Consider the following 57,671-nt stretch of genomic DNA (forward strand, 5'->3'; position numbering starts at 1 on the left):
AATGAAAGCCGAACAAACTATCCACTTCCTCTCCGAACTACTCGAACTGACCGAATACCTTGGGGCACTCGTCAGAGATCAGTGCCGACTCATGGCCGCCGACCAGGATGGTCATCTGATCGAAGATCCCGAGCAGGAACGGGACGTGCCGTTCTGATCTGATAAACGAACTGCCCATCAGTACTCGGCTTGCCCCTTGGCCGGCGCTTCAGCGACGCCGGCCGGGGGGGCAGCAGCAAAATAATCAGACAACGCTGTCAAAATAATCAGGAAAACGATGTTCATTTATTGTGAAAAGCAACAACTCGTCAACGCCGGAAGATTACCGAGTCGTTGAGCGATTGCAAGAAACGGGTGCAGAAGCTCTTTGAGACCGCCAATATCAAGATTGCTTCGGTGGTTTCCGACCTGTTTGGTACCACTGGCCGGCGTCTGATCGAGTAGTTGTGCGATGAGTCAGCGCCCGGTTTTTCCGAGGAGATAATAACCAACCTTGCCTGTGGCCGCCTACGTGCAAAGGCCGGGGAGTTGCATCGCAGCATCCAGGGATGTTTTGAGGATCATCATCGTTTTCAGCTGTGCTCGTTGCTGCGGATAATCAGCATCCTGGAGAGCGAGATCGGTATTATCTCGGATCGCCTGCACCAACTCATAGAGAAGCACGAAGCGCTGCTCGACCGTTTGACAGTGGTTCCCGGAGTTGGTCCACGGAACGCCCAGATGATCATCAGCGAGGTTGGTTACCGGCTGGACAGCTTTGCTGATGCCGCTTTGTTTGCCAACTGGGCGGGGTTATGCCCGGGCAATAATGAGAGCGCGGGTAAGCGAAGAAGCGGGAAGACAGCGGTCCAAAAACATCCGTTCAAAACGATCCTGGTGGAAGTAGCCTGGGCAACCGTCAAAACCAAGGGGAGTTACTTCAAGGACAAGTATTATCGCCTGAAATCGCGGCGCGGTGCCAAGAAGGCGATCGTGGCTATCGCACATCGGTTGGCCAAGGTAATGTTTCATATGATCAAATATGGTTAACGGTACCGGGAGGTTGGAGAAGATTATCTGAAGAGCAGGAAACACACGGGGCTCAGCATCCTCAAATAGCAGGCAAAAGCCTGGGATTCGAGTTGGTACCGGCGACGACTTAGCTACCCTTGGGGCGGCACTGTCGAGAAGAAAATCAAGATTGTCACGAGGTCGCAAAAAAAACTGAAGCGAAAGAGCGCGGGATCTAACATGACCGGCTGGACACCGGCACAACGAATTGTCAGCTCGCAAGAGACTACGGATATGCAACTGAGAGTACCCCCATCGTCCAGCCACGACAATCAAGAGGGTGGAATGTGAAGTTAAGGATTCTACTATGTGCCGCAGCAGAATGTGACTCTGCCATGGGCGTCGTGGTAGAAAGCAGTTTCATATAAATGCCACCAGCTGTTGTACCATTCAAGTCAATGCTATAATCTCCGTCAGAAGCAGACCATGCATATGCATAATCAATATCACCGTAAAAGACTTCCCAACCGGTGATATAACATCTTTGTGTGGGGGTGTTGTTCAGGTTTAGGAAATTCCCTGACCCAATACCCGGATCTTCGAAGCTACCGTTTTGAAAAGGCAGAGCATTGGCTCCAGCTGCCAGTGTCATCGTCAGCGTCAACACAGCGGCAAAAGCGAAATCTTTTTTATTCATCCCCTCCCCCCATGTTCTGAATGAATTGATGAGTTTCCCTAACACATGTTGTAAATTTTAAGCCATCAATAAGATCATTTTTCAACGAGATAGCGGAATTCTATGGGATTAGCCACATTGTAAGTATAATAACTAATCGCTTTTCCGGAAAATTAATTCCTGTTTTCCGGAATTTCTTTCAGGCTCGCTGACGCTTCAGAAATCTTTGATGGAATGTGGCAAGTAACCCACAACCACCACGCGGATCGGGGTGGCTTCCGAAAGGGGGCTGCCTTTTTTTACATATTTTTTACATACCAAGAAAAAAGGGCTTACAACCGAAGCTGTAAGCCCTTGATTTTCCTGGAGCCACCGAGCGGAGTCGAACCGCTGACCTGATGATTACGAATCAACTGCTCTACCAACTGAGCTACGGTGGCGTTTGATTGACGGTGTTTATAGCAGGATCAAAACTAAAATTCAATATCAATCCCTGGACCTCAACGGTTTCAATGGTCGATGGACAGTGAATCTTGCTCCCCGATCTGCTACAATGGAACCCGTTTTGTATCCGGGGCTGTGCCCGCCGGGGCTCTCGATATCACGTCTCGCTGCTTCCTCAAATGACTGAAGCGGTAACCGGCAAAAACACCTGGTCTGAAGATTACAGGAAAAGGGGTTGCTTTTGACGAAAGCATACCATAGCTGGAATGACAAAGACATCATCAGGGTTCGGTTGCGGTTCATCGATCTGAACAAGTCTTTCTTCGCAGAACCGCCGGATGCCGAACGGTTAAGTCGCTGGCGCGGGATTTTTTACGCACTGGCGGACACCAGTATCAGTCCCCGCCTCGACGAGGCGGTGCAGCTCATCAAACACCATCTCTCTATCGATCGTCTGCAGGATCTGCAACACGAGTTTACTCGTTTATTCAGCGACAATTACCGTAACGGAGCGCTCAGCCTGGCAGCGTCCGCCCATCTCGATGGAATCATCTACCTGGATACCCGGTCTGAGGTGAGAGCATTTCTCGCCGACTCGGGAGGCAGAACCTATGCACCGACAGACGATGGGGAGGATTCGCTGGTAGTGCTCCTGGATTTTCTGGCAACCTTGATTCGGGACGAAAAAGACGGTTTCGACACAAGATCCGCTCAGGCGCTTCTGGTCACCGACTTTCTCGTTCCGTTTGTCAAACTACTCGAAGACGCTGCACGGATAAACTACTCCGCCGCTTTCTACCGCGACTGCATCAGCTTTACCGGTGGATACCTGGAACTTGAACAGCACTTTCTGGCATGATGGAAACAGTATACAACAAGAACGGAGCGTCGTTGCGGTGCTGGCCGCCGACATCGCTCCTTTTTGCGCTGGCTGCCTCCATCCTAGTACTTCTGCTATCCGGCTGTTCGGAAGAACCAGAACAGCAGAAGGAGGAGGCCGACACGGTCTCCTCCTTCGCCGGATGTCTCTCCTGCCATAATCTGGACTTGGACAAACATCACCGGCTCGATTGTACATCCTGTCATGGCGGCAATGGCGAGGCGTTAGGGCTCGAAGAGGCACACCTTGGCCTGGTAGCGGCTCCGGCTCATCCCGACCAGGCCGATCAGGTGTGCGGTAGTTGTCACCGGGAGCAGGTCGAGATGGTCGCCGCCAATGGCCACTATACACTGATCGGTCACATCTCGGCAGTCCGGGCGGCGTTTGGCTCCCCGTCCTCTCCTGAGTCTGCCCTGCAGATTACCGCCGCGGCACAGCCGGGCAGCGAGACGGAACTGGTCGATGATCTGCTGCGTCGACGCTGCCTGCGCTGCCACGTCTATACGCGTGGCGATACGTTTCCGGCGATCGACCGAGGACTCGGCTGTGCCGCCTGTCACCTAGCACCGCATCAGGCCGAAGCGGGCCGGCATCTTTTCCGCGGGCACCCCGCCGACGACGCTTGTCTGTCCTGTCATTACGGCAACCATGTCGGTTTTGATTATTACGGCCGTTACGAACACGATTTTAACCGCGAATACCGGACTCCCTACCTGGCGGTCGATGATGTCGTGGCCCCCTACGGCGTTGAGTTCCATCAACTGGAAGCGGACGCCCACCGGCAGGCCGGCATGGTCTGTATCGATTGTCACGGCCAGGACCAGGTCATGGGAGTGGCGGCCGGGCCGACGTGCTCGGCTTGTCACGACAGGAAACGTAAAGAGACGCTACCACCGGCCGGCATTACCGATACCGCCGACGGTCCGGTTTTCATTTCTGCTGCAACCACTCGCAGCTTTCCGGTCCCCCAGTTGCGTCACCCGGCCCACGCAGCCTACCGGGATACGGCCGTGTGCCTGGCCTGCCATGCCCGCTGGACGTTCAACGACGGAACGACACACCTGGTGCGCATCGATCATGACGATTTTTATGATTTTTTCCGTCTCAGCGTCGACGGCAGCTCCGAAGTCAAAACGATCATCGAGAGTCATATCGATTTTGACGGCGCCTGGTTGGACCCCGTTATGACCGACAAGTTCACCGGCGAAGACCTGCCCGGCGTCTGGCTCAAGGGGTATCTGGAGCGACGCTGGGAAGAACCCCTTTTCGCCAGGGACGACGACGGCCGGATCTCTCCGGCCCGGCCGATCCTCGACCTGCGCCTTTCCTGGATCGATGGAAATGAAACAGTCCGCTTCGACAATCTCCGCCCGCGACCGGACAGCCATCTGCTGCGCCCCTACGCTCCCCACACCGTTGGTCCGGCCGGCTTGTTCTACGAAGAACGGTTGCGGCGTTTCCAGATCCGTGAATTATCACTGCCTGCCGAATAAGCACCGAAAACGATTGAATCAGTCCGTGAATTATTTTAAAAACCCAACACAACTCGAAAAGGTGCCGGTCGCGCCGGGAGAACGTCAGGGATGCTGCGTCCACTATCGGCGCTTTGATGGCCGGCGCACTCACCTCTTTTCAACAACAGGATGCTCGTGCTCGTAAATCCAGCGGACGGCAGGCTTTTCTCAGGTATCGCCAGCACCATTTGCCTGCTGGTGATCACCATTCTGTCCTGCTTCCCTGCGGCCTCGATCGGGGGAACCACCTCGCTGCACCCGACGCAGCGCCCTTATCGCATCAACAGTCATACCTACTATCCTATTCCATCGGCCTACGGCTTTAATCAGACCGGGATCGCTTCCTGGTACGGTGACGATTTCCATGGACGCCCGACTTCCAACGGCGAAACGTACGACATGCACGGCATGACGGCCGCCCATAAGACCTTGCCGATGAACACCGTTCTGCTCGTACAGAATCTGGAAAACAATCAGGAGATCATCGTTCGCGTCAACGATCGCGGACCCTTCGTCAAAGGGCGGATTATCGACTTGAGCTATCAGGCCGCCAAACGGCTCAATATCGTCGGTAAGGGGACCGCGCACGTCAGGATCAGCGCACTGTCTGACGGTGAGAAAAGCGAGTCGCAGATGATGGAGATGGCTCAGCAATTTTATACCGGCGATTTCTACGTGCAGATCGGTTCGTTTGCCAATACCGATAATGCGCTGCGTCTGCAGAATCGCTTCCTCCAGGCCGGGCACAAGACGTTGATCCAGAAATACGAGGAAAAGCAAAGCGCCTACTATCGGGTCCACGTCTATGTCGGCAGAACCTTGCAGGGTGCCGAACAGGCCCGATCAATCCTGGAAAAACGCGGCTATCGCAACGCCTTTGTAATCGCCCGTTAAACCGGCGGGTCCGTCGAATTTTCGCTGCTGCGCAGCGCACCGGCGAACTGCTCAAGACGACGAACGGTGGTCACCAATTGGTGCAGTAGGGCGTGGTCTTTGCGGCCCGGGGCTGCTTCAACCCCGGAATTGATGTCGATGGCATAGGGACGCACGGCCTCGATGGCCGCCACTACGTTACCGGCGTGCAGGCCACCGGCTAGGATGATCGGCCTGGATATTCCCAGTGACGGCACAACCGACCAGTCGAAACTTCGTCCGGTACCGCCGGCCGCTCCCCTGACGTAGGTGTCGAGCATGATGCTGTCGACCGCATCATGAAAGGCCTGGAAATCGACGAGCTCGGCGGCGGGACCAATGCGCACCGCCTTGCTGACCGATAGCCCCCGGCGCCAGGAGCGCAGTCGCCGGCAGAATGCCGGCGTCTCGTTGCCGTGCAGTTGAACCTGGGTCAACCCGCAATAATCGACCAGGTATTTGATTTCTTCTTCGTCCGCGTCACGAAAAACGCCGACCCGGGCAATGAACGGCGGCAGCGTCTCGATCAGTTTCGCCGCCTGGTCCGGTGTCACCTGGCGCGGGCTGGCGGCGACGAAGATAAAGCCGAGCCCGTCGACGCCGGCGGCAATCGCCGCCCGGGCATCTTCCTCCCTGGTCGTACCGCACATCTTGATCCGGATTCGCTGCATCCCTCTCACCGATTCCGGTCGCCGCCGCCCCGCAGTTCACTGAGCAGGTTACTCCCGGTTCCGGCCCGCATCAAACTCTCGCCGATCAACGCACCACTCACCCCGGCGCGGGCCAGCGCCGCCAGATCGCCCGCCGTCTTCAGACCGGATTCGGAGACAACCGGAATCTCCGGCGGAATCAGCTGCTGCAGGCGAAAGGTGGTAGCGATATCGACGCTGAAGTCGTTGAGATTGCGGTTATTGATGCCAATCAGATCAGCACCGGCCGCCAGCGCAATCTCGACCTCTCGTTCATCGTGCACCTCGACCAGGCTGTCCATGCCGAGACTCGCCGCATACTGCCTGAATTCGGCGATCTGCTCCACCTCCAGGATGGCTGCGATGAGCAGGACGGCATCGGCGCCATGGGCGCGCGCCTGATCGATCTGCAGGCGGTCGATGAGGAAATCTTTGCGCAATACCGGCAGATCAACCGCCTCACGAACCTGCAGCAGATAGAGCAGGCTTCCCTGAAAGAAGTCGACGTCGGTCAGTACCGACAAGGCCTGCGCCCCCTGTTTCCGGTAATCGACCGCGGTGCGGACCGGATCGAAATCAGCGCAGATCACCCCTTTGGACGGCGATGCCTTTTTCACTTCGGCAATGACCGCCACCCCGTCATAATCGAGCAACGCCGTGCGGAACCCCCGGGGTGCATCCACCTGCCGCTGATGATGCGGCGGCGGCACGACAATACCGGTGCGATACAGGTCGGCGACCTCTTCTGTCTTTCTTGCTACAATACGATCGAGAATCATCGACTCTCCATGTGGTGGTGCCAGACGATGGGTCTTAGGCAAAGCTGTTGCTCAGCTCCACCAGTTCCTGGAGTTTGCGAAGGGCTCTGCCGGAATCTATACATTCCGCGGCGGCGGCAATACCGGCCGACAGATCGTCGACGCCACCGGCAGCCAACAAAGCGGCGCCGCTGTTGAGCAAAATCATATCACGCCGCGGGCCGGCCGTACCGGCGAGAATATCTTTCATCAGCAGTGCCGATTCGTTACTGTCCCGACCGCCCTGCAGGGTTTCAAGCGGCGCCCGGGTCAAGCCGACTTCCTCAGGCGTGATCCGATAGCTGGTGACAATGCCGTCCTTGAGTTCGGAGATCATCGTTGTGCCGGTGATCGTCAACTCGTCGAGGTTGCCCTCGCCATGCACGACCAAGGCCCGTTTGGAACCAAGTTTACCGAGAACTAGCGCCAGTTGCTCGGTCAGCTCCGCAGCAAATACGCCAAGGACCTGAACGTTGGCTCCGGCCGGATTGGTCAGTGGCCCGAGAATATTGAAAATGGTCCTGATACCGATCTCGCGGCGCGGACCGATGGCGTATTTCATCGCCCCATGGAGGGCCGGAGCAAAAAGAAAACCGATCCCCGCCTGCTTGATGCAATCGCTGACCTGCTCTGCCGTCAGGTCCAACTTGACACCGGCCGCCTCGAGCACGTCGGCCGATCCGCACGAACTTGATACCGAACGATTACCGTGCTTGGCAACGGTGAAACCGCAGCCGGCGACAACAAACGCCGAGGTGGTCGACACGTTGAAGGTACCGGAGCAATCGCCGCCGGTACCGCAGGTATCGATAACGACACCGCCAGCCTCGAAATCGACACCGGTGTCGACCCGAGTGGCTTTTTCCCGCATAACCCGGACGGCTCCGGCAATCTCGTCGACGGTCTCGCCTTTCATGCGCAGGCCGGTCAAAAACGCGGCGATCTGCACCGGCGTAGCCACCCCGCTCATGATGTCGGTCATGATCCGGTACATCTGTTCTTCACTCAGATCGCCATGACCGACAACCCGGCTTATCGCTTCCTTGATGTTCATCGCATCTCCTTGCTCTGCGGCGCGGTCGGCCGGCCTTTCAGCGGTGACCGAGCAGCGCCGGGTAGCTGTCGTCAAGAAAATTGTGCAGCAGATATCGACCGTCCGGCGTCATGATCGATTCCGGGTGGAACTGGACGCCTTCAACGGCCTGTGTCCGGTGACGCAGCCCCATCATCTCCTGCTGATCGGTACGGGCACTGACCTCCAGGCATTCCGGCACCCCTTGGTCTCTAACGACGAGCGAATGATAGCGCATGCCGTCGAACGGGTTGGGCAGCCCGGTAAAAACACCGCGACCGTCATGGAAGATCGGGCTTGTTTTCCCATGCATGATCCGTTCGGCCCGCACCACCTCGCCGCCGAAGGCATCGCCGATCGCCTGATGACCAAGGCAGATACCAAGGATCGGGATCGAACCGGCGAAGCGGGTGATGACCGAGATCGAGATGCCCGCTTCTTTTGGCGTGCAGGGCCCGGGCGAGATGATCAACCGACGCGGCGCCAGTCGCTCAAGCTCATCCAAGGTGATCTTGTCGTTGCGGACGACACGGACCTCCTCCGGCTGCTCGTCATCACGGACCAGGTCGGCAATGGTTTGAACGATGTTATAGGTGAACGAATCGTAGTTGTCGATAATGACGATCATCGCTTAGAACCTCTTCTCCGCCAGTTCGACGGCGCGACGCAAGCCCATTGATTTGTTGACGGTTTCTTCGAATTCCCGGTGCGGATCAGAGTCGGCGACGATGCCGGCACCGGCCTGAATATAGAGATCACGGCCGTGCATGACAAAGGTCCTGATGGCGATGCAGAAATCCATTGAGCCGGAAAACCCGAAATAACCGATGGCTCCGGCATAGGGGCCGCGCCGCTGCGGCTCCAGCTCCTCGATGATCTCCATGGCCCGGATTTTCGGGGCGCCACTCACCGTACCGGCCGGGAAGCAAGCGGCAACCACGTCGAATTGATCCCGTCCGTCAGCGATGGCGCCATGTACTCCGGACACGATATGCATTACATGGCTGTACCGTTCCACGGTCAGCAGATCCCGGACCTCGACACTGCCGCCTCGAGCGATCCTGCCGACATCGTTGCGGCCGAGATCGACGAGCATCAGGTGCTCGGCCCGCTCCTTCGGATCAGCCAGCAGCTCTTGTTCCAATGCGGCGTCTTCCGCCGCCGTCCGGCCCCGTTGCCGGGTACCGGCTATCGGTCGCAATTCGATGGTATCGCCTTCCTTGCGGACGAGGATCTCCGGTGATGAGCCGATCTGGATCAACTCGCCGAATTTCAGGAAAAAGAGATAGGGGCTCGGATTAATATGACGCAACGCCCGATAAATAGAAAGGGCGGGCAGATCAGTCTGAGTATGGAAGCGCTGGGACAAAACAACCTGGAAGATATCGCCGGCCAGGATATACTCTTTGGCCAGCTCGACCATGGACCAAAACCGCTCCGGCTCCATATTGGAATGAAAATCGTGTACCGCCGACGCATTGCCCCGTTTGGCAAGCACCGCTTCGGGAACTGCGGCCTGCAGCAAAGCGACGATGCCCTGCAGCCGCTCTGCCGTATCCTGGTAGCACCGGGACAGATCCGCTTGTTCGCGGGTATCCGCCCAGCAGACAATGGTTACCGTCTGGCGAACGTTATCGTGGACCAGGACGACTCCCGGAACCATAAAGGATGAGTCGGGCAGATCGAGTGGTTCATGGGAGTCGGGCAACTCTTCCAGGAAACGGACGGTGTCGTACCCGAGAAAGCCGACGGCTCCGCCGCAGAATCTGGGCAGTTCCGGGTCGACGTAGGCGTCCATGTCGGCGAGCAGAGTGCGCAAGGCGATGAGCGGGTTGTCAATCTCTTCCTCACGGCTGGCCGCGACTGCCGGTCCGTGCATCGTCACCCGATGGTCCCGTGAACTGAAAAGGGCCAGCGGCTCGAAACCGATGAATGAATAACGGCCCCACTTTTCGCCGCCCTCCATACTCTCAAAGAGGAAAACCTCTTCCCGGTCACCGAAGATCTTGCAAAACAGGGTCAACGGTGTATCGAGATCGGCGATAATCGTCGCACTCAGCGGGATCATCCGCTTTTCACCGGCTCGACGGCAAAACTCACCGCTCTCCGGAACAATCGGTATCGATTTCATCTGATCTGTCTCAAGAGGAACCAACGGGGAGTCACTCGCTGCGTGGAAGATACCATATCCGTACGGTTACGCACCAATTGGGGGCAAAAAAAAACCGCCGGGTCCATGAACATGGCCCGGCGGTCATCTCTTTCAACCGCGCCAACAGGATGCGGGCGGTTACCGACGCGAAACGAATCAGGCGCCGGTCTCCATATTGTTGACCCGTTTGGTAAGCCGGGAGATCTTGCGCGAGGCGTTTTTCTTGTGAATCGTCCCCTTCGATGCGGTTTTGGCGATGACCGGTACTGCTGCAGCAAGAGCAGTCTTGGCCTCTTCCACCGACCCGGCCTCGATAGCCTGGCTCAGACCTTTGATGGCCGTCTTCATTTTGGAACGATTGGTCCGGTTGCGCATACGACGAACCTGGGACTGACGAGTCCTCTTTTCCGCTGATTTATGATTTGCCACGAATTACTTCCTCCTGTTAAATCCTGTCTGCTATTCGACCGCCGTCCCGAAAACAATCGGTTGACGGGGCATTGACGTTGTTTCGGGCATAACCCGGTATGATGAAAAGACTGGTATATTTAATGCACTACCAGTCGCAAGTCAATAACTATAATAAAACTGGCCCGAATTTTCAAGCATGGCGCCGACACGTCGCCGGCCGGCTTTCTATTTGACAGTTCAGGATCGTGTGAGATACGCTCACGGTATCAGTGCCCCTGACACCGGGTGCCAATTCTTGCGTTTATGTTGCCAAACTGCGACACTCATGGAGAGCTTTAAAAATCCGGAATTTCGTTCAAGATCGAGGCGTGCAAGAAAATTTTACCGCAGGTATATACAGATATTGCCAGGATAAAATTTGATTGCACAACGATGAGATTGGACGAAATGCCAATTTTTCAAGGTTCCCGTATGTCCAACCGACGGTTATTATCATGGGGTTTCCAAGAATTCTTTTTCGCCTTATCGAGAACAGACGCTGCCCACTCTATCAGTATGGGGACGAGTTCAGCGTTACCGGTGTCGCTATTTCGATGAACAGCGGCGAAGAAAATTCCTTTATCACCACCTCGGTCATCCACTCACCGGCCAAAAAGAAGATCTGCAAGATTCTAACCGGCGACCTCACTAGAATCGTTATTCAATACGAACGCGGTGACAAGATCCCGGTCTGCCTGGTCTCCTGCAGCGGTTGCACCGGTTCCATCAAACTTGAACACAGCAGCGAACACCGCCTGGTCGCCTCGGAGCAGCCGCCCAACGCCAACGAGATCGGCTCAATGATGCACCTGTTCAGTGATTTCGCTTTCTTTAAGAATATCGACAACCAGAGTCTCGACAAAGTGGTCCGGTTCTTCCGGCTCACCTCCTACAAAAAAGACGCCATCGTTTTACGCAAAGGCGACATCGGCGGTAACTTTTACATTATCGTCACCGGCAGTGTCAACGTCATCAACGAGGCGGGCATCACCATCTCCAAACTGGGCAAAGGTGATGTCTTTGGAGAGATGAGCCTGATCTGCAACGACAAGGTCAGCGCCACCATCCAGGTCCGGGAAGACACGTCGATTCTCTATATCGACCAGACAAATTTCAAAAAAATCCTCGATCATTTCCCCTCTGTCCAACTCTATTTCTCCCGTCTGATGGCCAGTCGGCTGAACAAAGCCAATATGATCCGTAGTGAAGATCTGTCTTCGGGAATGATCGGCAATCTGACCGAAATCCCGGCCGAGGCGCTTTTTCAGACGCTGAACATGAACAACAAGACCGGCATCCTGACCATCAGCGAATTGCCTCGCGGCACGGCTCGTTTCTCCTTTCGCCAGGGAAGTCTGATCAAGGCAAAATACGACACGTTTTCCGGAGAAGCCGCCTTCTACGAGATCCTCAAAGAACACCAGGGACGTTTCTGTTTCACGCCGGGTATCCCTCCGGGAGATTTCGAGATTCCGGAAATCGGTTATTTCATGAAATTACTGATGGAAGGGATGCGTCGCATCGACGAGATCAGAAGCAAAGTCGCCAATTGACGGGATTCGTCCCTACGCGAGGGTACCCCGATAATTGAACGTTGGCAGGGCGGGGACCTTATCCGTTCCGAGAATGCGCCGTCCGAGTTCCTGCAGGTCTTTTTTGCCCGCCCGAACTCCCGACAGATCTACCACCAGATAATCGATGCCGATCTGCTCGAGCTCACCGCGAAACGGCAGCAGTGAAAATGGTCGTTGCGGTCTGGTCACCGTGACGCCTTCCTGCTTTTCAATGGTGAACAGCTCCTGCTTCGGGCTGGCAAGCGGCCGGCCGTAGACAAAATGATCGGCCGCCAGCCGGGCGGTAAACAGCGGCGGGGCACCGTAAACCGTCAGGCCGAGCAGACCGGGCGAACGCTTGGCGGCCTGATCGGCCGAAGGCCGTTGCCGCCAGCCGGCAACTGCACGGGCAAGGCAGGAACGATCCGCCTCGATGGCAAGCTGAACGCCCTGCAGTCCGAAGCGAAAGACCAATTCCAGGGCCTGGCTGTTGAGCAGATTAAGGGTATAGTCCCCGAACAGGTTAACCTTTTCACCGGCGAACAGCTCGATCTGCCCGAGCTGGGCTATCTGGAAACTGCGAAACCCGGATCGGATCAGGATTCTGATATCACGCTGCAAAGCGGTCATCGCGGCAGGCGAGATGACCGGCGGCAAGGCCCAGATGATGTCACGAACCGCACCTTTATGCATTCCCTTGAGTCGGCCAGAAAAACTCAGCGACTGGCGCCGCAGGTTCACCACCCAACGATCCGCGTGGAACGGTAATCGGCCCAGCAGCAGCTGAGGAGAGTCGGTTCGCAGCCACACCTCCGCTTTCGGTTTGCGTCCGCTTCGTCCGCGTCCTCGGCCCGTTCCATCCGGCTGACGCTCCACCCGCTCCTCGCCGATGACTATTTGCGGACGGAGCCGGGCGATCCGCATCGCCAGCTGTTTTTTCCGCGAGGCACTCATCTTTACCGACCGCGCTGGTGCTGCCGCGCCGCGCAACAGCTGCCCGGTCTCCTCCTTGGCGTCGACTCGATAAACATCCAGCCGTCCGGGATCCTTGGCGGTGCTCAGCGCAGCCGGCAACAGCAGTTCCACCTGTTGACCGGCGACCGCCTGCTTTACAGGGGTGGCCCCGACCATGAGTTCTGTCAACGTGAAGCTGGTCCGTTCGCCGGATCGATCGGCATGCAGGCGCAGCCGGTCGCCGACGACACATTGTTCTTTCAGGGTGAGTTGTCCCCAGGTGCGTCCGGCCACGGCGTGCCTGGCCTCGATTCGTCCGAGATAGCTACCGATATTTCCGGAGCGATGCGGGACAATCGCATCACGGGGGCGCGGGCTGAGGAAGAAGCCGGTCGAAGTCGCCCGCCCCATTGCCTCGGGAATGAGGCGGGTGGCCTCGGCAATCGCCGCCTCGGCATCCTCGTCGGCCGCATCGATAACGAGGCGATAGGCCGTAACGACCCGGTTGACATAGGTCGCCGAACGAAGGCGCCCTTCGATTTTCAGGGAAGCGATACCGATTCGTTTCAACTCAGGCACCAGCGGAAGCCCTTCCAGATCGTTCATCGAGAAGAAATATCCGCCTCGCCCGGCCCCACCGCCTCGTCCTTTGCCGCCGACAACGCTGTATTTCCGGCGACAGGGCTGGACGCAATTGCCGCGCAGTCCGCTCTGGCCACCGAAATAGGAGGAAAACAGACAAAGTCCGGAATAGGAAAAACACATCGCGCCATGAATGAATACTTCAAGCTCAATGCTACTGCTGCGCGCCAGGATTGCCAATTCCTCGAGCGTCAACTCCCGGGCAAGAACCGCCCGGGTGCACCCCAATCTGGCGAGCAGCGCGATACCTTCCCGGTTATGGGTGCTCATCAGGGTGGAAGCGTGCAGCCGCAAAGACGGAAAAAAACGTCGTACCAGCTGGATCAGCCCGAGATCCTGGACGATCAAGGCATCCGGCCCGATTGCCTCCAGTTCGGCGAGCGTCTCCAAAACCAGGGACAGGTCCGACTCACGCACCAGACTGTTCAGGGCGATGTAGACCTTGCGGTGGCGGTCGTGGGCAAAATCAATCAGTGCGCCGATTTCGTCGAGACTGATGTCGCGGGCCAGGTTGCGGGCATTGAGACGCGGCGCGCCGAGATATACCGCGTCGGCACCGGCCTCTATGGCGACCAGGAAGTTTTCTCTCGTGCCGGCCGGGGCGAGCAATTCCATAATGGCGGCCTAGCGCTCGATGACGACCTGATCTTCGCCGGTCAGCTCGCTGAGTTGCACCTCGATACGTTCATCAGGACGAACGGTGGTGACCAGCCCGACATAATCCGGTTGGATGGGCAGCTGCCGTTCGCCACGATCAACCAGGCAGGCCAATTGAATGGTCCGCGGTCGGCCGTAATCGATCACGGCGTCCATCGCGGCGCGGATCGTCCGGCCGGTATAGATGACATCGTCGACGAGAACCAGCTCGATTCCTTCGATGTCGAAGTCTATCGAGGTCATCTTAACCACCGGATTCTGGGTGATCAGGCTCCAATCGTCGCGGTAAAGGGTTATATCGAGAGTGCCGAAACTGGTTTTCAACGTCGAGTGGGCGGTGATAATGCTTCTGATCCGTTCGGCCAGAAAAACTCCCCGGGTATGGATGCCGACGATGGCGACACTGGCCGCGGCCTGGTTGCGCTCGAGAATCTGCAGGGAGATACGCTGCAACGCCAAATGCAGTTCACCGCTGTTCATGATGATTTGACTGCTCATCTCTGCACCCTCTTCCAGAAAAAGTCGACCCCGTAACGATCCACCAGGTTCAAGGCCTCGGGAAAGGCTTCGCATTCCGCAGCAAACACCTTGGCGGCAATCTCCTTGATACTGTCCTCGTAGTCCAGCGTGACGCATTTTTGCAGGATGATCGGCCCCTCGTCGTAGTGCTCGTCGGCGAAATGGACGGTGCAGCCGCTGACCGTACAGCCGCGGCTCTTGACAGCCCGGTGGACTCGATCGCCATAAAAGCCGGTGCCGCAATACATCGGTATCAAGGACGGATGGATGTTGACAACTCGTTGCGCCAGAGTCGGCGGCGGCTCATAGAGTTTCAGGTAACCGGCCAGACAGACGATATCGAGCGGGTAATCGGCGAGAATCGCATTGGTTTCACGGCTGTTTTGGGCAACAAAGGCAGGATAGCCGTAGTTCTGCGCTTTTTCCAGGCCGAGCGCCGAGGGAACATTGGCAACCACCACCCGGATCCTGCCGGCCAGGGTTTGGGCCTTGATCCGCTCGTGGAAATTATCCAGGGTCCGCCCGCTGCCGGACAGCAAAACCGCCATATCGAGCATGGTCAGACTCCTTTGAAATAGTCGTCGTGCTTGACGTCGACCTGACCAAGCCAGCGGGCAATCGCCGTATCATAGCGAGACGTCAACTCAAACACCTTGCGGGCCAAACGGAACCGTGTGGTCAGTGTGGTGTTTCCGCTGCTCTTGATCTCGGTCAGGATCTGGTCATAATCGGCTGGATCTACAACCACCGTAACATCCTGAAAGTTTTTGGCCGCGGCGCGGAGCAGCGTCGGACCGCCGATATCGATATTCTCGATGGCATCGGCCAGACTGCACGACGGATCGGCCACCGCTTTCTCAAAGGCGTACAGGTTGACGGCCACCAGGTCGATAGGCAGCAGGCCATGCTCCCGGCATTGCCTGAGGTGCTCGTCGTTGGCCCGCTGATGCAAAATACCGCCGTGTACTTTCGGATGCAGTGTCTTCACCCGACCGTCGAGCATTTCCGGAAAACCGGTGAACTCGGAGACATCGATAACATCGATTCCCTGCTCCCGAAGTTTTTTGGCCGTCCCGCCGGTGGAAAGAATCTCGACGTTTTCGGCGACAAGGCCGGCGGCAAACGTATCTATTCCGGATTTATCGGTCAGGCTGATCAGTGCCCGCTTGATGATCTGCATACATTCCCCCTTACGATCCACTGCTTCACGTTTTCTTGATAAAGGCCCGAATCTTTCTTCGATCCCGCTTGTCAGGTCGCTTCGGCGGGGCACCGCCGGGCGCCCTGATCAATTTTCGCATCGCTCGTTGTTGTTCACGTTTTTCCAAGCTCTCCCCGGTTTCCTGATAGAGCAGCTGAGCTTCAGAGGCCGGCCGTCGCACAGCTGAAAGTGCTTGAACAACGACGACGAAGACAATCTCATTTTTGTTGATTTCGACGATATCGTCAACCGCAACGGGCCGAGCCGGTCGCACCCGCTGGCCGTTGACATGCACCTTGCCGCCCTGCACCGCCTGGGTGGCAAGACTTCTGGTCTTGAAGAAGCGCGCGGCCCAGAGCCACTTATCAATGCGAACCTTGTCCGGAGTCTCTGCCATACCGAAATACCTGCGTGTGCAGTACGACCATAAACGAAAAGCGATCGGGCCGTTGAAACAGATGTGCCGTACCCTGAGAACAAGCTTGTAGTTTACACGGTAGCCACTCAGAACGCATGAAAAATCAGAAATACCGGTAAGAGGATACCAATCAGCTCGAACCGGTCGTCGTTGCAGTCGCAAACCACCACCGGGAGCGGCTGTTTTTTGATTGCTCAGGAAACGGAAAGGTTTATATTGGTGCGCATGGCTATCAAGATCGCCGGAGTGAAAAATATCAAGCTGCCGATTACGGTCGTGCAAAAGGACGGAAACCATCAGGACACGGTCGCTACCATCAACCTGTTGGTCCGCTTGCCGGCCGTTCTCCAGCCCGATTGTATCGCGACGTTCACCGCCGTACTTAATCGTCACATCGAACGGATCAGCGTCGAAGACTTTCCGGGCCTGCTGGCCGATGTCTGTGCCTCATTTTCCGCCGAAAGCGCCCGAATCGACATGCGTTTCCCCTATTACCTGGAAAAAACCGCCCCCGTCTCGGGTACCAGGAGCCTGATGGAATACCAGTGCATTTTCAGCGGCGGTGTCGGCGCCGACGACGGCTTCCTGCTCACGGTCAAGGTGCCGGTCACCACTCTCTGCCCATGCTCGCGTGAAATCAGCGAGGTCGGCGCTCACAATCAGCGCGCCGAGGTGACTCTGAGCGCCCGCTTTAAAAAAATGATCTGGGCCGAGGATCTGATCGCCCTGGTTGAACAATGTGCTTCCTGTGAACTATTTGCCCTGCTCAAGCGTCCGGACGAGAAATACGTTACCGAAACGGCTTTCAGAAATCCGATGTTCGTTGAGGATGTGGTTCGCAAGGTCGCCCAATTAACGCTGGAGAACCCGTTGGTCACCTGGTTTTCAGTGGGCGTCGAAAGCTACGAGTCGATTCACAAACACAGTGCCTACGCGTATGTCGACAGCGGCGACATATCGGTCAAAAACGGACACGTGACGGGAATGGGGGGATAATCATCGGGACGGGGTGTCCAGGCTTCTGCTGATCGTAACTTCCCGATCGGTCTTGATCATCTGCACGATTGAGTAGCCTTCTATGATCATGTAAGAGAGAAACAAGAACAGACTGACCGACACGAAACCGATCATCGTCGGCCAAACCACGCGGGACAGGAAATCGTATTTCGCCGTATTCTTTCCGGATAGAATCACAACTTCTTTACTATTCATAATGGCCTCCTGCTGGTAGCACCTAGAACCGCCGAGAAAGAGAGGTTCCCGCCCAAACGCTGTTCGCCATGAGATACCCGACTTCCCGGGAACCGGACTAATCTTGCAGAAAGACTTGCACATTTGATGCCAGCCGACTTTTCCCCCTCCTCATCCCTTCTTTGCAGACCACACAGCGCCATGGTGACGGATTGGCCGGTTCTGCCGGAGGCTGCATCGCGAAGGCCCGGCGGGCCGGAGACTCATTTCCGCAGGACTGCGGATAGGATGTCCCCAGCCTTGATAGTTCCCGATGGGACACCGGTTGTAACCTGAACTACTGCTGTTTCATTTTTGCCCAGCGTCGGTGCGCTGCGACAGTGCATCGTGCTGCCGCTGCGGATTGGACGACGAGCACCAGCCCGTACCCGGTTTGCCCGCAGTCGCCGCCTGGCGACAACGGGTTTGATCGGCATCGACTCAGCGCTCGTTTTTAAACAGGTGGGGAGAGATGTGGTGGCGGTTGAGAATCTTGTAGAAGTCGGTGCGATTGCGCTCGGCGATACGGGCCGCCCGAGCGACATTGCCGCCGGTCATCTGCAGCAGGCGCACCAGGTAGCGCTGGCCGAACTCGAAACGGGCTTCGTCGAAACTGAGAATCTTCACAGTTTCTTCACGCAGTGCCGAAGAAATCAGGTTGACCGGGATCAGATCGGTCGTCGACAGCGCCGCCGCCTGCTCGACGACATTTTGCAATTGGCGGATATTGCCCGGCCACGGGGCCTCGAGCAGCGCGTCCATAGCCTCGGGCGAGAAACCGACGATGGTGCGATCGTTCTGCTCGTTGAACAGGGACAGGAAATGCTCGACCAGCATCGGGATATCTTCCCTGCGATCCTGCAGAGGGGGAACTTCCAGGGTCACTACGTTGAGACGATAATAGAGATCCTCCCGGAATCGGTTTTCGGCGACCCGCTGTTCGAGATTCTGGTGAGTGGCGGAAATGATCCGCACATTGACGTCTATCGGAACCGTGTCGCCAACCGGCCGGACCTGTTTCTCCTGTAGGACCCGGAGGAGCTTTACCTGCAAGGGCAGCGGCATGTCGCCGATCTCGTCGAGAAACAAGGTGCCGTTGTCGGCCGCCCGAAAAAGCCCCTCGTAGGCACGATCGGCACCGGAAAACGATCCCTTGGCATGACCGAACAACTCTGACTCCAGCAAGGCCTCGGGAATGGCGCTACAGTTGACCGGCACAAAGGGTTTTTCGGCGCGATCACTGGCGCGGTGCAGGGCCTTGGCCAGCAATTCCTTGCCGGTGCCGCTCTGGCCACGGATCAACACCGAGGCATTGCTCCGTGCCACCAGCCTGACTTTATCGAGCAACTGCTCCATGATTGCGCTGCGTGAAATTATTCCTTTCCGCCATGTTGCTGCCATTGCCGCCCCGCCGGAAGATGCGGCGCGCAGCGCCCGTTCGATCTCGGCAAGCAGTATTTTGCCGTCAATCGGCTTGGTCAGAAAAGCAAAAACCCCTTTTTGCGTGGCATCGACTGCTTCAGGAATCGAACCGTGGGCGGTGATGATCAGCACCGGAATCGACGTGTTAACCTTGCGAATCGCCTCGTAGAGATTGAGGCCGTTCATCTTTTCCATACGCAGGTCGGTAATGACCAGTTGCGGCGGCGAGGCGCTGAATACCGCCATTGCCTCTTCACCACTGCGGGCAGTGACAACGCGGTAACCGGCGTTCTCCAGGCGCAGGGTCCAGAGACTGAGCAGATCGTCTTCGTCATCGACCAACAAGATGGTAGCTTTATCCATAGTTCACCGTGGTTCAATTGATTGCGGCTGCAGCATAAGTTCGACTTCCTTCAATTTTCGTACCTGTTGCTCGAGTGTTTCGACCTGTTTCTCTTTTTCTGCCGCCAGACGACGGGCTTCGGTCAGCTGCTCTTCATAACTGATCTGCTGTTGCTCCACCTGTGCCTGCTGCGCGGCGAGCCGTGCCTGCCAGTGTCTGTTTTCCTCGGCATGCCAGGCGAGAGCATCGTGGCGTTCCTTGAGAAGCGTGTGGAATCCGAGCAGCGGATCGTAACGTCTGTCGCCACGTGCGGCCAGGGCCACTTCGAGAACGTCGATCGTCTCTTTGATCTGACCCGCTTGCGCCTGACTCGACAGGGCCAGACAAACCAGTCCGCTCCAGTCCTCGACGGCCGGATTGCGTTGAAACGCCGCCAGTGCGGCTGCATGCTCTTGGCGAAACGAGGCCAGGGTGTTGCCATCGGTCTCGGCAACGCAGGCAAGTGCTCGCTGCGGGGGGGGCAACGCGGCCAGGGATACGGCGTCGAGTCCCAACTCGGCTAGCAACCGCTGTCCCGATTCCAGATGACAACCGGCCGTCAGGCCTGCGGCGATAAGCAACAAAATCACGCCGATTTTCATCATGATATTCATTGTTCGTGCCTCTCGGTCGAGGAACCTGCGGCCCGGGGCAGGGTTATGCCGAACCGGGCTCCCGGCTCTCCCGGATTAAGCACCCTGATGGCGCCGCCGTTTCGCTTGACGTATTCCCGGACAATCGCCAGTCCCAGGCCGCTGCCCTTGACGATTGATCTGGTTTTCATCTCCGCCTGATAAAAGGGTTGAAATATTTTTTCTTCCTCGCCCAACGGGATGCCCGGTCCCGAGTCGTAAACGATGACGGCGACGGTTTTCCGATCAGCACTGACGCGGCAACCGACCCGGCCGCCGGGTGGCGTGAATTTCACGGCATTGGAGAACAGGTTTTCAAATATCGTCATCAACTCCTTTCGATCACCGGCAACCATTACGTCAGCTACCGCCACGTCGATGGTTATATCCCGTCCCAAAACCCTGGCTCGCTGACCGTCGACGACGGTATCGATCAGCTGTGGCAGCGAAATGTGCTCGCGGCTGCGCGCGTTCTCGGAGAATCGGGCCAGATTAAAGTTAATGATGTTTTCGATCAACCCCTGTAACACGATGCTGTTGTTGACCAAAATGCGAGCGACTTCCAGCTGTTTCCCGTGCAACTCGCCGACCACCCCGTCACTGAGCAAGGAAGCGCCTTCGCGGATGGAGGCGAGCGGGGTTTTCAGTTCGTGAGAGACATGGGCGAGGAATTTTGCTTTTTCTTGCTCCAGATCATCGAGCCGTTTCCTCAGCCAGTCGAGCCGTTCACCGGCCACTTCCAAATCCAGCGGGCCGGAGACAAGCACCGGCGTTTTGAAATCTCCACGTCCCAATCGCTCGACACTCTTGTTGAGCTGCCGGATCGGCCAGGAAAGCAAAAATGCCATCACGGCAATCAACAGGATCGTTGCCAGAATGAAGGCACCGGTCTGCAGGACCAGGACCCGCTGGGCCGCCCTGGTCGTTTCCTGGAGACTGTCAATATCACGCTGCATCATCTCCTGAAAACCGGTCCGGGCCTTTTGAGCCTGTTGGTGTTGGCTGGCGAACGACTCGATGGCTTTGCTGGTAAGTGCTTCAGGTTTCTCCACCGTACCGTCGCGCAAGGAGATGATCGTGGTCCGCAGTACGTTTCGCTGTTGACGCATGGCCTCGAGTTCCTGCCGGTCAACGAGGTCAAGCGGCAGGCTGAGCAGATCGTAGAGCAGCGCATCGATTCTGGTGTGGTGTCCCTCGGCGGCGCCAAGATGCTGTATCTCACCGGTAATCTCGTAGAGGCGCAGGGAGCGCTCTTCATTACGCAGATATTCCGAGAGTATCTCGCTGTTACGGGTGCCGCTGAGGGCGTGCTCGACGATTTCCAGCCCGGCTCCGCTGACGCGGTCGATAAACGTCAGAGTCGTCCACAACCCGACACCGAGAGGCAGCGACACCATAACAAAACCGATCAAGACCAGGTTGAGAAAAGAGCGGGGCCGAAATACTTTCATGGTGTCTCCGCGATAACCGATCTCCCCTGTCGGGTCACCGAGCCAAACGGTTTGTCGTTCCCATCAGAGCCATTTGCAAAACAATCTTTTCACCCAAACTCTGCGTCATGCTCAAAATTTTATCCTCGGAATATCATGTATATGCCTGCGGAAAAATTTTTCGCATGCCTTGATTTTGAACGAAAATCTAAGTTTTGCAAAAGGCTCATCAGGCGATCATTTCACCGATCGCCTCGGCGATACGGCCGATACCGTCGGTAATAACCAACTCGCCGACACAGGAAAAATTCAGACGAAACGTCGATGTGGCGCCGGCCGCAGTATAAAACGGTTCTCCCGGGACAAACACGACTCGGCGGGCGACCGCTCGTTCGAACAGATCCATGGCCGGCAGGCCATCCGGCAGTCTTCCCCAGAGAAACATCCCGCCGTCCGGCCGGGTGCAGGTTACCGTGTCCGGAAAACTTCGATCAATGGCGGCCAGCATGGCCCGGCACTGCCGACCGTAAGCCTCGATGATTCGCGAAATGTGTTTATCCAGATCGTTGTCCTGCAGATAGCGCAGCAAAATATACTGCGTGAAGTTGCAGGTATGCAGATCCGCTGCCTGTTTGGCAATAAGCAGTTTTTCATATAATTCGGCGGGAGCGGCAATCCAGCCGAGCCGAAAACCGGGTACGACTATCTTGGAGAACGAGCCGAGCAGCACCGTCTGATCCGGCAACAGGTGATAGAACGACGGACTGGCCTCGCCACGGAAACGTAAGGCGCCGTAAGGGTCATCTTCGATGAGGAGCAAGTCCCGGCCGGCGATGATTTCAGCTACCTCGCGCCGGTTTTCGCTGCTGTAGGAAATGCCCGACGGGTTCTGGAAATTGGGGACGGTATACATCAGTCGCGGCCGGTCCCGCTCGACGGCGCTGGCCAACTGGTCGACTGCCATGCCGTCGTCATGGACCGGCACCGGCAGATAACGGGGACGATAGAGCGACAAGGCCTGGATCGCACCGAGATAGCCGGGCTCCTCGACAACCACCGACTCGCCGTCGTTAAGCACCACCTTGGCGAGCAGGTCGAGAGCCTGCTGGCTGCCGTTGGTGATTAGAATCTGCTCGGGATCGAGCCTGATCCCCTGCTGCTCTTGATAACGCTGTGCTATGAAGGCCCTCAACTCTAGCAAACCCTCTGAGTTGCTATATTGCAGACAATCCGCTCCACGTTCGGCAAAGACCTGATCGGTAGCAACGCGCAGTTCATCGATCGGGAAAAAGGCGCGATTCGGTAATCCCCCGGCAAAAGAGATGATTTCGGGATCCATGGTAACCTTCAGGATTTCCCGGATGAACGATCGGGGCACATCCTGCATCCGATCGGAAAAAATACCATTCATAGTCGTTGCCTGTCCTTTGTTACTCAACGGGGATGAAAAAAAGAAGACGGATGGACTCAGGGCCCGCCCTTCACACGGTCTCCGGCGCCATGCTCGACGTCGTAGCACGCCAGTTCAAGTAAATTACCATCCGGGTCGCGGATATACACTGAGGTCAGTTGACCGGCAGCTCCCGTCCTGGCCACCGGACCTTCGATCAGCTCCGTCTGCCGATTGGCAAGCTCCCGGCACACTGCAGCAATCGGTTGTTCTACGATCAGGCAGATGTCGGCGGACCCGGGAGTCGGCAGCTCGGCACAGGGGAGGAATTCCGAGCCGGCCTGATGGAGATTGATTTTCTGGTTACCGAAGTGCAGTGCGATCCGACCCGTCGCACTGACCTGTTTTTCCATACCGAGCACACCCGTGTAGAACGACACACTGCGCTCGATGTCCTTGACGGTCAAAACCAGATGATCAACGCCACTGATTTTCATCATGCGTGACTCCGCGGGCTCTGCCGGATCATCGAGCCGACGCCGCGTCGTTGCCGGCAACGGCCGTTTCATCGAGGCGCTGCCGTTCAGCAGCCGCCTTGACCATCCGGAACAATTCCCGATAGTGTGCCTTGTTCCTGCTCCTGGCATATTGATGAGCCGCCTGACGCAGATCGTGTTCGTCAAGCCCCGGATATCGTTCCAGCAGCCGGTCAATAACCGAACTCTGCCAGGTTACAGGCCACGGCTGCTGATCGCGGCGATGCTCCTCCAACGACTCGATTGCTTCGTTGATGACCAGGTCCCGCCAATGCTCGGCATCGTGAAACAACCGCTCTTCCTCTAGCTTAGAGCCTTTTTTCTGTTTCAGGAAATGCAGTACCGATGCCACATCCTCCTGCCTGAGCAATTTGGCGACAAACTTGATCTGACGCTTCAGGGCACCGCCCTTGGTTGTTCGACACAGGGACAAGGCGTGGCGCACCTCGTCACTGACCCCGATACGGCCGAGCTCGGCATCACTGAGCGCGGCACACTCCCTGGCGGCCATCTCCACCTGTTTGAACTGTCGTTTTTTTTCCGAACGACTGACCTGATCCATGAATCTCTCCCGGTAACGGCGGCAGCCGTCAGGAAACCTGTACGATGAGCGGTGGCTCGTAGTCCGGCGGCGGTTCAAAACCAAGCAACAGGCAGAGCGTGGCAGCCACATTGGCCAATCCCTGCTGCTCCAAGTTGCTCATGGCAAAACGCTTTGTGCCGCCGTAGTCTTTGATCACCAGAGGAACCGGATTACGGGTATGGGAAACCATCGGTGACCTGACCCCATCTTTTTCGGTCCACATGCAATCGGCGTTCCCGTGGTCAGCGGTAATCAATGCGATTCCTCCTGCCTTTTCAACGGCTGCAAGGAGACGGCCGAGGCACAGGTCGACCGTCTCGACCGCGATCCGGACGGCCGCCTCAACGCCGGTATGACCGACCATGTCGCCGTTGGGATAATTAAGGCGGATAAAGCGGTAGCGGCCGGAAGCCACCGCGTCGATGGCCTGCTCAGTAATTTCCGCCGCTTTCATCCACGGGCGCAGGTCAAAGGCGAGCCGGTCCGACTCGATTTCAACGTAGCGCTCCAGATCCCGGTCGATATATCCCGATTTGTTGCCGTTCCAGAAGTAGGTGACATGACCGAATTTCTGCGTTTCGGAAAGCGCAAGCGAGGTCACGCCGCTGCCGCACAGGTACTCTCCCAGCGTCCCGTGGATGACCGGCGGTTCCACCAGGAAGTGACTGGGTATCTTGGCATCGCCATCGTACTCCATCATCCCGGCATAGAAGACATCGGGCACCCGTTGCCGGTCAAATTCCGAAAAATCAGGTTCTTCAAAGGCGCGAGAAAGTTCGATGGCACGATCGCCACGGAAATTGAAACAGACCACCGCATCGCCGTCCTGGATGGTACCGATCGGTCCGCTGTCGCCGGTAACGACGAAGCTGTCCAGATATTGATCGGTCTGGGACGGATCCTCGCGATAGTAGGTTTCAATCGCTTCAACCGCCGAAGGGAAAGGCCGCGCCTCACCGAGCACATGGGCCTGCCAGCCTCGTTCAACGATGCGCCAATCAGCTTCGTAGCGATCCATGGTCGTAACCATTCTGCCGCCGCCGGAGGCGATGCGACAGTCGCACCCGGCCTGCTGCAACTCGGTGCAGCGCTGTTCCAGCGGGACGAAATAATCCAGCGCGCTCTTCTGCCCGACATCGCGGCCGTCGAGCAGTCCGTGGATCCGAATCCTGCCGATCCCGGTTTGCCGACAGTGCTCGAGCAAGGCATAGAGATGGTTGATATGTGAATGGACATTGCCATCGGACACCAGACCGATCAGATGCAGCGTGCCGCCGCTGCTGCAGCGCTCCTCGATCTGCCGCCAGGCGGCGCTGCGGAAGATATCTCCGGACTCGATCGCCCTGCCGACCAATTTCGCCCCTTGGGCAAAAATCCGGCCTGCTCCCAAAGCGTTATGGCCGACCTCGGAATTGCCCATATCGTCATCGGTCGGCAGGCCGACGGCGGCTCCGTGGGCTTTCAGCGTGGTCATCAGCGGTTCGGCGAGCAGTGCGTCGATAACCGGCGTGTAAGAAACGGTGATGCCGTCGCTGGCATCGCCACGGCCGATACCGATGCCATCGAGAATCACGGCAACCACCGGCCCGTCCACCGTGTTGCTCGTTACTGCCGGCTGCAAGCGATAATCTCCCTTCACTGGTCTCTCCCGGGCGTCATTTTCTAAGGCAGCCTTGAAAAATTGTCAGTCCGCCCCATCTCATCGTTGCGCAATCAAATTTTATCATCGGAATATCATGTATATGCCTGCGGTAAAATTTTCTTGGCCGCCTCGATCTTGGACGAAATTCCGAATTTTTCAAGATCCCCTTACGTCTTTTACGGACATTGTCTTTGCCATTGCCACGCGATTCTTATACTATGAGCGCAGCATGCGGCACGCACAATCCTGTTTAGCGGAACTCTATATCATTACCATGCAACGCGCAACGCAAGAAGATTTGAACGATCGCCCGCTTTTGACCTGCACGATCCCTGAAGAAGACCTGCCGCGCCTGGCGACCATGCTTCAGGCCGGCTTCTTCGTCGATGGGGCGACCGGAGAGTCTATTGCCTCTCTGCTCCAGCGATTGCCCGGCTTTTCCGCCGATTATATCGAGAACCAGATCCAGACCGTTTTTTACAATGGCGATGCCATCGACGATCTCTCTCAGCCGCTCACCGGGACAGCTCCGACCATCGCCCTGTCCGCGGCGATGCCGGGACTGGCCGGAGCCATCCTGCGCAAAAACAGTCCCGCCGCACCATTGCGCAAAACGCGGAGCAAAACAGCAGCTGCTGTTTCGGATAACATGGCCGTCACCGTACTGGTCAAATTGTTCAATACCCTGGCTATCGAACGTGGCCCGGCCCTTTTTCGCAGTGGTGTCCGGATCAACGCTGCCGACCTGGCCGGTTTTTTATCGCTGCGCCCCTCGCTGCTGGAAAAAGCCCAGGACATCAGGCTTGCCGGCTCTCCTGTTCCCGCCGACGAGCTGACGCAGCGACTGGGCGGGTTAACAAGCGTCATCATGCACGTCACCTGATCATGGATTCCGCCAATCAGTCGCGCGACATGCTTGGTCGCCGGGGCCTGACCCGGGTGGCCGAAGCCCGGACAATACTTCTCGACAGACTCGACAACCTGCAACACCCGACAGAACGGATATCGCTGGGCGACGCACTGGACCGCGTCACGGCCGAACCGATTGTCGCCGCCGAGGATCTGCCGCCCGCTCCCCGTTCCACCATGGATGGTTTTGCCGTCATCGCTGCCGATACCTTCGGTGCAACCCAGTCTCTGCCTGCCTATTTGCAGATCACCGGCGAGGTCCTGATGGGAACCCCGCCGGAGGGGTGCCTGGAACGCGGCAGTTGTTACCGGATTCCAACCGGGGGGCTGCTTCCCGACAACGCTGACAGCGTTGTCATGCTCGAGCATACCGTTCCGGTCGACGAAACAATGGTTGAAGTGGTCAAGGGGATCGGCAGCGGCACCAATGTCATCAAGACGGGCGACGATATCCGTGCCGGCGTACAGGCGCTGTCGGCCGGACACCGTCTCCGCCCGTCCGATCTCGGCTTGCTTGCCGGTCTCGGCATCGATAAGGTCGTCGTTTATCGGCGCCCCCGCATCGGCATCATCGCCACCGGCGATGAGATCATCGACCACCGGCAACCGTCGGCCGCCGGCAAGATAAGAAACATAAACTCGGTGACCCTAGCCGCCCTGGCCAAACGCTGCGGCGCCACGGTAACCGATTACGGCATCGTTTCCGACCGCGAGGAGATCTTTTTCGCAACCGTTGCCCGGGCCGTCGAAGAAACTGACCTGGTCTTCTTTTCCGGCGGCAGCTCCGTCGGTGTCCGCGATCTCGGCGAGCGGACCATTGAACGACTCGGTTCCCCGGGCATCTTGGTCCATGGCGTCACGTTGAAACCGGGAAAGCCGATCATTATCGGTCTGTGCAACCAGACGCCGGTATTCGGCCTGCCGGGCCACCCGGTTTCGGCCATGGTCTGCTTCGATTTTTTCGTCCGGCCGGCAGTGCGCGCTCTCTCCGGCGAGCGGGCTGGTGATTGTCACCCCGTGCCAAGTATTAGCGCACGGTTAATGCGCAGCATCAACTCTGCTGCCGGCCGACTGGACGTTATCCGCGTGCGGCTCGACCGTGATCAAGGACAGTGGCGCTGCCACCCGATTCTCGGTCGTTCCGGCGCCATCTCAACCATGTCCCGCGCCGACGGGTATTTTCTCATCAACGAGGACAGCCAGGGCCTGGCTGAAGGAGAGCAGGTGGAGGTTTATATCTATCAATGAGTGATCATTCCGTTTACGTTACCAATCAGCCGCTGCGGCAGGCCAGAACGTCATGGCTGACCGCGGTAGAGACAGCAGGTTTTTTTCGGCGTCGGCCACAACAAACCGTTGGTGTCGACCAGGCACTCGGCCGGGTTACCGCCGAGCCGGTCTTCGCCCGTCATTCGTCGCCAACCTACAACGCCGCCGCCATGGACGGTATCGCCGTTCATTTCCTCGATCTTGCCGCGGCCAGTGAGACAGATCCGGTAGTGCTCGGCACCGACCGGTTTGCCAAAGTCAACACCGGCAATGCAGTACCCGAAGGATACAATGCGGTGGTGATGAACGAGGATATTCACTGGCATGGAGACGGCAGCGCCGAGCTGGTCAACCCGGCCCCACCCTGGCAGCATGTCCGAACTGTCGGCGAGGATATCGTCGCCACCGAATTGATTATCCCGGAGGGACACGTGATCCGCCCGATCGATCTCGGTGCGATGCTCGCCGCCGGGGTCACCGCTGTTGCTGTCCGGATTCCCCCGAAGGTGGTAATAATCCCAACCGGATCGGAACTGATTCCAGCGGGACAATCGGTGCAGCCGGGCCAGATCATCGAATTCAATTCCCGCATCCTCGGCTCTACCCTGACCGAGTGGGGAGCCGACGTCGAGATCCATGCCCCGGTTAGCGACGACCCTTTGCTTCTTCGCCAGGCCATCACCGAGGCCGCGACATCCGCCGACATGGTCGTCACCAATGCCGGCGCCTCGGCCGGCAGTCGCGATTACTCCGCGGCAACGCTGGGTGAACTCGGATCGATAATCGTCCACGGCGTCGCGATTAAACCGGGTAAACCGGTGATTCTCGCACTGATCGGCGATACCCCTGTGCTCGGCCTTCCCGGCTATCCGGTATCGGCACTGCTGACCCTGCAGCTCTTCGCCCGTGATCTGGTCTACACCTTTCTCGGCGCCCCACTGCCCGCCCCGCAAACCCTCGAGGCCATCATGTCCCGGCCGATGCATTCGCCGATGGGTGTCGACCAGTTCGTGCGGGTAACCCTTGGCCGCGTCGGCGACAAGCTCATTGCCACGCCATCCGGGAAAGGAGCCGGATCGGTAATGTCCGTGGTCCGGGCCGACGGCATGCTGACCATTCCCGCCGGCAGCGAAGGCATCGGCGCCGGAGAACGGGTCCGCATCGAACTGGTGCGCAGCCGCGGCGAGGTCGATGCCACCCTGGTCATGATCGGCAGTCACGACAATATCCTCGACCTGCTCGCCAACCATCTGCACCGACGGCGACCGCCAGTCAGACTATCTTCTGCTCATGTCGGTTCAATGGGCGGCATCATGGCCATCAGACGCGGCGAGGCCCACCTGGCCGGTTCTCACCTGCTCGACGAGCAGAGTGGTGAATATAACACCAGTTTTATCAAGCGATTCCTGCCCGACCTGCCGCTGCAACTGATCAATCTCTGCTACCGAGAGCAAGGCTTGCTGGTCGCCGCCGGCAACCCGCTGCGCATTACCGGCCTGGCTGATCTCGCCGACCGCGGCCTGCGCTTCATTAATCGTCAGAAAGGTGCCGGAACCCGGCTGCTGACGGACAAAATACTGCGCGACTCCAAGCTTGACCCGCACCAAATCGCGGGCTATGATCGTGAAGAGTACACGCATATGAACGTCGCAGTGGCAATCGCCAGCGGCAGCGCCGATGCCGGTATGGGGATCAGGGCTGCTTCGGTGGCACTCGATCTCGACTTCGTTCCGGTTGCCGAGGAGCGTTACGACTTGATCGTACCGGCGGCTTTCGCCCGGGACCCTCGAGTCTGCGCCGCGTTGGAACTGATCAGCGGCGACCATGAATTCCAGCAGAAGATCGTCGGTCTTGGAGGGTACAATCTTCGGGATACCGGCGTTGTCATGTATGAACAATAAACGGCCGCTGCATGCCCCCGTCACGCTGCCCTGCACGTGAATGCGTCGGCCAGAACTGAAAGGAGATGCGATCATGAGCGATAAAATTTTTCGAGTTAACATGACGGAGTTGACCGTCAGCGTCGAAGAGGTCCCACAGAACTGGGCCGGTCTCGGCGGACGAGGCCTCACCTCGACGATCGTCGCCGCCGAAGTTCCGCCAACCTGTCACCCGCTTGGGCCGAACAACAAGCTGGTGTTTGCCCCCGGCCTGTTGTCCGGCACCGTCGCAGCCAACTCAGGAAGGCTGTCAGCCGGCGCGAAAAGCCCGTTGACCGGAACGATCAAAGAAGCAAACGCCGGCGGCACCTCGGCGCAACTGCTCGCCCGTTGCGGCTGCAAGGCATTGATCATCGAAGGACAGGCAAAAGCAGACAGCTGGTACAGTCTTGCCGTGACCCCTGCCGGTGTTGCGATCAGCGAAGAAAAAGAGCTGATCGGCAAAGGTAATTACGAAGTCGTCCAGACCCTGAGCAAACGCTTCGAGAGCAAACGCGGCGTCATCACCATCGGTCCGGCCGGCGAAATGAAAATGGAGGCGGCCAATATCTCCGTCATGGACCCGGACGGTAACCTCCGTTCCAACGGACGCGGCGGTCTCGGAGCGGTGATGGGCTCCAAGCGGGTCAAATTCATTTCGGTCGACCCGCAGGGTGGCAAAGTCACCATCGCCGACCCGGAGGCCTTCAAACAGGCTAACCGGGCCTTTGCCAAGGCCCTCGTCGACAACCCGGTCAGCCAGACACTCGGTACCTACGGCACCAATGTGCTGGTCAACGTAATCAACGAGGCCGGCGGCTTACCGACCAGGAATTTCACGTCCGGGCAATTCGAGGGACACGACAAGATTTCCGGCGAGACGATGCACGACCTGATCGAGGAACGCGGCGGCGTGGTCAAACACAATTGTCATGCCGGCTGCGTCATCCAATGTTCGCAAATCTACAACGACGCGAACAAGCAATACAAAACCTCCGGTTTCGAATATGAATCGATCTGGGCATTGGGCGCCGACTGCTGTGTCGAGGACCTCGACGACATTGCCGAAGCCGACCGCCTGATGGACGATCTCGGTATCGACTCCATCGAGACCTCGGTGGCCATGGGTGTGGCCATGGAGGCCGGCGTACTTCCCTTCGGCGACGGTCCCGGTGTCTGCCGTATTCTTCGCGAAGAAGTTGCCAAAGGGACCGCGCTCGGCCGAATCATCGGCAACGGAGCCGGTTCGGTAGGCCGTGCCTTCGGCGTGACTCGGGTGCCGGTGGTCAAAAACCAGGCGATCCCCGCCTATGACCCCCGGACCGTCAAGGGCATGGCGATCACCTACGCGACCACCCCAATGGGTGCCGATCATACCGCCGGCTATGCGGTGGCCACCAATATCCTCAACGTCGGCGGTTCGGTCGACCCTTTGTCCAAGGACGGCCAGGTGGAGTTGTCCCGCAACCTGCAGATCGCCACCGCCGCTATCGATTCGACCGGCATGTGCCTGTTTATCGCGTTCGCGGCACTCGACGATCCGAATTGTCTGCCGCGCCTGATCGATCTGATCAACGCCCGGTTCGGCATCAATCTGACCGGCGACGACGTCACCAATCTCGGCAAGACCATCCTGAAGACCGAGCGCGCCTTCAACCAGGCTGCCGGCTTCAACAATGCCGATGACCGATTGCCGGAATTTTTCTACAACGAGCCGCTGCCGCCACACAATCTGGTGGTTGATTTCACCGGCGAGGAGATCGATTCATTCTGGAACTTCTAAATGAAACTGACGGTTAAGCTCTTTGCCTACTTCCGCGACAACCGGTTTGTCGCGGAAGTTAAACAGTACCCGGAGCAAGCGACCGTCGCCGACATTATTGGTGATCTCGGCATCGACGAGAAGGAAGTCGGGGTGACAATGCTCAATTCACGGCATTGTCGCCTCGACGCCCATCCGCAAGAAGGCGACATCCTCGCCATTTTTCCGGTAATCGGCGGCGGCTGATCTTCCGCTCCGGGTGGCGCCCGAGGGGTTACCTGCGTGATCACTGAAAAACGAGCGGCCTATGGAACAGAAAACGATCAGGGCACGGGTATACGGCACCGTCCAAGGCGTCTGCTACCGTGACTACACGCGTCGCAAAGCCGAAAAACTGGCGCTTGTCGGCTGGGTCAGAAACTGTTCCGACGGCAGTGTCGAAGCACTGATTTCCGGCCCGCCGGAGCGTATCGAAGAAATCGTTGCCTGGCTTCACCACGGCCCCCCGCACGCCCATGTCGAACGGGTCGAAATAGTGAGCGAAGCCGCACCATCGCTGCCGCCGTCACCAGCCTTTCAGATCCGTTTTTGAGCGCTGCCATGCTCAGTGTTCATAACCTCAACGCATGGCTGCCCGATTCCGCAGCATCGACCACCCGGCGGACGGATATCCAGCTGCTCCACGGAGTCACACTGCAGGTCGAGACCGGCCAGACCGTTGCACTGGTCGGCGAATCGGGGTCAGGCAAGACCATCACCGCCCTGTCGATCCTGCGGCTGCTGGAAAATACGACCCCGATCCGGATCAACGGCGCCATCACCTTCGCCGGTCAAGAACTCCTCGAGCTGCCGCTTGCAGAGATGCGCTCGATCAGGGGCAATCGCATCGCGATGATTTTCCAGGAACCGATGACCTCTCTCAATCCGGTCTTTACCATCGGCAACCAACTCATCGAACCGTTACTCCTGCATCGCAATATGACGCAGGAAGCCGCCCGAAAAGAGGCAATCGCGCTGCTGGAGAGAACCGGCATCGACGACGCGGAGTCTCGCCTCGGCGTTTATCCTCACCAACTGTCCGGCGGACAGCGGCAGCGGGTGATGATCGCCATGGCGGTGGCCGGACGACCGACATTGCTGATCGCCGACGAGCCGACCACTGCCCTCGATGTCTCCATCCAGGCGCAGATCCTGAAGTTAATCAAAGATCTGCAGCAGGAATTCGGCATGGCGATGCTGCTGATCACCCACGACCTGGCTATGGTTCGGCGGATTGCCGAACAGATCTATATTATGAAGGACGGCGCCATCGTCGAGTCCGGCCCTCCCGAATCGCTGTTTACCCGTCCGAATCATCCATACACCCGGCACCTGATCGAGGCTATCCCGCAACCGGCGGTCGAGCAGAAGGGTGATTCGCCGGTGGTGCTGAAAACCGAGTTGCTGAGCTGCAGTTTCCGATTGCTTGTCGGACGCCAGGGCCTGTTCAAGCGGCGCTACAAGACGATAAAAGCCGTCGATGAGGTCACCTTGTCGATCAGAGAGGGGACGACTTGCGGTATTATCGGCGAATCGGGCTCCGGGAAAACCACCCTGGCCCTGGCCGTGCTCAGACTGCTGCCCAGCACCGGCTCGATTGTCTTCCAGGGGAGAGAACTGCAATCCCTGAGCACGCGGGAACTGCGTCCGATCCGCAGCCAAGTGCAGATCGTCTTCCAGGATCCATTTTCATCCCTGTCACCGCGCCTGAGCATCGGGGAAATCGTCGAAGAGGGACTCCGCGTTCACCATAAAAACCTGTCCCCTGCAGCACGCCTCGAGCGGGTTCGGGAGGCACTGGCCGATGTCGGCCTGAGCGGGGACATCGTCCATCGTTACCCGCACGAGTTTTCCGGAGGTCAGCGTCAGCGGATAGCCGTCGCCCGGGCTGTGGTCCTGCGCCCACGGCTGCTGATCCTCGATGAACCGACCTCCGCCCTGGACATGACCATCCAGCGGCAGATCATCGAATTGCTCAAGGACCTCCAGCGCAAATATACACTGACCTACCTGTTCATCTCCCACGACCTGAAAACGACCAGGGCGCTGGCTGACTACATTATCGTCATGCGCAACGGCGCCGTCGTCGAACAGGGACCAGCCCGGGCGATCTTCGACAACCCGCGCCAGCCGTATACCCGGGATCTGCTCAACGCCGCACTCTTTGTCACGCCCGACGTCGAAACGGCGTCTTCCTCCGCATCCTGATCGGCGCTCTATTACAGCTCCCGTTAAACAGCGGCCGGTGCAATCGCCGGAGCGTTGTCCGCTCCTTGTTCAACCCGGCCGAGGGATAGCCGGCAGCGCGATAAAAACGAAAGAATACAAAGAGAGGATAAAAAGGTGCGCGACACAGAGGATAAACAACCTTGAGTCGAACAGATGGCGCGCTTTGCCAAGCAACACTCCGAGCATCGGCAGCATCGGAAAGAGGTAACGGCCCTGGGCCTGGAAGTCAACGGTCCATGAACGATGCAAGGCGGCGCCGAGCAGGGCCAACGTCAGGCATGCCGCCAGCAGGGTCAGTAACGTATTTTCCGGACCGCCCCGAACAAGCAGGGTCGTCAGGACCACCACCAGGAAAAGAGCAAGCAGCCACTTGAATAACTGATAGTAGAACTCCGGAGCGGCAATGGTGAAATAGCCGTACATGCCCACGCCGGATTGCAGGGTATGCTCGAACCAGCGATGGTTCTTGACCATCTCCGGTAGCGTGGTGCCTCTTTGTTTGAGAAACAGTCCGATATGCTTCTTGTGCAACTCGGTGCTCGGCTTGTACCAGCGATGGGCGGTTTTTTCCTGCATGGCCGCCACTTTTTCCTGCCGATCGAGTCCGTTTACGTAATAGTCCGCGCCGATCCGTACACCGGCAAGCAGTCCGGCAACGATGATTAATGCGCCGATCCTGAGCAATCCTGCACGCCGTTGTTCCCCGTCGCTCGACTGGAAAACACGCCAGCACACCAGAATCGCGAGAAACGCAATAAACGGGTAATAATTGATCTTGAGCAGCAGGAGCAGGGCGAGCAGCACGGTCAGCCAGACACCGGCAAGCGATCGCCGTCCTCCCCCATAGTCGGGATCAAAGAGGAACCGATTAAGGCAGCTCTGCGGCCGGACCGCCTCGCAAGCGGCAAGAAAACAGATAAACAGGCCGAACGCATCGGAGACGCAGTAACTGAAAAGATACCAGATTTGCGGCGACAGCAGGAACACCACGGCGACCATCCTGGCCGGCACTGATGCAGCGGCGTAGAGGGCGATTACCGCAAACAGCACAATATTGAAGAGGCGCAGGGAAAAGAGCTCAGGGACGTTAAATGGTTGCACCAGTTTCGCCAGTTTGCCGACCAGTAGATAATAGATTTCGCCGTTGTTCAGGCGCGACACCCCGTAGACGCTATAGGTCTGCTCGATCGACGGATCATCGACCCGGGGCGGTAGCCAGTTGTCTGCATAATAGCCGGCCGCCTGAAGATGAACATACTCGTCGGGGTGGGCATTCTGCCTGCTGACGGCGGCCATGGTCAACACCAGCACCGACACCAGTGCCAGCAGGATCGGTACATAGGCAAAATCTCGGCGCAGCGGCGCGCAGATGCTGATAAAAAAGAGAATCCCGCAGCTGAGCAACACATAGCGCGCCCCTTCCTCCAGCCAGTTTACCGCCAACGGTTGGCGATTCGGGATGATCAGCAGATACGGGTCGTGACCCGTCGATATAATAATCAGTCCGCGCTCGTCAACTGCAACCGATTCGACATCATGAAGAGGGGTAACCCGTTCAAGATCTACGGTAATCGGTTGCCAGCCCGGCTGTCGCAGCGATATCTCACTGATTACAGCCTCGCCGGCATATTCCATCGGATCGAGTCGGAGTTGGGCAACGGAGCCGAGATCGGTCAGCGAGAAGCGGTACCGCTGACGATCGGGCGTCACCCTGACGGCAGATCGTCTCTTTTCGGAAAAGGATTGGCCGTCTTCTGCCCAGTAGAGTTTAAAATACGTCTTCTGCGGAACCGAAATCTCTATCTCAACCTCGGCCCGGTGAAAGAAAAAAAAGTAGTAATAGCTGCAGGCAAGCAGACACACGAGCAATCCAAACCAGGAAATACGGGAACTGAGGCCGGTTTGTTGCATCTTACCTCCTGCGGCGCAGCAACTGGTACAGCCGATGCATCTGTCTCTCGTAACGGATGAGTAGGAAAAACAACAACCCGCCACAGCGATGGAGAAAAAGTAGCACCAGCGCCGGTTTCAAACCGGTCCCGCCGCGTAAAATGCCGAGCGGGACGAAGCGATCCAGCAGATTGAGCCGAAAGACCCGCTGAAATCTGTTACCCGTCAGATCGTGGTTCGATGTTTTCAGGGGAAGCATCTCAATTTCTTATTATGCTCTTACAATGATTAACAAAGTGTCGCAACCGCAGAAGCGGGCTGAGGCGCAGGGCCAGTTCACTCCGGTTCCAGAGGGTGCTCTCCCGACCTACTTTTTTTGCCAGCGGTTGATGAATACCATGGAAATCGTCGAGGTGATGGCGATTCCGGATTGCCAGTATTTCTTTCGTTGACGGGAACGCTAGTTTTGCCGTCAACAGATAGTTCAGCCACGGGCGGTAATCTTCGAGGGAATAACCGAGCAGCGCCGAGGCCGCGGCAAAACGCGGCACGGCATCAAACAGGCCCTGCTGAAGGGATGAATAGTAAAGGTCCTGCTGCTTCTCGGCCTGCCCGATCACGTCGTCGCAATTCCGGAACTTCAGGCGGTACCCATCTTCCGCCAGTTCATACCCGTCAAGTGTCGGATGCGGCGCCCGGCACGCCTCCTCGAATGTGTCACGGGCGTAGAGCAGACAACTGGCGCCGAGATCGAACCGGTGTCGATCGTAGATGACGCCGTGCAGGCTGTTCTTCAAATCCTGTTCAAACGGGATGCCGCGCGTCGCTCCGAACACGTAGCCCACTATCCGCGGGCAGTCGTCCCGGTGACGGACCGCCTGGTAGAGAAAGCGTTGAATCGTGCCCAGCCACCCGATATCGACCACCGCTACCTCTTTTTCAGCAAAAAAGCCGATCTCTTCGAGATACCGCATTAACGCGTCATTGGCCGGCCGGGTCTGTCGCCTGACCTCCTGCTGAAACCCTTCATCATCGAGCAGTTCCAGAAAATGGACACTGTTCTGTTGATCGTAACCGGCATGGAGTGGGGAGAGGCAGGTATCCGGCTCGAGCCGGTGGCGCCGCAGATGCGGGGTCATGGCCTCAATATCGAATTTGAAAATCCGCGCCAGGTCTCTGAAGTCACGATTCCCGGGCGGCAGAAAGGCGATGCTAGCGGCCCTGCGGGTCAGACCGAGGTGGGCACAACTGGCCCCGGCCAAGGCCATACGGCTGACATAGAGATAGTCGATCCGGGGCAGACACCCATCGGGGAAAAGAAACGGGGCACACTGTTCCCACACTTTTTTGAAGGTATAGCCTTCCCGGGAGAAGAAAAAGACCCGTTTCAGATCGAGTCGTCGACACTCTTCAGCGATATGCTGGACGAAACTTCCGACGAGCGGACCGAGAAAGTTATAGCCTTCTATGTAGAGATCGTCCCGCGGCACGTTTTCCGCTTCGAGCGGCAGCATCAGTTGCTGCAGGGCACGGCCTCGATAAAACGATTTGCCTTTGCCGTAATTGACATAACGCTTGACCAGGGCCTTGCGAAATTTTTCCGTACCGTCGCGCAGGACCATGGCCTGCACACCGAATTCCGCCGGCCGCAGGCCATCTGAAATCGGATTGTCACCGACATGCAGCCAGGAGGAGTAATCGAGATCGTACCGCTGCTGCATCAACGGGTACGCCTTCCCCGAAGCTTTGGCCAGAAAGGAATCGGCCGAGGAGACGACATCTTCGACAAGGTCGAGCAGACCGGCATGTCTGCAGAGCACACGGATATGCTGGGCAGGCAGGTATATATCGGTGACGATAAACAGGCGCTTCCCCTCGTCGTGCAACTCATGCAGCCAGTCCAGCAATTCCTGCCGCACCACGAGCATGGTATTCTCCATGGCCAGTTCGTAGTCGGTCACCCGCTCGAGCAGCCGCTCATCGAACTGCTCGCCAAAAACGGTGACGAGCAGTTCCCGCATGAACCGGGGGTAGCACGCCTCGTGATCCTCGAAAGTCTGCCCCGTTTCATCACGGTGGCGCTGTTCGATGGTGTCACGCAGTTTCTGGACTGCCTGCCAGGAGCGGGAGATCCCGGCGACGGCGGCAAGAGAGGAGATGAAACGGGCCACCGGGAGCTTGACGAGATCGGGATCATGGATGCGACGAATGAGCAGCGTATCGAATAGATCGAAGCTGACGATATCGCAGCGGGCGGACCGTTTTCGGCCCTCTCTGATCAGCTTTTTGAGTGAATAAAATGTAGTGCAAGCCATTGATGCGCCGCTGAACCGGCAAACAGTCAGGTTCGTTTCTTGTTGATCCAGATTTTCAGCGCCTTACCGAGCTGCCGAACAGCAGGTCGCACGCCCCGGGGCGAGGGAGGAGCACTGAGCGCCCTGACCTCGCCGAGTTCACGTTCCAATTCGACCAATCGGTCAAAGCCCGCCTCAACATACCCGCGAGACCGCTCGGGGACAACGGCGAGCAGATATTTCTTGATCAATTGCTGATCCTGCTGCCGTCCGGCAATCGCCGCTTCACTGAGGGTATTTCCGCCATGAATCCGGTAATAGAGCAGCTTCTCGTCGGCGACGTAACGGACACGATCGGGAAAGACAGTCAGCATGCGAAAGATGAAATCGTAATCGTGCAGATACCGAAGAGAACAGAACGGTCCGACCCGACGAGCCGCTTCGGCCGTCATAAACAGGTTGGACGTCGTGACCATGAAATTTCCTTTCAGAAAAGCGGTGTAGAGATCACCGCAAACAAAATAAAAATCACGGTTTTTGCGATGCCAGCGATTCCAGCCGAAGTCCGGATCGTCAAACTCGGCTCCCGTAGCATCGATCGGAATCACGTCGGAAAAGGCACACACTGCATCGTCCGAACGACAGGCGTCATAAAGCTTTTCCAGACGATCGAGGGTATAGAGGTCGTCGGAATTCAGGATGGCAATATATCGTCCGCGCGCCAGGGAGATGCCGCGGTTGATGGTATTGAAGGCATCCTGATTTTCCTGATAAAAATAGCGGAGCCGCTGATCGGTGAACCCCTGCACCACCTCCCCGGTCCGGTCTGTCGAACCGTCGTCGACAACGATCAACTCAAGATCAGCGCAGCTTTGACCCAAAACGCTGTCCACTGCCGCGCCGACAAATAGTTCGTGATTGTAAGCCGGTATGACAACCGAAATGAGCGGCTCCGTCATAATCTGCCACGTATGATGATAGTTCTCCTCTTAGCGTCAAGCCATGCGCGCATGGCGGTCCTGTCCGGTTGGCAGGACATATCGGATGGCTGCTGTACTAATGAAGTTTTGCAGTCTCGTCAAGGCATTCTTCTTCCCGCCCGGTGAGCCAGCGCTGAAAATGCCGGTCATCGATCTGGTGCTCTATCAATCTGCCAGTATTATAAAACGGGTCGGGTCGAGCGAGCAAATCCCGCCACTTCTGTTGAAAAACCTCCTTCTCGCCGGGAACGCCGGCAGGTCGCTCTCCGTACTCCAGCGCCATCTCTGTGCCGAGATCAACAACAACGTCGGGGACATAGAGAATCTTTTTGCCGGTTTGAAAAACGCTGAGCGAAAAGTCGTGCATGGTCAGCACGCTCGGAAATTTTTCCGGATCAAAGCCCCCGATTTGCTGGTACAGCGCCCGGCTGAAGACACAGATGCTCCAATCGCAACAGCGCACCAGTTGCGGATTGTGCAGGCCGTTGAAGTGCCGGCTCATGGCCGCCAAGGCAGCACCAAAATGGTGGTCGCTGTGATCATCCGGATCCGGTATCGCCAGCGAACGGCCGTCTTGACCGCCGTAGGCAACTCGTCCGCAGACAATACCCAGGTCCGGGTCCTGGAGGAGCGGCGCTGCCAGGTGATGGAGCCATGCTTCACTGATATCCTGTGGGGACGACCCGATCAGCACGACATAGTCCGCCCTATCGGCCGCAATCGCCTCGTGGAAGGCGACGGCCTTGGCTGCCGGAGGCCGCGAAATGGGCGCCGCTCCTGGTTGCGGCAGCACGAGTACTTCGAAATTATCATACCCGGCCTGCGCCTTGACGGCCTCACAGTGCCGGGCGGAAATCGGTTTGCTGCCTGGAGACCACACGAGGACCGAGATGCGCGGCTCGGCAGTCCGCCGATAAACCACACGATAATGGAAGTTCAGGTGGTTATCGACCACCTCCGCGGCAATTCCACGCCTGGCCAGTGATTCTGCCAGAGCTCGTTTGCCCGCCTCATGGGCATAGGGTTTTTTCTCGTGGTTGATGCTCGTCGACGTTGCGGCCGTCCGCCAATGATAAAGAACGTGCGGGATATGGACGACCTGCTCGGTCTGCTCGGTCGCCCGCAGGACCAGATCGAAGTCCTGGGCCCCGTCATAGGCGCCGCTCATCGCTCCGATTTTCCGGTAGAGTTCTCTCTTGATAACGACAAAATGGGTGACGTAGTTATGGGAAAACAGCAGTTCACGGTTAAAGTCCGGCTTGTGGAAAACCCCCTGCCTGGATCCGTCGTCGCCGACCAGGTCCTCGTCGGTATACAAAAGGGAAGCACCGGTCTCGTTGATGCTGTGAACAACTCGATATAAACAGTCGAGCGTCAGTTCGTCGTCATGATCGAGAAAACCGAGGTAGTCGCCAACGGCCAGATCAACCCCGGTTGCCGTAGCCCCCGAGATCCCGGTATTGCGCTGATGAAACGCCACGCTGATACGGTCATCCCGGGCGGCCCACTGTCTGAGCAATTCCGGAATTTCTTCGTTGCTGCTGCAATCATCGACCAGACAGAGTTGCCAGTGCGGATAGGCCTGATAGAGCACCGACCTGATGCAGCAGTTGAGGAAATGAGGATTGGTGTCATGCACCGGGACGATAATTGAAATAGTCGGTTTGTAGGGCAGCTCGGCAATGCGGGAGTCGGTATAGTTGCCTGAGAAAACACCGCTCCGCAGGTAATGGGCCAACGGCGAGTCTTGCGTGCTGCCCCGCAGATAGCGCTTTCGGTAATAACAAGGGTCAAACCACTCACTGGGTCGCACCGCACCCTCTGATTCAACCGTTACATAATGAACCAGCGGGTCACGGCGGGCGGCTTCTCCGACTGAGCACTGCTGCAGATAAAACGGGGGATCAAAGACCGGGATAGGGCTTTTCTTTTCCTTCGAGCCATAGAGTTTATAGTGGCGAATGATCCAATTCCTTGCAGGCTGCAACACCTGAGTCTTGTCAATATACCAATCGATGTCAAAGAAATCAGACGGGCTGACAGCCGACTCGGCACCGGTTCGTGTGTAGTGTGTGAGTGGGTTCTCCCGGTGCGGATCCCAATCAGTGCGCTGACGATACAGATCCGGGTCGAAATAGGGGCTCGGCCACCAGCCCCGTTTCCAGCCCTTTCTCAAGTAATGAGCGAACGGATTGCGCCGCAGGCCGTGGGGAAAGTGCTTTTTCAGATAAAAAGCCGTATCAAACAGCGGGTGCGGGTCCGGCAATTGCCGCCAACTTCGGCACACCTGGGTAAAACCGTGCAGACTCCGCCGCCAATGGAGAAAATAGGTGAGCAGCGGGTCACCGGCCAGTAACTCTTTGTCATCAATGAAACTGAAATAGTACTGAACATCGAAGACCTGGAGATTACGAACATAGCGATAATCCCGATAATCCGTGCTGATCAGACTTTTGCAGAGCAGCCTGAGGTGCTTCCATAGTCTCATGTCCGACCGTCTCTTTTGCGAAACGGGATCAATTTCGCCAACATGGCACGACAGCTGGTGCGTACCAATTGTTCATTTTGATACTCGACAATACGGTGCAATGCGGCTTCTCCCAAAGCGAGCAGGTCGACGGTTATCACGATAGTGCGGACCACGTCACCACCGCCGGATATCGGCGCCGGCAGGAAAATCTGGGGATCGGCGGTGTCGAAATAAAACAGGTTCCCCTGCCGATAGAGGGCGTTGGCACCGACGAGCGTTATATCGACACCTGACCGACCCTGGCCGGTATCCGTTTCAACACTGATCAACTCGACAATAACCGGGCAATCGGCAGGGTCGAAACGAAAGGCGCGTTGCTGAGCGACCGTCTCAATCGGAAACGTCAGCACCTGCCGGCCCCGGTTCACTTTTCGGGCAATACTGCCGTCGTTGCTGAGCCCGTCGCCACAATCGACGTAGAGCCGAGCGGTACGATACGATTCCCGAGCCTCCAGCAACGGCGCCAGCCAGACCTCGATATGCTCGCCGATGAAGGTGGCATGACGTTGGTAAATACGTTTGAACATCGCCATTTTCTGCTTTTTTTCCTTGCTGCGCACCATCGAATCGGCAGCCACTCGGTAATAGAAATAACGACCGTCCAGCCGCCGCACCGCCCTGCCCCGTTCGATCAGGGATAGCCAGAATTCATAATCCTCCCAGCCATAAACCATGCCGGTGTCGTAGCCGCGGACCAACTCCCAGTCGGCGCGGCGAAACAGCGCGCTGCAGAAGATGACGTTGTCCCGCAACATCTCGTCGATACTGTATTGGGGCAGCAGCCAATCGGCTTCAACCGCCCCGAAAAGTCGGGCCTGGCAATAGACGATGCCGGTGTCCGGCTCCGTCTCAAGCACGGCCACCGCCTCCTCGAGGTACCGGGGCGCAATACGGTCGTCGGCGTCGAGCGGCAAGATATAAACGCCGGTGGCTGCTGCGATGCCGTTGTTGCGGGCGGCGGCTAGCCCCTGGTTGTCAGTGGTCACCACCCGGGTCTTGTCGCGCCGATAGGTAGCGAGCTTTTGCCTGGTCGATACGTCGGTGGAACCGTCGTTGACGACGATGATCTCCAGATCGGTAAAGGTCTGCGCCAAAACCGAATCAACGGCTTCGTCGAGAAAGGCTCCCTGGTTATAACAGGGGATGATAACACTTACCTTGGGCATAAAATCTGCTGTTCACTCCTGCATACGCCGCTCATTTCACTCTTTCCATTCCGGCTGATCCGGTTTTACCAGGGCTCAACCGGAATGGAAAGCAGCCGTCGCCAACCAATAAAACGGCAGCATACTACCCTGTTTTAGCGTTCGGGTAAACGGTCATCGGCGGCTCGCTGTGCCGCCTCATCAGGGTGGCGTTGTTTTGCCGACGAAAGATCGCCGGCAAACAGAGTCATGCCTCGCTTCATTGCACAAAAGTCACCGCACATGGTACAGGTTTTTTCATCGCCCGGCATCCTGCTTGCCCTGATGGCGGCCGCCGCATCAGGGAACAGCAGCGATTTGAGATGTTCGTCCCAGGCTCCGTCGCGTCGTGCCATGGCAACCCGTTTTTCCGCATCGCGCCTTTGGGGGTATTTGGCGATATCACCAATGCGTGCGGCAAGGCGGGTGGCCCGAACCCCTTCCCGCACGTCATCAATACCGGGCAGGGCCAGGTGTTCCGCAGGTGTGATATAACAGATCAAATCGGCACCGTAACGAGCCGAATTGGCCGCTCCGATCGCCGCCGTCAGGTGATCGTAACCGGCACCGGAATCGGCGGGCAACGGTCCGAGCACATAGTACGGCGACCCGCCGCTCATCGCCTTTTCCAGCATGATATTGCCGGCGATCTCGTCGAGCGGCACATGGCCCGGCCCCTCGACCATGGTCTGGCAACCCATCTCGCGACCCAACTCGGCAAGCTCGCAATTGATGACCATTTCCGCCACCTGCGCCCGATCATGGCTGTCGTGGATCGCACCTGCCCTGATACCGTTTCCCAGCGACAGGACGGCATCGTAGCGTTTGAGCAGCGCGCATACCCGATCGAATTGCTCATAAAGCGGGTTTTCCCGGTTCGTATACTCCATCCAGGAGACCATAAAGGTCCCCCCCTTCGAAACCAGACCGCCGTAGCGAAAGCCCTGTTTTCGTAGCCGTTCTATGGAGAAGCGGTTGATACCGCAATGGATGGCCATGAATGAAACACCGTCTTGGAGTTGTCGTTCGATCACCTCGAACAGGTATTCACTGTCGAGCTTGTTTGGATTTCGGTAACGACGGGCTGCTTCGGCGAAGGCCTGATAGAGCGGGACGGTGCCGACCGGCAGCCGCGTCACCTCAATCACCGATCTCCTGACCAAATCCAGATCTCCGCCGGTGGACAACTCCATCAGCGTGTCGGCACCTTCAGATTCGGCCATTTTCGCTTTGGCAATTTCCAGATCCACGTCGGCGATATCCGATGAGGTACCGATGGATGCGTTCACCTTGGTCCGCAATCCCTGCCCGATGCCGACCAGTCGCTGGCGACGCCGGCTACCGATCGGGATGACCAGTCGGCCGGCCAACACCTTATCGCGCACTGCTTCCGGCCTGCATCCTTCCTGCCCGGCAACGTCTTGCATAGCCGGGGTGATGATGTGTTCACGGGCATACTCGATTTGTGTTTTCATACGATAGCTCCTCTGCAATGCAATCCGCCGGGAGTGGGCAAAAAAAAGAGTCCGTACCGGATAAACCGATACGGACTCTCAGCGGACAATGTGAGTGTACGTGCAGCCAGGCAGGTCTTCTGACTTACGGATCACCCTCCGGAGCACCTTCCCGTTGTCCCGTTATCGATCGGTACAACAGTGGTCTCTTGCTCCTTCGTCCCCGCTTACAGCGCCGGCCCAACGTCATGGATTTTCACCATGTTCCCTTTTCACCGGATCCCATACCCGGCACCTGGCATGCTCTGTCGGCTCTTTTGATACCGAGTCGGCCACCACTTGTAAAGCAAAATTATCAGGAAATAATGGGGAGCTTGAAATATTCGAAATTTCGTTCAAGGTCGAGGCGCGCAAGAAAGTTTCTCTGAAAATCGGCGGGACAGGTTTTAACCTGTCCCCCGCTCACTTTCAAATGATACTACATTGTAATAATTTGATTACGTAACGATGAGGTCGGGCGAAATGGAACTTTTCCACGGTTCCCTAATACCTCAACGGCCGTTTCGCATGCGATCCCGAATATCGAGATAGAGGCGGCGATCCAACTCGACTAGGGGCGCCAGCACTTCCTGGAACTCCGGATGGGTATGGTCGAAGAGCGGTGGAGCGGCGGAGCGGTTGAGCACGCTTTTTCGCGGTGGACGCCGCAGGTGGTAGCAGGCCAAAAATCGATCGACAAAAAGAGGATACGCTTCGGTCAGACCAATGGCGCGAAACAACGAGAGGTTGCGGCGGGCCTGCTGGAGATCGGCGGAATTCGTGCGGCCCGGCTGATGGTCCAGGAAATATCTGGTCTGCCCGTTATCGAGAAAAGCCGCGCCAAGATCGTCCAAATCGGAAACGAATCGTTGCACGGCCGCCGGTTCCGAAAAATCCAGGCCGGCCAGCCGACAGCCAAGGTCGTGGATGACCGGATTGCGTTGTTTGAAATAATTGTCAGCTGAGTGAGTGGCAGTCTCGATCAGCCAGTTCAGATGGGAGTGCAGCTGGGCATAGGGCTCTCTGACAATGGTCAGCAGGTCCGCCCGACCCAGGTCGAAACAGCTTTTCCAGACACCGACCGCCAGATGTCCGGACAGGTAACGGTTCTGTTTCTGCAGCTGGGCATAACGACTGCGCTCGGTCAACTCCAGATGGGCGACAACGCCATCACGAGCAAGCAGCGAGCAGGCCAGCGTATTGAAAGAGGTGCCCGCGGTTTTCGGGATATGCATGAAGAAAATATTCCGGCCCCGATAGCGCAGCGGCCAGAGTGAGCGCAACCGGTCGGCGATCCTGCGCAAGCCTACCGGCTCCTGGGTTCGGGTCGACACGCGAAGCAGGGCCGGCATCGTGCCCGGCACAACGATCTCGAGAACCTGACCGTCATCGGCGCCGGTCTCGTTGGCCAGCGTGAACTCGAAGCCGCAGCGTCCGCTGCGATGGATCCCGAGCGCCACCAGGTCTTCACGGAATCGGTCGGCTGTCGTTTCGGCCACCACCCGGCCACCAAGACGGCAGTGCAGACGGACCGGCCGATCGGGCCGAAACCTATGAAAACACCAACCGGACAGATAATTGGCGTTGACGCGATCGATGGCTATCTTGTAGAAGGGGTTCATGTCGGTGTTGTGTCGATCCCTGTCGGGCCGGAGCAAAGCGGCTGGAGACCGCCCGGCACCCCCTTTTGTAGCCAATGATGATCTGCAAGTAAAGGGGAGCTTGAAAAATTCGGTATTTCGTTCAAGATCGAGGTGCACAAGAAAATTTTGCCGCAGGCGTATACACGATATTCCGAGGATAAAATGTGATTGGGCAACGATGAGATTGGGCGTAATGACAATTTTTCAAGGTTCCCCAAAGGAACAAATCGGTGACTAGTAGCGCTGACCGCCGCCCACCTTCCAGGCTCAACCAGGAATACCTCACCACCGTACCGCACGCTCCCGGGGTCTACCTGATGCTCGACCGCAGCTCTGCGGTGCTCTACGTCGGCAAGGCCAAAGATCTCGCCAAGCGTCTTGCTTCCTACGTCCATTTCTCCGGCCCGGCAACGAGTAAAACGGCGGTCATGCTCAGCCATGTCCGCAGTGTCGATCTTCTCATCACCCATACCGAGAAGGAAGCCTTGATTCTCGAGGCGTCGCTGATCAAACGCCACCATCCGAAATACAATATCATTCTGCGCGACGATAAAAGCTATCCGCTGATAAAAGTCACCGTTCAGGAATCATGGCCGCGGGTCTTCATGACCCGCCGCAAGAAAAAAGACGGTGCTCGCTATTTCGGCCCCTATTCCTCTTCCTCGGCGATGTGGTCGACCCTGCGCCTGCTGATGACCATGTTTCCCCTGCGACGTTGCAAAGGCAGCGAGTTACGGCCACGCCGCCGGCCCTGCCTCAACTATCAGATGAACCGGTGCCTGGCACCCTGTGCCGGTAAAGCGGATCACCAATCCTATCTCGACATGGTCGGCAAGGTCGTGTTGTTTCTCGAAGGCAGGAACCACGACCTGGTCAAGGAATTGCAGCAGGAAATGCACGCCGCTGCCGATGCCTTGGCTTTCGAACAGGCAGCCCTGCTGCGCGACCGGCTCAACGCGGTCAAGGCGACACTTGAAAAACAGCTGGTCGTCTCACAGGCCGACCGGGATCGTGACGTTTTCGGGTTTGCCCGGCACCAGACCTCGGTCGCCGTGGTACTGCTCGTCGTCCGTGGAGGGGTCGTTACCGGCACGCGGCGGTTTACCCTCGACGACCCCTACGGTGACGATCCGGTCATCCTCGCCCAGATTCTCAAACAACTCTACGACGAGCAACTGCCTCCACCCGGCGAATTGTTGCTCCCCTTTGGTATCGATGATCAAGCGCTGATCACCGAACGGCTCGGTGATTGCGCCGGGCGCACGGTCACCGTTTCCGTTCCCCGGCGAGGCACCGGCCGCAACCTGGTCATGATGGCCCAGGCCAACGCCCGCCAGCTTTTCGAAGAGGCGGGCAGCAAGCTGCGGAGTTGGCAGAATCTGGCCCAAACCATGGTCGACAAGCTTCACCTGGAAGCCCCGCCTCAATCGATTGAATGTCTCGACATTTCAACTATCAGCGGCACCAACGCGGTCGGTTCCCTGGTCCGCTTCTCCGACGGCGAACCGGATACCGCCGGATACCGACATTATCGCATCACCGGTGTCGACGGTCCCGACGATTATGCGATGATGAAAGAAGTGTTGCAGCGTCGTTTCAAACGTGCTGTCGAGAAAGACGATCTGCCCGACCTGTTCATGGTCGATGGCGGACGGGGCCAGCTGGGCATCGCCGAAGCGGCGTTGCGCGATGTCGACCGCAACACTGGGGTGACCCTGCTGGGCATCGCCAAGGAACGGGAGCAGGAAGGGGAGAAACTCTATCGTGCCGGCCGAAAGAATCCGATCATGCTGCCGGCGCACAGTCCGGTTCTGCTGTTTTTGATGCGGGTCAGGGATGAAGCGCACCGCTTCGGAGTGACGACGCACCGTTCGCTGCGGCGCAAACAAGCCCTTTCCTCCCGGCTCGATGCAATACCGGGGGTCGGTGCTGCCAGGAAAAAGAAATTGCTCGGCAGGCTCGGCAGCGTCAAACGTATCGCCGCGGCTTCCCTTGAAGAAATCGAGGCCGTCGACGGTATCGGTCCCGAGTTGGCCCGCATTATTTTCGCCTCTTTCAGAGAGGAGGAGGCCCCCCCGCCACCAAAGCAACTTCCCGTTGACACAGCTGATTGAACAGCGCGTGCAAAGCGATAACCGCCGTTTCGACCCTGAGAATACGCGGACCAAGGGATACCGGTGAAAATCCGGATTGTACCAAGCTGCCTACCTCGTAATCGTTCCAGCCGCCCTCCGGTCCAACGGCCACCAACGTCAGCCCCGGTTCCGGCCGATAACAATCGAGCGGACCAGGCGCGTCTCCCGGATGGGCCACCACCAATTGTTTGTAACGACGGATGAGTTGCGGCAATTCGTCTTCGATAAAAGGCCGGAATCCGCGATGCACCGTCACCAGTGGCAGCATGGTATCGACGGCCTGTTCCAGTCCCTGGAGCAACAGCTGACGCCGATTCTGCTCATCGAGTACCGATGCATCCCAAAAACTCTTCTCCACCCGGTGCGCATTGAGCAGGTACAGGCGGCCAATACCGAGCGCGGCAAGCTGGGTAAGGATGCGCTTGAGCATAATCGGCCGTGGCAACGCCAATAGCACGTCAATAAGGGGCGCCGAAGGCGGCTCGCCCTCCAGCACAACCGTTGCCGTTACCGACCGTGGCCGGCTCCGCCGCAGTTCTTTTATCGTGCCATGACCGACTTTTCCGTTTATTATCCCTATTTTGATCAAATCGCCAGGACGTGCCCGGAGAACGTCGATAATATGATCGGCCCGCCGGCCGTCGAGCCTGACCTGGCAATCGTCAATCTCATCTGCTTCGAGTAAAATGATGTTCATCGCGGTTTCTTTCCGGCAGCCCCCCCGGTTCACTCCTGTCTTGGCAGCAGGCAGCTGCGGTCCATTATGAGACTGGCATACAACACCGTGCAGCTATTGTCGGCACCACTGCTCCTGCTCGCGCTGCCTGTGTTGCTCTGCCGACCGAGCAAACGCCGGAAACTGCTGCAAAGATTTGGCAGCGGCCTGCCCGGACCGGGTGCATATTCAGGCCGAGTCATCTGGATTCACGCCCTCTCAGTGGGCGAGGTAACGTCCGCCCTGCCCCTGGTCCGCGCCCTTCGCTCAGAACTGCCGCACGACACGATTATCTTTTCCGCGACGACGACCAGTGGCTGCGACCTGGCCGAGACACGTGTCGCACCCTTCGTTGATAACGTCATCGCTTTTCCCGTCGACATTTTGCCGGTTGTCAGACACTTTATCAAGCGAATTGCTCCCGATCTGTTCATCCTGGTCGAAACCGATTTCTGGCCGAACCTGCTCTACGAGCTTTCTGCCGCCTCTGTTCCGGCGGTTTTGGTCAACGGTCGGATATCGGCACGCTCGATGCGATCATATCAAAGATTCGCACCGCTCTTTCGGCCATTGTTCAACAAATTCGATCTTCTCTGCATGCAAACGGCCGCCTCCGCCGCTGCAATGCGGCAACTCGGGGTCGCGCACGACAAAGTGCGTACACTGGGGAATCTCAAGTGTGTCGTCCCGGAATCTGACCGGGCACCGGGCTCTCAAGCTCCGCCGGCTCTTTCCGGACGATCGCCTGAGCAGCTGCTCATTCTCTGCGGTTCGACGCACCCCGGCGAAGAAGAGATGTTGTTTGCCTGCGGCCAAACGCTGGCACGCCGGCATGACATTCACCTGGCGCTTGCCCCTCGCCGGATTGAGCGCAGCGGGGAGTTGCTCCGGCTGGCCGCTCAATTCGGTCTTTCGGCCACGTTACTGACACAGCGGTCTACCGCCGGCACTGCGGTAACGATCATCGATACCATCGGCGACCTGGCCGCTCTCTATGGCTTTGCCGACATCGCCTTTATCGGCGGCAGCCTGGTGCCGGAGGGCGGGCACAACCCGCTCGAGGCCGCGCGCGAAAGCTGCCCGATCCTGTTTGGACCGCATATGGAGGACTTTGCCGAAATCAGCGACGAATTGCTGGCCTGTCAGGCGGCCTTCCAGGTTCGGGACGAAAAAACACTGCTGACAACCCTCGAGCAACTGATCCAGTCTCCCGATCTGCGCCGCACCACCGGCCTGCGCTCCCTGGAGTGCGCACGGCATCAGGGCAATGTCATCGATTCGCACCTGGCTCTGATCAGGGAACTGCTGTGAAGGCCCTGCTCAAGACCTGCAACGCCAACCTGCTCCTTTGCCTCACCCTGCTGCTGGCCGCCGGCATCGCCTCTCGCAACGCTTTGGCCGCTGTTCCCTTGGCCATGCCGTTAGCGTTGCTGGCAACACTGGCCCTGACGGCCTGGCTGACACGGCGGGAAACGATCGCCATCGTACTGCTCTGCTGTTGCTTTTTTCTGCTCGGCAGCCTGCGGGGCAACCAACACGAGACAAGAAGCGTCATTCCGGCGTCTATCAGAACACTCGCCGAGGCCGAAGCGGACGTCGTTATCGTCGGTCGGCTCGCCGCCTTGGTCGCCGATAACGGTCTGGTCAGCAAAGCCCTGATCGATGCCTATCACTTCAAGGAGACTTCAACAGAACTCCTTCAGCCCACCCGGGTCCGATTGCTGCTACGCCTCAAAGACAGCTGGCCGGAAAGCATTTTACCGGGCGATACGCTGGCCGTTCGTGCCCGGTTGCGCCTGCCGTCTGTCGGCTCAATCCCCGGAGGGTTTGATTATAGCCGCTATTTGGTCCGCCAGGGCGTTGCCGCCATCGGCTCGGTCACCTCACCGCTGCTGATAGCGCCGATCTTGACCGAACCGGCCGCAGACGGTCATCAGTGGCGCTACCGGATCGAGCGGATCAGGGCGAGTATCGGCGCGCACCTCCACGCCCTGCTTGACCAACCCGCCGCCGGGCTTTATCGGGCCCTGCTGATTGGAGATCGGAGTACCATAGCAGCGGACCTTACAGAGTCCTTCAAAGGATCAGGCGTGGCGCATATTCTCGCTATCTCGGGCATGCACCTCGGCCTGCTCGGTTTTTTCATCTTCCAGGCCATCTCCTGGCTGCTGCGCCGATCCGAATATCTGATCCTGCGCCTGGATATCAAAAAAATTTCGATGCTGCTCTGTCTGCCTCCCCTCCTGTTCTATACACTGCTGGCCGGTGCCCAGCCGCCGGTGGTGCGCTCGTTCATCATGGCCCTCTTTATCGTTGTCGCCCTCGCCACCGACCGGCTGAAATCCCCCCTTACCACTCTGGCCGGCGCGGGGCTGGCGGTTTTGTTCTACGATCCGCTCTCCCTGGAAGACGCCTCGTTTCAACTCTCTTTTTCAGCCGTGGCGGCCATCATGCTGCTCGTCCCGCAGTTGCTGCAACGACTTGGAGCACCCGCACGAGAGTCCTCCGTTATCGGGCGTCTGCTCTGGTGGCTGCTTGGCGCCGTCGCCGTCACCATTGCCGCAACCATCGGCACGATGCCGTTCTTGCTTTATCATTTCAACCGGATCTCAACCGTTTCCATAGCCGCCAATCTGATCATCGAGCCACTGGTCTGCCTGTGGGCCATGGTATTCGGCTTTCTGGCTCTACCGCTGCAGGTCGTCAGCCTGCCGGCCGCCGACCTGCTGTTGCACATCGGCAGCTGGGCGTTGGTTGCCGCCGTTGCCGCTGCCCGGTTCTTCTCGTCAATCCCGTTCAGCTCTCTCTGGCTCCCGTCTCCGACTCCGTGGATCATGGCCCTCTATTTCACCTTCCTGGTGATCTGGCTTGCTCCGCCCCCCGGCACGCTTGGCCGACGCCGCCCGCTGCTTGGCTTGCTGTTCTGCTGCTGCCTGCTGGGTCTGTTTTGGCCGCTGACCCCGCTGGCCAACAGCTTCAGGGAACAGGACCGGATTACGATCCTCGATGTCGGCCATGGAAATGGCGTTCTGATCGAGCTTTGCGACGGGAGGAATGTGCTCATCGATGGCGGTTCCCGGAATTCTCCCGATTTCGACTGCGGCGCCGCGCTGATCGCACCATATCTGTGGCATCGGGGTATCGCCCGTCTCGACGACATCATCATTTCGCATGCTGATGCCGATCACTATAACGGGATTCCGGCTCTACTCGACCGATTTGCCGTAGATCGTCTCTGGCTTCCCTATCTCGATGCCGGCAAGCCCGGCTATGCAGAACTCTGTCGAATGGCCGGACAACGCGAAGTCGCCATCATGTTTCCGGATAGCGGCACGTTTATCGAAAACCAAGGATACCGGTTTATCGCCGTCGGCACGGCAACCGGCGCCCCGGCAGTGCGCCGCTGGGTCGATACCGACAATGCAACCGAAGACGACAACGGGCTGGTAGTGCTCCTGCAAACTCCCCGACTGTCAATGCTCTTTCCCGGTGATATCGGCACGGTCAGGGAACAAGAACTGCTGACGGCCCGGGAACCGATCCGCGCCCAGCTGATGCTTGCTTCGCATCATGGCTCGGTGACGTCGAATTCGCCGGTCTTTCTCGCTGCTGTCGCCCCGAGCCACCTGATTGTTTCCTCCGGGGATCGGGCCGGTGCCCTGTTTCCCTCACAATCGCTCCGCTCTTTCGCGCAACAAAACGACACGACGCTCTTGACCACGGTGGATCACGGCACCATTGTCATCGCAGCCACGACGGATGGATATCGGGTTCAAGCCTTTAAAAACGGGCAGTGGACGTTCAGTGGATCGGGCCAGGATGGTGCGATCACACCTCGGTGAAATCTGACGGCGGTTTGCGCAGGAATTTGAGAAATTTTGCTTTTTCGATCGAATTGGAATACGCATCGTCGGCGCTGATCATCTTCTTTTCGAGAAAATTCATTATGGCATCGTCCATGGTCTGCATACCGTATTTTTTCCCGGTCTGCATGGATGACAGGATCTGATAGGTTTTCCCTTCACGAATCAGGTTGCGTACCGCCGGTGTCGCAATCAATATCTCCAGAGCGGCGACACGCCCTTTGACATCAGTTCGTTTAAAAAGGGTCTGCGAGACGACCGCCTTCAGTGCGTCAGCCAGGGTCGAACGGACCTGCCCCTGCTGGGTTGCCGGAAAAATCTCGATGACGCGATCAACCGTTTTCATGGCGTTCAACGTATGCAAAGTGGCAAAAACCAGATGTCCGGTCATCGCCGCTTCCATGGCCAGTGAAATCGTCTCCAGATCGCGCATCTCACCGACCATGATTATGTCGGGATCCTCACGCAGGGCACCACGCAGTGCCTGGGCAAACCCTTTGGTGTGGGTGCCGATCTCCCGATGGTTGATCAGGCATTTCTGACTCTTATGGACGAATTCGATCGGGTCTTCAATGGTCAGTATATGGTGCTTGCGGACCTTGTTGGCCTCGTCGACGATAGCGGCCAGCGTCGTCGATTTACCGGAACCGGTCGGACCGGTAACCAACACGAGTCCTTTCGGTAGATGGGCGAGACGGGAAATAACCTTGGGCAGACCCAACTGCTCGCAGGTTAAAATCTCACTGGGAATTTCTCGAAAAACCGCACCGATCCCATACTTTTGTTGGAAGAAGTTACAGCGATAGCGGGCCAGGCCGGGGATTTCATAACCAAAATCGATATCTCCCGTTTCCTCGAAGACCTTGATCTTATCTTCAGGGCAGATCTCGTAAAGCATGGTCTTGAGTTCATCGTTGCTCATCTTCTTGAACTTGACCCGTTCAATATCACCGCGAATTCTCAGGACCGGCTGCTGGTCGGAGACCATATGCAAGTCCGAGGCACCTTCATCGTTCATCAGTTTGAAAAATGCATCGATTTGTGCCATGCCTTCACCTCTTTACAAGCTGATATGATAATAAATCAACGTCAGAACGACTCTTCAGGCTACGGTGACTCGACCTGTGCCATATTGCCTTCGGTAACGTTTTGTTTGATATAATCGACAACGTCACTGGATTCATCGAAAATCTTGAACAATTCGAGATCGCACTCGCCGATCAGGCCGGCCGCCAGTTGATTGCCTTTCACCCATTCGATGAGGCCCGTCCAGAAGGAAGATCCGACCAGGACGACGGGAAACGGTTTGACCCGTTCAGTCTGAATCAGCGTGATTGCTTCGAATAATTCGTCGAGTGACCCGAAACCACCCGGCATACAGACAAAAGCCGACGAATATTTCATAAGCATTACTTTTCTAACAAAAAAATATTTGAAATGTAAAGGGAAATTGGCATAGGGGTTGGGCACTTGCTCGTGTGGCAGACTGATATTGAGACCGACGGATATACCACCGGCTCGATTGGCACCTTTATTGGCGGCCTCCATGATGCCCGGCCCGCCACCCGTTACCACGGCGAAGTTTGCCGCTGCAAGCTCATAGGCTATCTTTTCAGCCAACTGATACCAGGGATGATCCTGTTTAACCCGGGCCGAACCATAGATGGTCACCGCCGGAATATCGATCGTCGAAAGCGCATCAAAACCATCGACGAACTCTGCCATGATCCGGAACATCCGCCAGGAATCACCGACAAGTGTATTGTCCAGGACATATTTCGGCTCACGCCTGATTCTTCTTCTCTCTTTGCATTCCATAACGATTACCGTAATGATTCATGGTGCTGGCAAAGGGTTTGGGCCCGGCTTCTAATCTCGTCCGGTACATCCCGACCAGTGATCAATTTTTTAATGTACCGGCGGGCCTGCCGGTAACGTCCTTGCAAACCATAGACAGTGCCAATCTCGAGCCACGCATCGATTCGAGTTTTGCGAACGGCAGCGCACCGACGAAACTGCTCTATCGCCTGATCATACTTGCCACAGGCCGCTAGGGCCCGACCCCATCTGAGCAAAAAAACCGGCTCCGGACCGGCGATCTCGACAGCCTTTTCGGTCAACCGCAGGGCGATATCGTCGCCTTCACCGAGAATGCGATACGAATCGCCGAGCAAACTGAGCGATTCGGCATCAAACTTGTCATGTGCCAGTGCCAACTGCAGCCAGCGAGATGCGTCTGGAAAGTGTTGCCGATGATACGCGCTGATGCCGAGGTACCGGCAGCAGGCGCCGGCTGATTTGACAGCACCCTGGCGAGCGTGCCATGCTGTCAGCATGTCCATACAGGAGACGTAATTGCCAAGGTGAAAGAAACAGATGCCGAGTTGATAGAGCAAATCGTCGATAGCGCCGGCCTGGTCGGTATCTTCTGGGTTGTATACCTCGCGAGCCCGCGAAAAGGACGCCGCCGCCTGACGGTATTGCCCGACGGCCTGCCGGCCGAGCCCCTGGTTGTAAAGGGCCATGAAATTATCGGGTTCGAGATCAATAACCCGTGTAAATGAGCGCACGGCATCTCCGGTCCTGTTCATCAAAGCGTAGGTTACACCAAGACTGTTGAGCAGGTTGATATCGGCCGGAGCACGGTCCAGGCCACGCCGGTATTCTCTAACTGCAGCGTTCCAATCTCCTTCGGCAAAAAAGACATCGCCGCTGACATTGAGACTGACGGCATCGAAAACAACGACGCTCCTCGGTCCGAAAAAGGCGGCATGGAGCAACGCTTTCCTCGTATTGTTAATAATTTCGGCGATACGCGAGCCGTGTTCGGGATAAGCGCTGATCCCGGCCGACAGCGAATAATCGGCGCCCTTGTTGCTGCATATGCGTTCGATCATGCCGACAGCCCATGCCCGGACCTCGTCAGTACGCGCATCGCCGACGATAACCAGATACCCATCCGCAAACGGCAGCATGTGCCTGGTCTCGCATCCGGCGTCAAGAAGAACGTCCGCCCCCACCTTTTTTTGAAAATCGAAGGTGAACAAAACCAGTGAGAAGACGTCAAGCTGTCGGCATCTGCGTCGGACTTTTGCGATTAAACTGCGCGATATCGGTCGGAGTGGGGCATGTTCGGGATTGATAAGCGTATCGTAATCACAAAACGCGAACGGACCGCGCCGACAGGCGACCTGCAGAGCCTGCCACGCCTCATCGAGCAAGAGGCGGGGATGATCATGCAGGAGCCTGCCGTCACCGCGCTGCAAAGAGACACTCGTGCAACCGCAGCGAACGCGGCGGCACCCGTGCCCTTTCAACGCCGTTATCAGCGACAGGCAGAAAGATGAGAGATTGATTCGCTGCTGATCGCTCACCAGGATGGCAAAAACCGCCATTCCCAGATGAAAGAGCGGAAACGATCGGCGATTATAGTTTTTTAGCAGAGAGCCCGTGTTCAAAACCGGAGAAAAGCGGTCGCGAATAGATCGTGACGGAGGGAGCGCCTCGATCAACACGAGGTGAAGATCCTGCCTGTCAATAGCTTCTGTCACTGCTTCGAAAAACAGATTGCAACCGTACAGTCCCGTTATCGGATCGAGAAACTCCCCCTTGATCTTTTTCAATTCATCGGAAAGAGCCTGACCGGTATCGGCCAACCACTCATCGGTCGCCTTTTCCAGCACGAGTGGATCCACCCCGGAGACCTCAGCCACCAACACCTCTCTCTCGGCTCCACACATCGGGAAATAGAGCGAATCCGGACTTTCTTTCTTCGGCAGACCGGTCTGCGCGGCATGTCTGGCGACAGTCAGCCAGGGCTGCTCCTGTTGTTTCTCAGTCGAGGGTAGGTCAGCGGGAATCAATAGAAAACGGGTGTCGGTTGCCGTTGGTACCAGGGCAAAAAACACTCTTTTGAATCGGGAGGCAAGCAGACTGAAGTCGGTGAGACAGAGCGATCCGTTGACCGGTGAAACCGGAAAAGAAGCGGCGCGCATACTCAGCAAACCAAGGAGAAATACTCAACCAATTGATCGGCAAGCAAAGCGATTTCGGAATCTTGGATCGTTCGCATATCAATGTGAAAACGATCGTGCTCAACCCTGCCGATCAACGGGATCTGCAAACGGCGGAAATCCCTCTCGAGCGTGCTTACCGGCACATCAACCGGCTGCAGCTGAACCGCCCAGCTGTCCAACCCATATTCGGGCAGCGCCCCGCCGCCGACCCGGGAAACGGTCGGGACGAGCGAAAAGAGGCAGCCATCGGGAGATTTTTTACCGATTCTCCTCAGCAAACGACTGGCCCGTTTCTTGATTGTTGACTGAGACTCGCCGATCATACGCAAAGTCGGTATCTGCTTACAGGCAAGCGACTCATCATAGTAGGCTCGCAGAGTACCTTCGAGCGAGGCAAGAGTGAATTTATCGATTCTCAGCGCCCGATTGAGCGGGTTCCGCTTGATTTGATCGACCAGGTCTTTCCTGCCGACTATGACGCCGGCCTGCGGTCCGCCGAGCAGTTTATCGCCGCTGAAGGTGACCAGATCAACTCCGGCAGCCAGAACCTCCTGGACAGTAGGCTCGGCCGGTAAGCCGAAGCGCTCCAGGTCAATCAGTGAGCCGCTGCCCAGGTCCTCCATAACCGGTAGCCCCTTCGTCCGGCCGAGGGCAACCAGCTCTTGCGCCGGGACTGCAGCGGTAAAACCGATCATCCGGAAATTTGAGGTATGGACCCGCAACAGCAGTCCGGTACGTTCGGTGATGGCCCGCTCATAATCGTAGAGATGGGTACGGTTGGTTGCTCCGACTTCGACAAGCTCGGCCCCGCTTTTGGCCATCACGTCAGGAATGCGAAACGAGCCGCCGATCTCAACGAGTTCCCCGCGCGAGACGATTACCTCTCGGCCCCTGGCAATCGTATCCAGCGCGATAAGCACGGCGGCGGCATTGTTGTTTACTACCAGCGCAGCTTCGGCCCCAGCCAGATCGCAGATGATATCTTCGACCAACGCATACCGGCTACCCCGCTTCCCGCTGTGCAGGTCAAATTC

Annotated in this window: 49 protein-coding genes, 1 tRNA gene, 1 pseudogene and 1 riboswitch (1 of these 52 running past the window's edge); of the genes and pseudogenes, 16 read left to right on the forward strand and 35 right to left on the reverse strand. The window is 57.5% G+C overall.

All coding sequences use genetic code 11. The features are described 5' to 3' along the window. Positions 1-507 precede the first annotated feature (507 nt). Entirely contained in the window at positions 508-663 is a 156-nt protein-coding gene (locus BUC26_RS24205) for a hypothetical protein (RefSeq protein ID WP_244155896.1), read from the reverse strand. A gap of 24 nt (positions 664-687) precedes the next feature. Between BUC26_RS24205 and BUC26_RS24210 the strand changes: the two genes are divergently transcribed. Next, positions 688-1,029 carry a transposase gene (locus BUC26_RS24210; RefSeq protein WP_279626311.1) on the forward strand — a complete coding sequence of 114 codons (342 nt, stop codon included), beginning with the start codon at positions 688-690 and terminating at the stop codon, positions 1,027-1,029. A 247-nt stretch (positions 1,030-1,276) separates the two neighbouring features. Here the strand turns inward: BUC26_RS24210 and BUC26_RS17690 are convergent, their stop codons facing one another. Continuing rightward, positions 1,277-1,687: a carbohydrate binding domain-containing protein gene (locus tag BUC26_RS17690; RefSeq protein WP_073378169.1), complete on the reverse strand. Its 411-nt coding sequence runs from the start codon at positions 1,685-1,687 to the stop codon at positions 1,277-1,279. Positions 1,688-2,030: 343 nt separating this feature from the next. Then, a tRNA-Thr gene (locus BUC26_RS17695) sits at positions 2,031-2,106 on the reverse strand. A 245-nt stretch (positions 2,107-2,351) separates the two neighbouring features. Here BUC26_RS17695 and BUC26_RS17700 point away from each other — a divergent pair. From BUC26_RS17700 to BUC26_RS17710, 3 genes are all read left to right on the forward strand, one after another. Beyond that, positions 2,352-2,969, forward strand: coding sequence for a TorD/DmsD family molecular chaperone (locus BUC26_RS17700; protein WP_161949877.1), 618 nt, complete (start codon positions 2,352-2,354; stop codon positions 2,967-2,969). Beyond that, positions 2,966-4,483, forward strand: coding sequence for a hypothetical protein (locus BUC26_RS17705; protein ID WP_073378173.1), 1,518 nt, complete (start codon positions 2,966-2,968; stop codon positions 4,481-4,483). The genes BUC26_RS17700 and BUC26_RS17705 overlap by 4 nt, the downstream gene beginning before the upstream one ends. A 156-nt stretch (positions 4,484-4,639) precedes the next feature. Next, complete coding sequence (locus BUC26_RS17710; protein WP_161949878.1) at positions 4,640-5,398, forward strand: septal ring lytic transglycosylase RlpA family protein; 759 nt, start codon at positions 4,640-4,642, stop codon at positions 5,396-5,398. Here the strand turns inward: BUC26_RS17710 and BUC26_RS17715 are convergent. From BUC26_RS17715 to rpsT, 6 genes are all read right to left on the reverse strand, one after another. Continuing rightward, positions 5,395-6,087 (reverse strand): phosphoribosylanthranilate isomerase, encoded by a 693-nt coding sequence (locus tag BUC26_RS17715; protein WP_073378177.1) that lies wholly within the window; start codon positions 6,085-6,087, stop codon positions 5,395-5,397. The two genes, BUC26_RS17710 and BUC26_RS17715, sit on opposite strands and share 4 nt — an antisense overlap. Before the next feature lie 5 nt (positions 6,088-6,092). Next, positions 6,093-6,884 carry an indole-3-glycerol phosphate synthase TrpC gene (gene trpC / locus BUC26_RS17720; protein ID WP_073378179.1) on the reverse strand — a complete coding sequence of 264 codons (792 nt, stop codon included), beginning with the start codon at positions 6,882-6,884 and terminating at the stop codon, positions 6,093-6,095. A 34-nt stretch (positions 6,885-6,918) separates the two neighbouring features. Then, positions 6,919-7,956: an anthranilate phosphoribosyltransferase gene (gene trpD, locus BUC26_RS17725; RefSeq protein ID WP_073378180.1), complete on the reverse strand. Its 1,038-nt coding sequence runs from the start codon at positions 7,954-7,956 to the stop codon at positions 6,919-6,921. A 37-nt stretch (positions 7,957-7,993) separates the two neighbouring features. After that, the gene (locus tag BUC26_RS17730; RefSeq protein WP_073378182.1) at positions 7,994-8,602 is read right to left on the reverse strand and encodes an anthranilate synthase component II; all 609 of its coding nucleotides are present in this window, start codon (positions 8,600-8,602) and stop codon (positions 7,994-7,996) included. A gap of 3 nt (positions 8,603-8,605) precedes the next feature. Beyond that, positions 8,606-10,105: an anthranilate synthase component I gene (trpE, locus tag BUC26_RS17735; RefSeq protein ID WP_084540750.1), complete on the reverse strand. Its 1,500-nt coding sequence runs from the start codon at positions 10,103-10,105 to the stop codon at positions 8,606-8,608. 177 nt (positions 10,106-10,282) lie between these two features. Continuing rightward, positions 10,283-10,555 (reverse strand): 30S ribosomal protein S20, encoded by a 273-nt coding sequence (gene rpsT / locus BUC26_RS17740; RefSeq protein ID WP_073378184.1) that lies wholly within the window; start codon positions 10,553-10,555, stop codon positions 10,283-10,285. Positions 10,556-11,031: 476 nt separating this feature from the next. Between rpsT and BUC26_RS17745 the strand changes: the two genes are divergently transcribed. Beyond that, positions 11,032-12,129 (forward strand): cyclic nucleotide-binding domain-containing protein, encoded by a 1,098-nt coding sequence (locus BUC26_RS17745; RefSeq protein WP_073378186.1) that lies wholly within the window; start codon positions 11,032-11,034, stop codon positions 12,127-12,129. A 12-nt stretch (positions 12,130-12,141) separates the two neighbouring features. Here the strand turns inward: BUC26_RS17745 and BUC26_RS17750 are convergent, their stop codons facing one another. The 5 genes and pseudogenes from BUC26_RS17750 to BUC26_RS17770 all read right to left on the reverse strand — a co-directional run bounded on the left by BUC26_RS17750 (position 12,142) and on the right by BUC26_RS17770 (position 16,499). Next, a complete protein-coding gene (locus BUC26_RS17750) occupies positions 12,142-14,340 on the reverse strand; it encodes a peptidase U32 family protein (RefSeq protein ID WP_073378187.1) in 2,199 nt (732 codons plus the stop codon). Between the two features lie 9 nt (positions 14,341-14,349). Next, positions 14,350-14,880 carry a bifunctional pyr operon transcriptional regulator/uracil phosphoribosyltransferase PyrR gene (gene pyrR / locus BUC26_RS17755; protein ID WP_073378189.1) on the reverse strand — a complete coding sequence of 177 codons (531 nt, stop codon included), beginning with the start codon at positions 14,878-14,880 and terminating at the stop codon, positions 14,350-14,352. After that, a complete protein-coding gene (locus tag BUC26_RS17760; protein WP_073378191.1) occupies positions 14,877-15,458 on the reverse strand; it encodes a formyltransferase family protein in 582 nt (193 codons plus the stop codon). The genes pyrR and BUC26_RS17760 overlap by 4 nt, the downstream gene beginning before the upstream one ends. Positions 15,459-15,502: 44 nt before the next feature. Further along, a pseudogene (locus BUC26_RS17765) lies at positions 15,503-16,081 on the reverse strand (IMP cyclohydrolase); the annotation flags it as partial. Positions 16,082-16,106: 25 nt separating this feature from the next. Next, on the reverse strand, positions 16,107-16,499 hold the full coding sequence (locus BUC26_RS17770; RefSeq protein ID WP_073378194.1) for an RNA-binding S4 domain-containing protein: 393 nt from the start codon (positions 16,497-16,499) through the stop codon (positions 16,107-16,109). A 246-nt stretch (positions 16,500-16,745) separates the two neighbouring features. Here BUC26_RS17770 and folE2 point away from each other — a divergent pair, with 246 nt between their 5' ends. Further along, positions 16,746-17,516: a GTP cyclohydrolase FolE2 gene (folE2, locus tag BUC26_RS17775; RefSeq protein ID WP_073378196.1), complete on the forward strand. Its 771-nt coding sequence runs from the start codon at positions 16,746-16,748 to the stop codon at positions 17,514-17,516. Here folE2 and BUC26_RS17780 read toward each other — a convergent pair whose 3' ends face one another. The 8 genes from BUC26_RS17780 to gpmI form a co-directional block, all read right to left on the reverse strand. Beyond that, positions 17,517-17,732 (reverse strand): hypothetical protein, encoded by a 216-nt coding sequence (locus BUC26_RS17780; protein WP_073378198.1) that lies wholly within the window; start codon positions 17,730-17,732, stop codon positions 17,517-17,519. It lies immediately after the preceding gene. 459 nt (positions 17,733-18,191) lie between these two features. Then, complete coding sequence (locus tag BUC26_RS17785; protein ID WP_073378200.1) at positions 18,192-19,535, reverse strand: sigma 54-interacting transcriptional regulator; 1,344 nt, start codon at positions 19,533-19,535, stop codon at positions 18,192-18,194. A 3-nt stretch (positions 19,536-19,538) separates the two neighbouring features. Beyond that, positions 19,539-20,168 carry a hypothetical protein gene (locus BUC26_RS17790; RefSeq protein WP_073378202.1) on the reverse strand — a complete coding sequence of 210 codons (630 nt, stop codon included), beginning with the start codon at positions 20,166-20,168 and terminating at the stop codon, positions 19,539-19,541. After that, positions 20,165-21,637 (reverse strand): sensor histidine kinase, encoded by a 1,473-nt coding sequence (locus tag BUC26_RS17795; RefSeq protein WP_073378204.1) that lies wholly within the window; start codon positions 21,635-21,637, stop codon positions 20,165-20,167. Before BUC26_RS17795 ends, BUC26_RS17790 begins: the two co-directional genes overlap by 4 nt. Before the next feature lie 208 nt (positions 21,638-21,845). Continuing rightward, entirely contained in the window at positions 21,846-23,027 is a 1,182-nt protein-coding gene (locus BUC26_RS17800; protein WP_073378206.1) for an aminotransferase-like domain-containing protein, read from the reverse strand. A gap of 56 nt (positions 23,028-23,083) precedes the next feature. After that, on the reverse strand, positions 23,084-23,503 hold the full coding sequence (locus BUC26_RS17805) for a VOC family protein (RefSeq protein ID WP_073378257.1): 420 nt from the start codon (positions 23,501-23,503) through the stop codon (positions 23,084-23,086). 28 nt (positions 23,504-23,531) lie between these two features. After that, complete coding sequence (yjgA, locus tag BUC26_RS17810) at positions 23,532-24,104, reverse strand: ribosome biogenesis factor YjgA (protein WP_073378208.1); 573 nt, start codon at positions 24,102-24,104, stop codon at positions 23,532-23,534. A gap of 28 nt (positions 24,105-24,132) precedes the next feature. Next, positions 24,133-25,764 (reverse strand): 2,3-bisphosphoglycerate-independent phosphoglycerate mutase, encoded by a 1,632-nt coding sequence (gpmI, locus tag BUC26_RS17815; protein WP_073378210.1) that lies wholly within the window; start codon positions 25,762-25,764, stop codon positions 24,133-24,135. 232 nt (positions 25,765-25,996) lie between these two features. Here gpmI and BUC26_RS17820 point away from each other — a divergent pair, with 232 nt between their 5' ends. The 7 genes from BUC26_RS17820 (at position 25,997) to BUC26_RS17850 (ending at position 33,873) form a co-directional block, all read left to right on the forward strand. Beyond that, the gene (locus tag BUC26_RS17820; RefSeq protein ID WP_143166063.1) at positions 25,997-26,650 is read left to right on the forward strand and encodes a hypothetical protein; all 654 of its coding nucleotides are present in this window, start codon (positions 25,997-25,999) and stop codon (positions 26,648-26,650) included. A 2-nt stretch (positions 26,651-26,652) separates the two neighbouring features. After that, positions 26,653-27,924 (forward strand): molybdopterin molybdotransferase MoeA, encoded by a 1,272-nt coding sequence (locus tag BUC26_RS17825; RefSeq protein ID WP_084540752.1) that lies wholly within the window; start codon positions 26,653-26,655, stop codon positions 27,922-27,924. Then, positions 27,921-29,846 (forward strand): molybdopterin biosynthesis protein, encoded by a 1,926-nt coding sequence (locus BUC26_RS17830; RefSeq protein WP_073378214.1) that lies wholly within the window; start codon positions 27,921-27,923, stop codon positions 29,844-29,846. The genes BUC26_RS17825 and BUC26_RS17830 overlap by 4 nt, the downstream gene beginning before the upstream one ends. A gap of 73 nt (positions 29,847-29,919) precedes the next feature. Continuing rightward, a complete protein-coding gene (locus BUC26_RS17835) occupies positions 29,920-31,647 on the forward strand; it encodes an aldehyde ferredoxin oxidoreductase family protein (RefSeq protein ID WP_073378216.1) in 1,728 nt (575 codons plus the stop codon). Then, positions 31,648-31,872 carry a MoaD/ThiS family protein gene (locus BUC26_RS17840; protein WP_073378218.1) on the forward strand — a complete coding sequence of 75 codons (225 nt, stop codon included), beginning with the start codon at positions 31,648-31,650 and terminating at the stop codon, positions 31,870-31,872. Positions 31,873-31,933: 61 nt separating this feature from the next. Further along, positions 31,934-32,218: an acylphosphatase gene (locus BUC26_RS17845; RefSeq protein ID WP_073378220.1), complete on the forward strand. Its 285-nt coding sequence runs from the start codon at positions 31,934-31,936 to the stop codon at positions 32,216-32,218. A gap of 8 nt (positions 32,219-32,226) precedes the next feature. Continuing rightward, positions 32,227-33,873 (forward strand): ABC transporter ATP-binding protein, encoded by a 1,647-nt coding sequence (locus tag BUC26_RS17850; protein WP_073378222.1) that lies wholly within the window; start codon positions 32,227-32,229, stop codon positions 33,871-33,873. 69 nt (positions 33,874-33,942) lie between these two features. Here the strand turns inward: BUC26_RS17850 and BUC26_RS17855 are convergent, their stop codons facing one another. From BUC26_RS17855 to BUC26_RS17890, 8 genes are all read right to left on the reverse strand, one after another. Continuing rightward, positions 33,943-35,805: a hypothetical protein gene (locus BUC26_RS17855; RefSeq protein ID WP_073378224.1), complete on the reverse strand. Its 1,863-nt coding sequence runs from the start codon at positions 35,803-35,805 to the stop codon at positions 33,943-33,945. Position 35,806: 1 nt separating this feature from the next. After that, the gene (locus BUC26_RS17860) at positions 35,807-36,043 is read right to left on the reverse strand and encodes a hypothetical protein (RefSeq protein WP_073378226.1); all 237 of its coding nucleotides are present in this window, start codon (positions 36,041-36,043) and stop codon (positions 35,807-35,809) included. Between the two features lies 1 nt (position 36,044). Then, a complete protein-coding gene (locus BUC26_RS17865; RefSeq protein ID WP_073378228.1) occupies positions 36,045-38,099 on the reverse strand; it encodes an HAD family hydrolase in 2,055 nt (684 codons plus the stop codon). 26 nt (positions 38,100-38,125) lie between these two features. Continuing rightward, positions 38,126-39,037 carry a glycosyltransferase family 2 protein gene (locus BUC26_RS17870; RefSeq protein ID WP_073378230.1) on the reverse strand — a complete coding sequence of 304 codons (912 nt, stop codon included), beginning with the start codon at positions 39,035-39,037 and terminating at the stop codon, positions 38,126-38,128. A 97-nt stretch (positions 39,038-39,134) separates the two neighbouring features. After that, positions 39,135-41,546 (reverse strand): glycosyltransferase family 2 protein, encoded by a 2,412-nt coding sequence (locus tag BUC26_RS17875; protein WP_073378232.1) that lies wholly within the window; start codon positions 41,544-41,546, stop codon positions 39,135-39,137. After that, positions 41,543-42,754: a glycosyltransferase family 2 protein gene (locus BUC26_RS17880; protein WP_073378234.1), complete on the reverse strand. Its 1,212-nt coding sequence runs from the start codon at positions 42,752-42,754 to the stop codon at positions 41,543-41,545. The genes BUC26_RS17875 and BUC26_RS17880 overlap by 4 nt, the downstream gene beginning before the upstream one ends. A gap of 134 nt (positions 42,755-42,888) precedes the next feature. Further along, a complete protein-coding gene (gene thiC, locus BUC26_RS17885) occupies positions 42,889-44,247 on the reverse strand; it encodes a phosphomethylpyrimidine synthase ThiC (RefSeq protein ID WP_073378236.1) in 1,359 nt (452 codons plus the stop codon). Between the two features lie 92 nt (positions 44,248-44,339). Then, positions 44,340-44,540: riboswitch (cobalamin riboswitch) on the reverse strand. A gap of 237 nt (positions 44,541-44,777) precedes the next feature. Then, entirely contained in the window at positions 44,778-45,962 is a 1,185-nt protein-coding gene (locus BUC26_RS17890; protein ID WP_143166064.1) for a hypothetical protein, read from the reverse strand. 176 nt (positions 45,963-46,138) lie between these two features. On the opposite strand from BUC26_RS17890, the gene uvrC reads away from it, so the two are divergent. Beyond that, a complete protein-coding gene (gene uvrC, locus BUC26_RS17895; protein WP_073378240.1) occupies positions 46,139-48,022 on the forward strand; it encodes an excinuclease ABC subunit UvrC in 1,884 nt (627 codons plus the stop codon). Here the strand turns inward: uvrC and BUC26_RS17900 are convergent. After that, positions 47,964-48,740 (reverse strand): 16S rRNA (uracil(1498)-N(3))-methyltransferase, encoded by a 777-nt coding sequence (locus BUC26_RS17900; protein WP_073378242.1) that lies wholly within the window; start codon positions 48,738-48,740, stop codon positions 47,964-47,966. The two genes, uvrC and BUC26_RS17900, sit on opposite strands and share 59 nt — an antisense overlap. A 66-nt stretch (positions 48,741-48,806) precedes the next feature. Between BUC26_RS17900 and BUC26_RS17905 the strand changes: the two genes are divergently transcribed. Both BUC26_RS17905 and BUC26_RS17910 read left to right on the forward strand, forming a co-directional pair. Beyond that, positions 48,807-50,069 carry a 3-deoxy-D-manno-octulosonic acid transferase gene (locus BUC26_RS17905; protein WP_073378244.1) on the forward strand — a complete coding sequence of 421 codons (1,263 nt, stop codon included), beginning with the start codon at positions 48,807-48,809 and terminating at the stop codon, positions 50,067-50,069. Then, complete coding sequence (locus BUC26_RS17910; protein ID WP_073378246.1) at positions 50,066-52,600, forward strand: DNA internalization-related competence protein ComEC/Rec2; 2,535 nt, start codon at positions 50,066-50,068, stop codon at positions 52,598-52,600. Before BUC26_RS17905 ends, BUC26_RS17910 begins: the two co-directional genes overlap by 4 nt. Here BUC26_RS17910 and BUC26_RS17915 read toward each other — a convergent pair. The 4 genes in view from BUC26_RS17915 to selA are tightly spaced (at most 59 nt apart) and all read right to left on the reverse strand, a layout consistent with a single transcriptional unit that may run on beyond the window. After that, positions 52,587-53,669 (reverse strand): type IV pilus twitching motility protein PilT, encoded by a 1,083-nt coding sequence (locus tag BUC26_RS17915; protein WP_073378248.1) that lies wholly within the window; start codon positions 53,667-53,669, stop codon positions 52,587-52,589. The genes BUC26_RS17910 and BUC26_RS17915 overlap by 14 nt on opposite strands. A gap of 59 nt (positions 53,670-53,728) precedes the next feature. Continuing rightward, on the reverse strand, positions 53,729-54,439 hold the full coding sequence (locus tag BUC26_RS17920) for an LOG family protein (RefSeq protein ID WP_073378250.1): 711 nt from the start codon (positions 54,437-54,439) through the stop codon (positions 53,729-53,731). Positions 54,440-54,444: 5 nt separating this feature from the next. Beyond that, positions 54,445-56,616: a tetratricopeptide repeat protein gene (locus BUC26_RS17925; protein ID WP_073378251.1), complete on the reverse strand. Its 2,172-nt coding sequence runs from the start codon at positions 56,614-56,616 to the stop codon at positions 54,445-54,447. 2 nt (positions 56,617-56,618) lie between these two features. Next, positions 56,619-57,671: the 3' portion of an L-seryl-tRNA(Sec) selenium transferase gene (gene selA / locus BUC26_RS17930; RefSeq protein WP_073378253.1), read on the reverse strand. 357 nt of this gene lie beyond the right edge of the window; the window shows 1,053 of its 1,410 coding nt (coding positions 358-1,410); its start codon lies off the right edge, out of view; the stop codon is at positions 56,619-56,621.

Origin of the sequence: Desulfofustis glycolicus DSM 9705 (assembly GCF_900130015.1) — a bacterium.
GTDB classification, from domain to species: domain Bacteria; phylum Desulfobacterota; class Desulfobulbia; order Desulfobulbales; family Desulfocapsaceae; genus Desulfofustis; species Desulfofustis glycolicus.

Excerpts from the sequence above, each read along its gene's own strand:
- BUC26_RS17690 (WP_073378169.1), bottom strand. The coding sequence starts at position 1,687 with ATGAATAAAAAAGATTTCGCTTTTGCCGCTGTGTTGACGCTGACGATG.
- BUC26_RS17705 (WP_073378173.1), top strand. The coding sequence starts at position 2,966 with ATGATGGAAACAGTATACAACAAGAACGGAGCGTCGTTGCGGTGCTGG.
- BUC26_RS17715 (WP_073378177.1), bottom strand. The coding sequence starts at position 6,087 with ATGCAGCGAATCCGGATCAAGATGTGCGGTACGACCAGGGAGGAAGAT.
- trpC (WP_073378179.1), bottom strand. The coding sequence starts at position 6,884 with ATGATTCTCGATCGTATTGTAGCAAGAAAGACAGAAGAGGTCGCCGAC.
- trpD (WP_073378180.1), bottom strand. The coding sequence starts at position 7,956 with ATGAACATCAAGGAAGCGATAAGCCGGGTTGTCGGTCATGGCGATCTG.
- BUC26_RS17730 (WP_073378182.1), bottom strand. The coding sequence starts at position 8,602 with ATGATCGTCATTATCGACAACTACGATTCGTTCACCTATAACATCGTT.
- trpE (WP_084540750.1), bottom strand. The coding sequence starts at position 10,105 with ATGAAATCGATACCGATTGTTCCGGAGAGCGGTGAGTTTTGCCGTCGA.
- BUC26_RS17745 (WP_073378186.1), top strand. The coding sequence starts at position 11,032 with ATGGGGTTTCCAAGAATTCTTTTTCGCCTTATCGAGAACAGACGCTGC.
- BUC26_RS17750 (WP_073378187.1), bottom strand. The coding sequence starts at position 14,340 with ATGGAATTGCTCGCCCCGGCCGGCACGAGAGAAAACTTCCTGGTCGCC.
- pyrR (WP_073378189.1), bottom strand. The coding sequence starts at position 14,880 with ATGAGCAGTCAAATCATCATGAACAGCGGTGAACTGCATTTGGCGTTG.
- BUC26_RS17760 (WP_073378191.1), bottom strand. The coding sequence starts at position 15,458 with ATGCTCGATATGGCGGTTTTGCTGTCCGGCAGCGGGCGGACCCTGGAT.
- BUC26_RS17770 (WP_073378194.1), bottom strand. The coding sequence starts at position 16,499 with ATGGCAGAGACTCCGGACAAGGTTCGCATTGATAAGTGGCTCTGGGCC.
- folE2 (WP_073378196.1), top strand. The coding sequence starts at position 16,746 with ATGGCTATCAAGATCGCCGGAGTGAAAAATATCAAGCTGCCGATTACG.
- BUC26_RS17780 (WP_073378198.1), bottom strand. The coding sequence starts at position 17,732 with ATGAATAGTAAAGAAGTTGTGATTCTATCCGGAAAGAATACGGCGAAA.
- BUC26_RS17785 (WP_073378200.1), bottom strand. The coding sequence starts at position 19,535 with ATGGATAAAGCTACCATCTTGTTGGTCGATGACGAAGACGATCTGCTC.
- BUC26_RS17790 (WP_073378202.1), bottom strand. The coding sequence starts at position 20,168 with ATGAATATCATGATGAAAATCGGCGTGATTTTGTTGCTTATCGCCGCA.
- BUC26_RS17795 (WP_073378204.1), bottom strand. The coding sequence starts at position 21,637 with ATGAAAGTATTTCGGCCCCGCTCTTTTCTCAACCTGGTCTTGATCGGT.
- BUC26_RS17800 (WP_073378206.1), bottom strand. The coding sequence starts at position 23,027 with ATGAATGGTATTTTTTCCGATCGGATGCAGGATGTGCCCCGATCGTTC.
- BUC26_RS17805 (WP_073378257.1), bottom strand. The coding sequence starts at position 23,503 with ATGAAAATCAGTGGCGTTGATCATCTGGTTTTGACCGTCAAGGACATC.
- yjgA (WP_073378208.1), bottom strand. The coding sequence starts at position 24,104 with ATGGATCAGGTCAGTCGTTCGGAAAAAAAACGACAGTTCAAACAGGTG.
- BUC26_RS17820 (WP_143166063.1), top strand. The coding sequence starts at position 25,997 with ATGCGGCACGCACAATCCTGTTTAGCGGAACTCTATATCATTACCATG.
- BUC26_RS17825 (WP_084540752.1), top strand. The coding sequence starts at position 26,653 with ATGGATTCCGCCAATCAGTCGCGCGACATGCTTGGTCGCCGGGGCCTG.
- BUC26_RS17830 (WP_073378214.1), top strand. The coding sequence starts at position 27,921 with ATGAGTGATCATTCCGTTTACGTTACCAATCAGCCGCTGCGGCAGGCC.
- BUC26_RS17835 (WP_073378216.1), top strand. The coding sequence starts at position 29,920 with ATGAGCGATAAAATTTTTCGAGTTAACATGACGGAGTTGACCGTCAGC.
- BUC26_RS17840 (WP_073378218.1), top strand. The coding sequence starts at position 31,648 with ATGAAACTGACGGTTAAGCTCTTTGCCTACTTCCGCGACAACCGGTTT.
- BUC26_RS17845 (WP_073378220.1), top strand. The coding sequence starts at position 31,934 with ATGGAACAGAAAACGATCAGGGCACGGGTATACGGCACCGTCCAAGGC.
- BUC26_RS17850 (WP_073378222.1), top strand. The coding sequence starts at position 32,227 with ATGCTCAGTGTTCATAACCTCAACGCATGGCTGCCCGATTCCGCAGCA.
- BUC26_RS17855 (WP_073378224.1), bottom strand. The coding sequence starts at position 35,805 with ATGCAACAAACCGGCCTCAGTTCCCGTATTTCCTGGTTTGGATTGCTC.
- BUC26_RS17860 (WP_073378226.1), bottom strand. The coding sequence starts at position 36,043 with ATGCTTCCCCTGAAAACATCGAACCACGATCTGACGGGTAACAGATTT.
- BUC26_RS17865 (WP_073378228.1), bottom strand. The coding sequence starts at position 38,099 with ATGGCTTGCACTACATTTTATTCACTCAAAAAGCTGATCAGAGAGGGC.
- BUC26_RS17870 (WP_073378230.1), bottom strand. The coding sequence starts at position 39,037 with ATGACGGAGCCGCTCATTTCGGTTGTCATACCGGCTTACAATCACGAA.
- BUC26_RS17875 (WP_073378232.1), bottom strand. The coding sequence starts at position 41,546 with ATGAGACTATGGAAGCACCTCAGGCTGCTCTGCAAAAGTCTGATCAGC.
- BUC26_RS17880 (WP_073378234.1), bottom strand. The coding sequence starts at position 42,754 with ATGCCCAAGGTAAGTGTTATCATCCCCTGTTATAACCAGGGAGCCTTT.
- thiC (WP_073378236.1), bottom strand. The coding sequence starts at position 44,247 with ATGAAAACACAAATCGAGTATGCCCGTGAACACATCATCACCCCGGCT.
- BUC26_RS17900 (WP_073378242.1), bottom strand. The coding sequence starts at position 48,740 with ATGAACATCATTTTACTCGAAGCAGATGAGATTGACGATTGCCAGGTC.
- BUC26_RS17905 (WP_073378244.1), top strand. The coding sequence starts at position 48,807 with ATGAGACTGGCATACAACACCGTGCAGCTATTGTCGGCACCACTGCTC.
- BUC26_RS17915 (WP_073378248.1), bottom strand. The coding sequence starts at position 53,669 with ATGGCACAAATCGATGCATTTTTCAAACTGATGAACGATGAAGGTGCC.
- BUC26_RS17920 (WP_073378250.1), bottom strand. The coding sequence starts at position 54,439 with ATGGAATGCAAAGAGAGAAGAAGAATCAGGCGTGAGCCGAAATATGTC.
- BUC26_RS17925 (WP_073378251.1), bottom strand. The coding sequence starts at position 56,616 with ATGCGCGCCGCTTCTTTTCCGGTTTCACCGGTCAACGGATCGCTCTGT.